This is a genomic window from Mesorhizobium sp. WSM4806 (assembly GCF_055811635.1).
The window spans coordinates 115,344-173,014 of sequence record NZ_JBVVQZ010000012.1; the positions used below are offsets into that span (position 1 = coordinate 115,344).

The 57,671-nt window shown below is 61.0% G+C and carries 43 protein-coding genes and 12 pseudogenes (1 of these 55 only partly in view); 29 read left to right on the plus strand and 26 right to left on the minus strand.

What is annotated here, in order from left to right; translation table 11 throughout:
- From AC0L2M_RS19265 to AC0L2M_RS19280, 4 genes and pseudogenes are all read left to right on the plus strand, one after another.
- Positions 1 to 301: pseudogene (locus AC0L2M_RS19265) on the plus strand (aldehyde dehydrogenase family protein) (its annotated part extends 369 nt beyond the left edge of the window); the annotation flags it as partial.
- Between the two features lie 148 nt (positions 302 to 449).
- Positions 450 to 856, plus strand: a pseudogene (locus AC0L2M_RS19270) (transposase); the annotation flags it as partial.
- A gap of 349 nt (positions 857 to 1,205) precedes the next feature.
- Positions 1,206 to 2,177, plus strand: coding sequence for a glycosyltransferase family 10 domain-containing protein (locus AC0L2M_RS19275; protein ID WP_082982603.1), 972 nt, complete (start codon positions 1,206 to 1,208; stop codon positions 2,175 to 2,177).
- Between the two features lie 204 nt (positions 2,178 to 2,381).
- Positions 2,382 to 3,279 (plus strand): annotated as a pseudogene (locus AC0L2M_RS19280) (IS630 family transposase); the annotation flags it as partial.
- Between the two features lie 81 nt (positions 3,280 to 3,360).
- On the opposite strand, the gene AC0L2M_RS19285 reads toward AC0L2M_RS19280, so the two are convergent.
- The 3 genes and pseudogenes from AC0L2M_RS19285 to AC0L2M_RS19295 form a co-directional block, all read right to left on the minus strand.
- Complete coding sequence (locus AC0L2M_RS19285) at positions 3,361 to 3,732, minus strand: hypothetical protein (protein WP_065010667.1); 372 nt, start codon at positions 3,730 to 3,732, stop codon at positions 3,361 to 3,363.
- Positions 3,733 to 3,787: 55 nt separating this feature from the next.
- Entirely contained in the window at positions 3,788 to 5,098 is a 1,311-nt protein-coding gene (locus AC0L2M_RS19290; protein WP_473535609.1) for an acyltransferase family protein, read from the minus strand.
- 103 nt (positions 5,099 to 5,201) lie between these two features.
- Positions 5,202 to 5,315: pseudogene (locus tag AC0L2M_RS19295) on the minus strand (transposase); the annotation flags it as partial.
- Between the two features lie 137 nt (positions 5,316 to 5,452).
- On the opposite strand from AC0L2M_RS19295, the gene AC0L2M_RS19300 reads away from it, so the two are divergent.
- Positions 5,453 to 5,932: a hypothetical protein gene (locus AC0L2M_RS19300; RefSeq protein ID WP_473535610.1), complete on the plus strand. Its 480-nt coding sequence runs from the start codon at positions 5,453 to 5,455 to the stop codon at positions 5,930 to 5,932.
- Between the two features lie 24 nt (positions 5,933 to 5,956).
- On the opposite strand, the gene AC0L2M_RS19305 is transcribed toward AC0L2M_RS19300, so the two are convergent.
- From AC0L2M_RS19305 to AC0L2M_RS19325, 5 genes are all read right to left on the minus strand, one after another.
- Entirely contained in the window at positions 5,957 to 6,277 is a 321-nt protein-coding gene (locus AC0L2M_RS19305) for a GNAT family N-acetyltransferase (RefSeq protein ID WP_473535611.1), read from the minus strand.
- Positions 6,278 to 6,478: 201 nt separating this feature from the next.
- Entirely contained in the window at positions 6,479 to 6,709 is a 231-nt protein-coding gene (locus tag AC0L2M_RS19310; protein ID WP_141246637.1) for a hypothetical protein, read from the minus strand.
- Positions 6,710 to 7,248: 539 nt separating this feature from the next.
- Complete coding sequence (locus AC0L2M_RS19315; protein ID WP_245430169.1) at positions 7,249 to 8,202, minus strand: GDP-L-fucose synthase family protein; 954 nt, start codon at positions 8,200 to 8,202, stop codon at positions 7,249 to 7,251.
- A gap of 87 nt (positions 8,203 to 8,289) precedes the next feature.
- On the minus strand, positions 8,290 to 9,390 hold the full coding sequence (gene gmd, locus AC0L2M_RS19320; RefSeq protein ID WP_473511989.1) for a GDP-mannose 4,6-dehydratase: 1,101 nt from the start codon (positions 9,388 to 9,390) through the stop codon (positions 8,290 to 8,292).
- Positions 9,391 to 9,532: 142 nt separating this feature from the next.
- The gene (locus AC0L2M_RS19325; protein WP_065010674.1) at positions 9,533 to 10,522 is read right to left on the minus strand and encodes a nodulation protein NodZ; all 990 of its coding nucleotides are present in this window, start codon (positions 10,520 to 10,522) and stop codon (positions 9,533 to 9,535) included.
- 465 nt (positions 10,523 to 10,987) lie between these two features.
- On the opposite strand from AC0L2M_RS19325, the pseudogene AC0L2M_RS19330 reads away from it, so the two are divergent.
- A pseudogene (locus AC0L2M_RS19330) lies at positions 10,988 to 11,545 on the plus strand (beta/alpha barrel domain-containing protein); the annotation flags it as partial.
- A gap of 40 nt (positions 11,546 to 11,585) precedes the next feature.
- On the opposite strand, the gene AC0L2M_RS19335 reads toward AC0L2M_RS19330, so the two are convergent.
- The 5 genes from AC0L2M_RS19335 to AC0L2M_RS19355 all read right to left on the minus strand — a co-directional run bounded on the left by AC0L2M_RS19335 (position 11,586) and on the right by AC0L2M_RS19355 (position 17,647).
- Positions 11,586 to 12,176 carry a NodA family N-acyltransferase gene (locus AC0L2M_RS19335; protein WP_065010676.1) on the minus strand — a complete coding sequence of 197 codons (591 nt, stop codon included), beginning with the start codon at positions 12,174 to 12,176 and terminating at the stop codon, positions 11,586 to 11,588.
- Between the two features lie 477 nt (positions 12,177 to 12,653).
- Positions 12,654 to 13,391 carry a 3-oxoacyl-[acyl-carrier-protein] reductase gene (gene fabG / locus AC0L2M_RS19340; protein ID WP_473535612.1) on the minus strand — a complete coding sequence of 246 codons (738 nt, stop codon included), beginning with the start codon at positions 13,389 to 13,391 and terminating at the stop codon, positions 12,654 to 12,656.
- 309 nt (positions 13,392 to 13,700) lie between these two features.
- Positions 13,701 to 14,909 carry a beta-ketoacyl-[acyl-carrier-protein] synthase family protein gene (locus AC0L2M_RS19345; RefSeq protein ID WP_065008437.1) on the minus strand — a complete coding sequence of 403 codons (1,209 nt, stop codon included), beginning with the start codon at positions 14,907 to 14,909 and terminating at the stop codon, positions 13,701 to 13,703.
- On the minus strand, positions 14,910 to 15,191 hold the full coding sequence (locus tag AC0L2M_RS19350) for an acyl carrier protein (protein ID WP_065008438.1): 282 nt from the start codon (positions 15,189 to 15,191) through the stop codon (positions 14,910 to 14,912).
- Positions 15,192 to 16,474: 1,283 nt separating this feature from the next.
- Positions 16,475 to 17,647, minus strand: coding sequence for an IS110 family RNA-guided transposase (locus tag AC0L2M_RS19355; protein ID WP_473535613.1), 1,173 nt, complete (start codon positions 17,645 to 17,647; stop codon positions 16,475 to 16,477).
- A 423-nt stretch (positions 17,648 to 18,070) separates the two neighbouring features.
- On the opposite strand from AC0L2M_RS19355, the gene AC0L2M_RS19360 reads away from it, so the two are divergent.
- From AC0L2M_RS19360 to fni, 10 genes are all read left to right on the plus strand, one after another.
- Positions 18,071 to 19,303: a cytochrome P450 family protein gene (locus AC0L2M_RS19360; RefSeq protein ID WP_473535614.1), complete on the plus strand. Its 1,233-nt coding sequence runs from the start codon at positions 18,071 to 18,073 to the stop codon at positions 19,301 to 19,303.
- A 16-nt stretch (positions 19,304 to 19,319) separates the two neighbouring features.
- Positions 19,320 to 20,522 (plus strand): cytochrome P450, encoded by a 1,203-nt coding sequence (locus AC0L2M_RS19365; protein ID WP_473535615.1) that lies wholly within the window; start codon positions 19,320 to 19,322, stop codon positions 20,520 to 20,522.
- A 94-nt stretch (positions 20,523 to 20,616) separates the two neighbouring features.
- On the plus strand, positions 20,617 to 21,906 hold the full coding sequence (locus AC0L2M_RS19370; RefSeq protein ID WP_473535616.1) for a cytochrome P450: 1,290 nt from the start codon (positions 20,617 to 20,619) through the stop codon (positions 21,904 to 21,906).
- 1 nt (position 21,907) lies between these two features.
- Positions 21,908 to 22,216: a ferredoxin gene (locus AC0L2M_RS19375; protein ID WP_473512003.1), complete on the plus strand. Its 309-nt coding sequence runs from the start codon at positions 21,908 to 21,910 to the stop codon at positions 22,214 to 22,216.
- Positions 22,203 to 23,048, plus strand: coding sequence for an SDR family oxidoreductase (locus AC0L2M_RS19380; RefSeq protein WP_473512005.1), 846 nt, complete (start codon positions 22,203 to 22,205; stop codon positions 23,046 to 23,048). The genes AC0L2M_RS19375 and AC0L2M_RS19380 overlap by 14 nt, the downstream gene beginning before the upstream one ends.
- A complete protein-coding gene (locus AC0L2M_RS19385; RefSeq protein WP_473535617.1) occupies positions 23,048 to 24,391 on the plus strand; it encodes a cytochrome P450 in 1,344 nt (447 codons plus the stop codon). The genes AC0L2M_RS19380 and AC0L2M_RS19385 overlap by 1 nt, the downstream gene beginning before the upstream one ends.
- 148 nt (positions 24,392 to 24,539) lie before the next feature.
- On the plus strand, positions 24,540 to 25,538 hold the full coding sequence (locus AC0L2M_RS19390) for a polyprenyl synthetase family protein (protein WP_473535675.1): 999 nt from the start codon (positions 24,540 to 24,542) through the stop codon (positions 25,536 to 25,538).
- A gap of 295 nt (positions 25,539 to 25,833) precedes the next feature.
- Positions 25,834 to 27,384 (plus strand): hypothetical protein, encoded by a 1,551-nt coding sequence (locus AC0L2M_RS19395; RefSeq protein WP_473535618.1) that lies wholly within the window; start codon positions 25,834 to 25,836, stop codon positions 27,382 to 27,384.
- A complete protein-coding gene (locus tag AC0L2M_RS19400) occupies positions 27,381 to 28,277 on the plus strand; it encodes a terpene synthase family protein (protein WP_473535619.1) in 897 nt (298 codons plus the stop codon). Before AC0L2M_RS19395 ends, AC0L2M_RS19400 begins: the two co-directional genes overlap by 4 nt.
- Before the next feature lie 85 nt (positions 28,278 to 28,362).
- Positions 28,363 to 29,409 carry a type 2 isopentenyl-diphosphate Delta-isomerase gene (gene fni / locus AC0L2M_RS19405; RefSeq protein ID WP_473535620.1) on the plus strand — a complete coding sequence of 349 codons (1,047 nt, stop codon included), beginning with the start codon at positions 28,363 to 28,365 and terminating at the stop codon, positions 29,407 to 29,409.
- A gap of 287 nt (positions 29,410 to 29,696) precedes the next feature.
- On the opposite strand, the gene AC0L2M_RS19410 is transcribed toward fni, so the two are convergent.
- Positions 29,697 to 29,846 carry a KTSC domain-containing protein gene (locus tag AC0L2M_RS19410; protein WP_473535676.1) on the minus strand — a complete coding sequence of 50 codons (150 nt, stop codon included), beginning with the start codon at positions 29,844 to 29,846 and terminating at the stop codon, positions 29,697 to 29,699.
- Between the two features lie 738 nt (positions 29,847 to 30,584).
- On the opposite strand from AC0L2M_RS19410, the gene aepX reads away from it, so the two are divergent.
- The 5 genes and pseudogenes from aepX (at position 30,585) to AC0L2M_RS19435 (ending at position 35,778) form a co-directional block, all read left to right on the plus strand.
- Positions 30,585 to 31,568, plus strand: coding sequence for a phosphoenolpyruvate mutase (aepX, locus tag AC0L2M_RS19415; RefSeq protein ID WP_473535621.1), 984 nt, complete (start codon positions 30,585 to 30,587; stop codon positions 31,566 to 31,568).
- Positions 31,550 to 32,740 carry a pyridoxal phosphate-dependent aminotransferase gene (locus AC0L2M_RS19420; protein ID WP_473512016.1) on the plus strand — a complete coding sequence of 397 codons (1,191 nt, stop codon included), beginning with the start codon at positions 31,550 to 31,552 and terminating at the stop codon, positions 32,738 to 32,740. The genes aepX and AC0L2M_RS19420 overlap by 19 nt, the downstream gene beginning before the upstream one ends.
- Before the next feature lie 26 nt (positions 32,741 to 32,766).
- A complete protein-coding gene (locus AC0L2M_RS19425) occupies positions 32,767 to 33,558 on the plus strand; it encodes a phosphocholine cytidylyltransferase family protein (protein ID WP_473535622.1) in 792 nt (263 codons plus the stop codon).
- Positions 33,559 to 33,587: 29 nt separating this feature from the next.
- Complete coding sequence (locus tag AC0L2M_RS19430; protein ID WP_473535623.1) at positions 33,588 to 34,184, plus strand: CDP-alcohol phosphatidyltransferase family protein; 597 nt, start codon at positions 33,588 to 33,590, stop codon at positions 34,182 to 34,184.
- 275 nt (positions 34,185 to 34,459) lie between these two features.
- A pseudogene (locus AC0L2M_RS19435) lies at positions 34,460 to 35,778 on the plus strand (NtaA/DmoA family FMN-dependent monooxygenase).
- A 132-nt stretch (positions 35,779 to 35,910) separates the two neighbouring features.
- On the opposite strand, the pseudogene AC0L2M_RS19440 reads toward AC0L2M_RS19435, so the two are convergent.
- The 3 genes and pseudogenes from AC0L2M_RS19440 to phnF form a co-directional block, all read right to left on the minus strand.
- Positions 35,911 to 36,103 (minus strand): annotated as a pseudogene (locus AC0L2M_RS19440) (hypothetical protein); the annotation flags it as partial.
- 23 nt (positions 36,104 to 36,126) lie between these two features.
- Entirely contained in the window at positions 36,127 to 37,017 is an 891-nt protein-coding gene (locus tag AC0L2M_RS19445; RefSeq protein WP_473535624.1) for an isocitrate lyase/phosphoenolpyruvate mutase family protein, read from the minus strand.
- On the minus strand, positions 37,017 to 37,751 hold the full coding sequence (gene phnF / locus AC0L2M_RS19450; RefSeq protein ID WP_473535625.1) for a phosphonate metabolism transcriptional regulator PhnF: 735 nt from the start codon (positions 37,749 to 37,751) through the stop codon (positions 37,017 to 37,019). Before phnF ends, AC0L2M_RS19445 begins: the two co-directional genes overlap by 1 nt.
- Before the next feature lie 108 nt (positions 37,752 to 37,859).
- Here phnF and AC0L2M_RS19455 point away from each other — a divergent pair, with 108 nt between their 5' ends.
- The 7 genes from AC0L2M_RS19455 (at position 37,860) to AC0L2M_RS19485 (ending at position 45,550) form a co-directional block, all read left to right on the plus strand.
- Positions 37,860 to 39,020: an ABC transporter ATP-binding protein gene (locus AC0L2M_RS19455; RefSeq protein ID WP_473535626.1), complete on the plus strand. Its 1,161-nt coding sequence runs from the start codon at positions 37,860 to 37,862 to the stop codon at positions 39,018 to 39,020.
- Positions 39,017 to 39,952: a carbohydrate ABC transporter permease gene (locus AC0L2M_RS19460; protein WP_473535627.1), complete on the plus strand. Its 936-nt coding sequence runs from the start codon at positions 39,017 to 39,019 to the stop codon at positions 39,950 to 39,952. The genes AC0L2M_RS19455 and AC0L2M_RS19460 overlap by 4 nt, the downstream gene beginning before the upstream one ends.
- Complete coding sequence (locus tag AC0L2M_RS19465; protein ID WP_473535628.1) at positions 39,949 to 40,782, plus strand: carbohydrate ABC transporter permease; 834 nt, start codon at positions 39,949 to 39,951, stop codon at positions 40,780 to 40,782. Before AC0L2M_RS19460 ends, AC0L2M_RS19465 begins: the two co-directional genes overlap by 4 nt.
- A gap of 49 nt (positions 40,783 to 40,831) precedes the next feature.
- Complete coding sequence (locus AC0L2M_RS19470; RefSeq protein ID WP_473535629.1) at positions 40,832 to 41,962, plus strand: aminotransferase-like domain-containing protein; 1,131 nt, start codon at positions 40,832 to 40,834, stop codon at positions 41,960 to 41,962.
- A 186-nt stretch (positions 41,963 to 42,148) separates the two neighbouring features.
- Positions 42,149 to 43,288 carry an extracellular solute-binding protein gene (locus AC0L2M_RS19475; RefSeq protein WP_473535677.1) on the plus strand — a complete coding sequence of 380 codons (1,140 nt, stop codon included), beginning with the start codon at positions 42,149 to 42,151 and terminating at the stop codon, positions 43,286 to 43,288.
- Positions 43,289 to 43,383: 95 nt separating this feature from the next.
- Positions 43,384 to 44,496 (plus strand): hypothetical protein, encoded by a 1,113-nt coding sequence (locus AC0L2M_RS19480; protein WP_473535630.1) that lies wholly within the window; start codon positions 43,384 to 43,386, stop codon positions 44,494 to 44,496.
- A gap of 10 nt (positions 44,497 to 44,506) precedes the next feature.
- Positions 44,507 to 45,550: a succinylglutamate desuccinylase/aspartoacylase family protein gene (locus AC0L2M_RS19485; protein WP_473535631.1), complete on the plus strand. Its 1,044-nt coding sequence runs from the start codon at positions 44,507 to 44,509 to the stop codon at positions 45,548 to 45,550.
- Between the two features lie 332 nt (positions 45,551 to 45,882).
- Here AC0L2M_RS19485 and AC0L2M_RS19490 read toward each other — a convergent pair whose 3' ends face one another.
- The 4 genes and pseudogenes from AC0L2M_RS19490 to AC0L2M_RS19505 form a co-directional block, all read right to left on the minus strand.
- Positions 45,883 to 46,350, minus strand: coding sequence for a GNAT family N-acetyltransferase (locus AC0L2M_RS19490; protein WP_473535632.1), 468 nt, complete (start codon positions 46,348 to 46,350; stop codon positions 45,883 to 45,885).
- Between the two features lie 3 nt (positions 46,351 to 46,353).
- Positions 46,354 to 47,496, minus strand: coding sequence for an aminotransferase-like domain-containing protein (locus tag AC0L2M_RS19495; RefSeq protein WP_473535633.1), 1,143 nt, complete (start codon positions 47,494 to 47,496; stop codon positions 46,354 to 46,356).
- Positions 47,496 to 48,344, minus strand: a complete 849-nt coding sequence (locus AC0L2M_RS19500; protein WP_473535634.1) for a class I SAM-dependent methyltransferase — start codon at positions 48,342 to 48,344, stop codon at positions 47,496 to 47,498. The genes AC0L2M_RS19495 and AC0L2M_RS19500 overlap by 1 nt, the downstream gene beginning before the upstream one ends.
- 819 nt (positions 48,345 to 49,163) lie before the next feature.
- Positions 49,164 to 50,273 (minus strand): annotated as a pseudogene (locus tag AC0L2M_RS19505) (AI-2E family transporter); the annotation flags it as partial.
- A gap of 72 nt (positions 50,274 to 50,345) precedes the next feature.
- Between AC0L2M_RS19505 and AC0L2M_RS19510 the strand changes: the two are divergent.
- Positions 50,346 to 50,889 (plus strand): annotated as a pseudogene (locus tag AC0L2M_RS19510) (IS6 family transposase); the annotation flags it as partial.
- A gap of 4 nt (positions 50,890 to 50,893) precedes the next feature.
- Here the strand turns inward: AC0L2M_RS19510 and glmM are convergent.
- The 5 genes and pseudogenes from glmM to AC0L2M_RS19535 form a co-directional block, all read right to left on the minus strand.
- Entirely contained in the window at positions 50,894 to 52,246 is a 1,353-nt protein-coding gene (gene glmM / locus AC0L2M_RS19515) for a phosphoglucosamine mutase (RefSeq protein WP_473535635.1), read from the minus strand.
- 441 nt (positions 52,247 to 52,687) lie between these two features.
- Positions 52,688 to 52,813 (minus strand): annotated as a pseudogene (locus AC0L2M_RS19520) (dihydrodipicolinate synthase family protein); the annotation flags it as partial.
- Between the two features lie 15 nt (positions 52,814 to 52,828).
- Positions 52,829 to 53,630, minus strand: a pseudogene (locus AC0L2M_RS19525) (YggS family pyridoxal phosphate-dependent enzyme).
- 1,110 nt (positions 53,631 to 54,740) lie between these two features.
- Positions 54,741 to 56,600, minus strand: a complete 1,860-nt coding sequence (locus AC0L2M_RS19530) for an ABC transporter ATP-binding protein (protein ID WP_473535636.1) — start codon at positions 56,598 to 56,600, stop codon at positions 54,741 to 54,743.
- A gap of 897 nt (positions 56,601 to 57,497) precedes the next feature.
- Positions 57,498 to 57,608: pseudogene (locus tag AC0L2M_RS19535) on the minus strand (phenazine biosynthesis protein PhzF); the annotation flags it as partial.
- Between the last annotated feature and the right edge of the window lie 63 nt (positions 57,609 to 57,671).

Genomic DNA, 57,671 nt, shown 5'->3' on the forward strand with positions numbered 1-57,671 from the left:
ATGGTATGCCGAAGAGGCCAACCGCATCTATTGCGAGACGATCTTCCCGCCCTCGACTGACCGGGGCATGCTGGTGGTCAAGCAGCCAATCGGCGTTGTTGGCACGATCACGCCATGGAATTTCCCGGCTTCAATGGTGGTGCGCAAGATCTCACCGGCTCTGGCGGCGGGCTGCACTGTGATATTGAAACCTGCCGCACAGACGCCGCTTGTTGCAGGCGCAATGTGCGCGGCCGGCTTTCCCGAAGGCGTCGTCAACCTGATCTTTGCTTGCAAAGGCGATGCCGTCGGCCGCACACTGATCAACCGATGAACTTGATCCACAGGCGCTTGAACCATGCGACGATGGCCTTGAGCCCTTCGGCTGGGCGCCGCGCTTGAGAAGGCGGTCATAGGCACGGCCGGCTTCGATCTGCTCGCGAGACATCTTGCCGGCCCAATGGATCGATGATGACTGCCTGCAGGTACTGCGCTGGATGTATGACCGGCGCGACCTTTCCGAAGTGCGGCCCGACCTCGCCCAATGGCTGGCCAAGTGGGAGACGCGCTGCCCCAAGCTGTGCCAGTGGGTGGAGGACAACATCGAGGAGACGCTCACCTTCAACCGGCTGCCACGCCAGCATCACAAGCGCCTGAAGAGCACCAAGATCCTGGAGCGGCTCAATCAGGAGATCAAGCGGCGCATCCATGTGGTGCGCATCTTTCCTAGCGCTGAGAGCTGTCTGCGGCTCGTCCGCGCGCTCGCCGTCGAAACACACGAAAACTGGCTGGAGGCCATGCGAATCTCAACATGGAGCACCTGGCCGAGGACAAGAAGGAGATGCTGCGCAAGCTGGAGCAGCCCAAGGCCGCCTGACGGCGGCGGGCGGGCTGGGCGCATGCGTTACTTGAAGACGCCGCGCCTGACCCGCCAACACCGGCGACCGTGATCGCAAATTTGCAGAAGACTCTGGACAGAACTCCCAAACTGCATCAAAAATAGTCAGAGCTAGATTATGGAAGCCGATTGAGATGGAGGAGGAGGGGTTACAAGCCTTTGTGCAGTTCTCCCAAACTTTTCGATATCGAAGGGCTTACCTGCGTCCCGTTTAGCCATCGATTCCGATCGTTTTAGCTTCATCTCACGACGGGAATAGGCGCAGAGAGGTCTGGCCCTGGTGCAGAAATTACTGCCGGTACCACCGAAGTGAAGGGGTCGAACTACTTTGTCTAGCGCCAAATTGCTGACGGAACGTCCGGCGCCCATTGTTGCTGCATGCCTCGATTCTTGGGGCGGTCTGGATGACGCCATCCACCATCTCACTCCAAAGGGCAGTGGAATCTGGAACGATGTCGCTTTTGTCCGCAAGACATCCTTCACGCCGGATTGGCATATAATCTTTAACTCTCCTTCTGTTTTTGGACTTCCTGTTGATATCGAGGCGAGCCCGAACAGGACAATTTTTGCGATCGGCGAACCGCCGACGAAAGCTCATCGCGCCCTCCATCTAGGGCAGGGGGAAAATACCATCGTTTTGACGTCTGACGCAGAGTTGGTAGCCCAGCAGAATGCAGGGCGTCGGTTCGTCTTGTCTCCACCTATCACTCGGTCTTGGTCTGTAAGAAAGTCATATGACCAACTTCTGGTCAGCGAAGTCGTTGACAAGCCGCGTCGGCTCTCATGGATTACCAGCAACATCGCCCTGCTTAAAGGACATCGATATCGGCTGGCGTTTTTGGAGCGGCTGAGAGAGGAGATCGAGTTCGACCTGTTCGGCCGAGGTTTTCACCTGATTGGAGATAAATGGGACGCACTTGCACCTTACCGCTACAGTATAGCTTTCGAGAATACTAGAGCTGATTACTATTTTACAGAGAAGCTTATGGACTGCTTCGTTGCTGAAACAATGCCGATCTATTACGGCAGCCCGGCAATTACGAGGTTCTTTCCGCCGGATTCAATGGTTCTGATTGATCCAGAGGACAAGAACGTAATTCAAAAGATCCGAGAAATAATCAACTCGGACCTCTGGAAGGAACGTCGCGATGCAATACGAGAGGCGAAGCGGTTGGTACTTGAGAAGTACAATATATTTGCTTATCTCGCGGGCTTCATCGAAAGCGTTCAGGACAAGCCTTTGCCGCCTAAAGTTATGCACATCGGTACGCCCGAGGTCGATTTTGGGGTAGACGAATGAACTGCAAGGTTTCGCTTCGCGCGCCCGGCGGTTGGTGGTCTGGCAGGGGTCCGTACGGAACACTCGGCGGAGAATGCCTCGAGCATCTTCGATTAAAACAGGGTCGGTTTGGGAATGACGCGAAGATCCTGTCTGATTCACTGTCCCGGTGATTTACGAGGATGTGATGATGATGAGGAGCCCAAGGGCGGACCTTGTGGGCGCGTGATTGCGGCCATTGAAGTCGGGATTCGACGCGGGAGGCGACGCGTCGCATCCGGATCGGTATTTCGATGGCCGGGAGTTGGTATCGCCGCTATCGCGAGACCGGCCAGATGGAAGCGCGCAAGCAGGGCCAGCCGTCGCGTTCGAAGCTCGATGCGCATGAGGCCTTTATTCTTGGCCTCATCGAGGACGCGCCGGACATCACGCTTGCTGAGATCGGGGAGCGCCTTGCCGCCGAGCGTGGCGTGCGGGCAGCGTCGTCCACGGTCCGGCTGTACCTCGACCGGCGCGGCATCACGTTTCAAACAAGACGGCGCACGCCGCCGAACAGCAGCGCCCCAATGTCCTGCGCCGCCGCAGAACCTGGTTCGATGGCCAGCTCGATCTCGACCCCGAGAGGCTGATTTCCGTCCATGAGACCGCAGCATCCACAAAGATGGCGCGGTTGCGTGGCCGCAGCCTGCGCGGCGAACGATGCCGGGCGGCCGTTCCTCACGGCCATTGGAAGACTACCACCTTCACGGCCGGCCTGCGGCTGGGCGGCATGGCGGCGCCAATGCTGCTCGATGGCCCTATCAATGGTTGTGCCTTCCTCGCCTACGCCCAGCAGGTCCGCGCACCCGAGCTTCGCCCCGGCGACATCGTGGTCATGGACAACCTGCCCGCCCACAATATCAGCGGCGCGCGCGAGGTGATCGAGAAGGTTGGCGCGGCTCCTGTTCCTGCCGCCATACTCGCCCGACTTCAACCCGATCGAGATGGCTTTCTCGAAGCTCAAGGCTCTCCTGAGAAAGGCTGCAACCCGAACCATCGACGAACGTCGGTCGTGGCCAACTGCCTCGCAGCTTTCACGGCCGAGGAATGCAGGCACTATTTCGAGGCAGACGGCTATGACCCCGGAATAAGTCGAGTCTGCTCTAGCTGCGCAAGCGGGCCGAGACGGGCGCACGACAATCGTATGCCACCGGGCTGCTGCTGATCAGGCGAACTGGGGAAGGCCGGGAACGGAATTGAGGACCTCGTCCACGAGTTCGTCGCCGGCATGTTCCTTGGCGAAGGCGATCGTCTCGTTAGCAAGGCCGGCGATATTTCCCAGGCTGAGACCCTCGTTCATCAATTGCTGGCCGAAACCCACCACGCCGCCTCCGGCGAGGACGCTGCCGCTCTCTGCGTCCTCACCATCATGCTTCGCCACTAATTCCGAAGCTCCGGGAATGGCCTCGATCATGCGCGCAGCGGGACCGTCGGCTGCCTCGCGTTGCAGGAAACCCAGCATCATGCCAACGGCCTTGTCTGCGAGAGCCGGGTCGACGCCGACATTGGTGGCGATGCGTGATACGAATTCTTCCAAGGCAGGGCACCTTTCGTTTTATTGAGGTCAGAATGATTAGCTATGTTTGTCCCGCTCAAATGGTTGAGCGCAGCGCCAGTCTACGCCTCCGCAGTCTTACGCAAAAACCTCTCAGGTATTGGTCCACCCTCTTGGCTACTTCCATGGACTTCACGTCTACAAGGCGCTGAAACGGCACCGCAGCAATGATGGTGGTTACAAGTACAATGACGACAGTGCTACTAGCCGCAATGGCATGTCCCCATTGGATAGTCCAGAGATAGACAAAGCACCCGAGGGAACAAAGGACAGGGAAATGAAGAAGGTAGACCGAGAACGACAATCGACCTAGGAGTGGGAAAAAGTATGACGAGAAGGCTCGCTGAAGCGATGGAAGCGCGAGAACGCTAGCGACAAGGAAGGCTGCACCGACGCAGTGCATTGCGTCCTTCAGGGGATTAAAGTCGATTGGGGAGAGTTTGATGATCGGCTCATACAAGATGGCGTTTGAGAAGCCGCCAAGATAGATGGCAGCAAGAAAGATTACGATCTTAGCTTCGTGAGGCCATTTCGCTGGAGAAACGCGAGTCAGGAGGACGCCGACCCCGAACGACAAGGCGAAGGGCAGGTAAGCTATATGGACCGCAAAAGAGAGAGCCGCGGCAAAAACTGTGACGAGGGCGAAGGTGAACCACCTCGCAGCGAAGGCGAACATGAAGGCTAAGTATGAACCCACGAGCTCAATGGACATCGTCCAGAGTGGTGAATTGAGTTTGTTCTTACCGAGAAATAAGGACTGATATAGAGCCTCCTGGGCGATGGTCGCGGCCGTAATTGAGCTAGGGTAATACCAGGTCAGCCAGACCGAGCCCGTGAGTGGGGCAACTTCAAGATTTCTCATCAGCCCCATGGCAAAAATGGTACCGGCAAAAACGATTGAAGCTGCGATTGGAATGCCGAGGCGGGGTATCCGTCGGATTGCTCTGGATACAAGCACCGACGCATTTCCAGTGTCAGCAAAAGACTTGGTAAGGACGAAGCCGCTTAGAACGAAGAATACACAAACCGCAAAGCTTCCGTTGATAAGCATGCTGAATGGGGGGAGAGTTAGAAGCTGAGCAGGCCATCCGATTTCTGGCCACGCTGCTTGCGCCAACGGGTACATGGTTTTGAATATCCCTGGCTCGACAGCGAAGAGGGCGTGAGACAAGAGGACGCCAACTGCAGCCAGCCCCCTCAACCCCTCTAAAGCAATAAAACGCCCAGATCCGGCCTGCCCCGCCGCCATTCCGTTCATGGATACTCTGCCCCTTATGATGCGCCGGTTTCGCCTTGGTCTTCCTACAAAGTCCACGCTCGTGAACGTGAGCTGGAAAGCACGGGACATTGGCTTTCCTGTACGGCGCTATGCAGCATCATGACGGATGGGTAAACTTGATTGTTTGGATATAATGCATCCATGGGATGGATATGCGGGCCATGCCCACCGGCGACAGCCGGTCCTGGATCTGACACTCGGCCTGATCGTCCGAGAGACAGTAGAGCGCCTGCAGCACCATGATCTTCAACATCATCACCGTATCAAAGGGCGGCCGTCCGCCCTTGGCGCCATCCGCTCGATGAGCATCGTATCTTCGTCGAGTGGGCCAAGCCCCGGGCCGGCGCAAAACGCGCGCAAAGGCGCTCCATCGATCGCCGACGGCGACATGCGGCTCCGAATCTGATCGACCGGTTGCTGGCAATGACGGCTCCGCTGGTCTCTCGTTCCACCCAGCAGGACCGCAACCGTCTGTTCCTGGTGAAGAGCGAGAAGAAGGACGCGGTGACGCTTATTGCCGAGGCGACCTTATCGCACGCCCTGAAGCCGTTCATCAAACGCTCCAATGCCCGGATCGCCGTCTGGAACAAGGCCGCACCCGAGCGGGCCCGGCAGCTCGCCCAGCAGCGATGGCTTCCAGGTTCTGCAGATCGAAGTGCGGCGCCTGGGCACCGAGAACGCCGCTCTGCTGAAGCGTATCCTCGAGCCGAAACGGAGGTCGATCGCCAGAGGCGTCACAATGCCCGCCTCGTCGCAGAACGCGAGGAAGTCCAAAGCCAAAACGCTGATGCAAAAGGCCCCGACGGCCCTAACCTGCGAAAATGGCCAACTATCGACCATTCGGCTGTAGCATTAATATGGTTCCGCTTCCGTTCCGTCACATTGTGCGGCAGGTTGCTTTGAGCCAGCCTATAGCAAACTCTAAGTCTAGATTATCCGACAGAGCCGAGGGCCGACTTCCTCGAACCCGTTCCGCAGATAGAAATCGAGCGTGCGCTTCCATTTTGGTTGCCCGGGCGCTCCAACCTCAAGTCGCTTCCAACCACGAGCACGGCTTTCCTGCGAGGCGACCTCAAGCAGATGAGGGGCAATCCCTTTGGAGCGCATGTCGGGTCGAACATACAGCTCCGAAATGTAGCCGAACTTGCCTCCTGCATAGATCGCCGTGCATTCATTCAGCACCATGATGCCGACCGGCTCGTCATCTGCACTTGCGATCACAGCGACCACGCCGGCGTCGGCAAGCACTGTCTCCGCGCTTTGTCTCACGACGTCGGGCGTGGGCGCTTTCCCGCCAGAGAGTTCATCGAGTAGCGCGTGACTGAAACGGCCGACCGTCTCTGCGTCCGTTGCGTTGGCGCGGCGAGTAGATATGAAAGGAATATTTTCTCATGGTAGTGATCAAAATCCCGATTCATGCTGCCATCCGCGCAGGTCCGACTCATTCTTTTAAGTAACTCGGACTAATGAACAGCATTTTTCGTAAAAGGTATGATAATGCCAATCGAGCCAAGCCAAGCTCACCGCATAGGCGGTCACCTGCCACTGCCATCCCAGAGCATCAGGATGATCGCGCTGCGCGACAGCTTGGCGAGCTGCAGACGCGAGCGACTGGTTCAGGGCAAGCCGCTTCGCCATCAACGAGACCCGCTGCAGCAGGGTTGTAAATGCCCGCACCATGGCGCCGCAAATCCGCGCTTGTGGCGCCATGACGTTGAGGCGAGTGAGTTCGGCGCTAACAACGCCGACTGAATCCGATCGGAAGGGTGCCCGACCGCGCCGAAAAGGCGCGATCTTGGATGGCGACGCGATCGCCTGCGGATAAGCGCGAGTTGACCGTCGACGTCCGCCATTTCCGTTTGCACCGCCTTGGACAAGGACTGCCCCGGGGCATGATGCGGGCCTGGTTGGCGTCCGTATCGAGGCCAGGTTCGTAGGCAGCGGCTCCCGTGAGGTTGAGCAGTTCTAACTCGTGGCTTGAGTTGACGGCGCTCACGCACAGCCGTTCCAGGTGCGCCCCGTTGTGCGGCCTTCCCATTGGCTTGGCCAAGCTTCTGGGTGATCCTCTGCATCGCCGGTGGCAGAGAGGTCCGGTTTGCAACGTTAGCACAGGCCAATATTGCGGCCCCCTCTGGGCATGTATGCGTCCCTGTTTGGCCTGACTGAGCCAGCTTGCACCCGGTCGGACATGCAGTCCAACCAGGATGCGCGCATCCACGTCAAGCCCCATGAAGGCGGAGAAAATCCTCGTATGTCGCTTGCAACCCGGCACCAAGGGACGTTTTGGCTTTCCAGCCAAGGTTACGCAAGCGCGTTACGTCCAGTAACTTGCGCGGAGTACCATCTGGCTTCGTCGTGTCGAATACCAAATCGCCCTTCCAGCAGACCGCCGCCTTGACGAGTTCCGCCACCTCGCGAATTGTGACGTCCTCGCCAACGCCAACATTAATCAGGGGCGCAGTGTCGGGGGCAGTTAAGGCGTCAAAATCTGAATCTGGCAGGCCAAGCAGGAACGCAATGGCATCGCCTACATCCGACGAATACATAAACTCTCGCCGAGGGTTTCCGGATCCCCAGACCTCCACCGAGGAATCGCCGTTCATTTTAGCTTGATGAAACCGGCGTATCAGAGCGGGCAGAACGTGGCAATTTTCGGGGTGATAATTATCGCCGGGACCATATAAGCTGGTCGGCATCAACGCGAGATAGCGCGCCTTGTACTGCCGGTTGAAAGACCAGCATGATTCGACACCTGCGATTTTTGCCAAAGCGTAAGGACGATTAGTCGCTTCAAGCGGACCGGTGAGAAGGTATTCCTCCCGTATCGGCTGCGGACAGTCGCGTGGATAGATACACGAGGAGCCAAGAAAAATCATCCGTTCGACGCCGGAAGCGTGAGCGGCATCAAAAACACTGACTTGAATCGCGAGGTTGTTATGAAGGAAATCGACAGGGGAGCTAGCGTTCGCCAGTATACCACCAACCTTTGCGGCGCACATTACGACGTAATCAGGCCGCCGCGACATGAAGAACCTGCGCGTCTCGCTCCGGTCAAATAAATCCAGTTGGTCGTGAGTACGTGTTATTATCTCATAGGAACCTAAAGCCTCGAGGGCTCTCATTGTGGCGGATCCAACAAGGCCGCGATGGCCTGCCACATAGACTTTCTTCATCTTTTTGTTTTCCATTGATAAGGCTCTGGACGTTCCTTAAGAAGACCACAATGTCACTGACAACAAGCCAGCATGGCGCCACCATTATCAGCATAACTCTCGTGGACTGTGTGAATAATAACCCTGCTTCATCAGCACTGCGTCACGCTCTGCCATGCGCAAATCTTCCCGAACCATCTCCCTAACTAATTCGATGAAGGAGATTTTGGGCGCCCACCCAAGTTTTTCTTTGGCCTTGCGGGCATCGCCGAGAAGTGTCTCGACTTCTGCAGGACGAAAATAACGGGGATCTACTTTTACGATCAGAGCTCCCGTCTTTGCATCGTACCCCTCTTCGTCGACCCCTTCCCCAACCCAACGAACATCGATGCCGAGTTCAGCGGCCGCGACGGTGACGAATTCGCGCACCGAATGTTGCTCACCGCTAGCAATAACAAAGTCTTCAGGTTGCTCCTGCTGCAGCATCAACCACTGCATCTGGACGTAGTCTCGAGCGTGCCCCCAATCGCGAAGCGCATTAAGGTTGCCAAGGAATAGAGTCCGCTGCATTCCAAGCTTAACCCGAGCCAGGGCACGCGTGATTTTGCGCGTTACAAATGTTTCACCGCGCGCGGGTGACTCATGATTAAATAAAATACCGTTACATGCATACAAATTGTAAGCTTCTCGATAATTTACGGTGATCCAGTGAGCATACAATTTGGCAACAGCGTAGGGTGATCGGGGGTAGAACGGTGTCGTCTCGGTCTGTGGCGTTTCCCGCACCAGCCCGTAGAGCTCAGACGTCGAGGCTTGGTAGTAGCGCGTATGCTCGACGAGCCCCAGGATCCGAATTGCCTCGAGGATACGCAGCGCACCCAAGGCATCGGAGTTCGCGGTGTATTCAGGTTCTTCAAAGGAGACTGCAACGTGGCTCTGAGCTGCCAAATTGTAAATTTCGTCCGGCTGAACCAGTTGAATGACGCGCGTAAGGCTGGACGAATCTGTCAAGTCCCCGTGGTGAAGTGTAAGATCAACGCCAGTTTCATGAGGGTCATGATAGAGATGGTCTATACGGCCCGTATTAAAAAGAGACGATCGTCTCTTTATCCCGTGCACAGAATAGCCCTTTTCTAAAAGCAATTCTGCGAGGTAAGAACCATCTTGGCCCGTGACCCCGGTGATTAAAGCGACTTTTCTCTTTGACAAGCTTGAATCCTTTTGATTTTGACGCGCCCAAGAAAATGCTCGCCTGCGGCGGGATTGCGTGGCGAAAAAGGGGGCGCATTGGCAGGGCGAACGGAGCCTCTGCGCGAAGGCTAGGGAGAGTTCGAGCGTGCTGCCAACCCTTTCATGGAGCCGGGGAACGTTCGAAAGAGTTATCAATCAAGATCAAACGACGCGGGTCATTCAAATCGAATTCGACAATTCGTGGCACGAAGAGGCGGGCATAGCGTGTGAAGGCGCTAGTCGGAGGAAAGCGAATTACAGTGTCGCATCTACCGAGGAGATACATCTCAACGAGAGCGGAAAAACCCCCGTCGGTGCCCAGTGCTGCACTGTGTAAGGGGCCGGCCTGATCCGCTTGGAAGCGTTTTGGGACGGTGAAAAGTTCGGGAAATACGCCCGACAAGTGATCAACAACCTGGGCGCTGTCTGTACACAAGAACACCCTTACAGGCCTTGGATGCGGTTGCGCTTTGGCCATACGAATGGCAGTGCATACCTGCTCTAAGGCAACCTTTGGATCAGCCCAGTAAGGTGCGTGATCCATAATACCTTCGCCGTTGCCGTGGCGGACATGGACTCCAATTATGCTGTGCCCGTCAAAATGTTCCTGGTAGAGCGCTTCAATCCGATCCTCAATTTCGACCCTCGGTCTGATGCTCCGAAATATCGTTCGCTCGGCTTGCTCATCGCAGCGCCACATCAAGCAAGCATCACACACTACCGTGTTGGCTTCACAATCATCTTGGGCCTGGAAAAGATCGTTAAGCTCGTCACGTTCTTGGAAAATCTGTTCATCCGGACGGTACACGCAGTCGATGGATGGCTTGTTCCACCACGACGGGAAGAAGGGACCGGGGAATGAGACGTGGTTGATCTCGTCATCGCAAATGACCCGTACACCACCGATCTCTTCAATTGGCTTGAAGAAAGCCGGAAAGGCATTCGCAAACGGGTTGTCGAGGTAACAAGAGCCGCGCCAATCTATTGCTAAAGCCCGTCCCGTCCGATGTGCGTAGTCCCATGCCGACGCGAGAGACCACAGGCAATCACCGAAACCCGTGCGCCGTCGAGAAACAACGAACCGATCCATCCTTGAGCCATCAACAAGCATCTAAATTGCCTCTTTCCAGAACACCACAAGCCTCAGCTTTGCTGCTGTCTTTGAGGCAAGCGCCTGCGCAATTCGGGGAAGCTTGTCGTGCTGCGCCAATGCGATGTAGCTTGCGTCGATCGCGGAAGTGCCTGGCCGCGATGGACGCGCGCCTGGGCGGGTCTTCGACGCAGACCAGAGAATGCTCTTCGGAGCCAACGCAAACATCAACCACTTCCCTAAGCCTTACATCCTTGAATTCTTTCTATGCAACGTGCCGTACCATCGGTAAAATCGTCTGTTTCGATGAAACGCATCCATGTCATGGATAACTAGTGACATGGGTTCCAGGGCGTTGACCTGAACCCTCTCGTTGTGCGTCACAGCTAATCCCAGCGGAACCTTACGGCGGCAGCACGCAGCATGACCCACGTCAGCCGGCCATGAGCGCGGCCGCGACGACGACATCCGAACGGAGCCGTTGACATGACTTCACTTGCACCACTTCCTCAGATCATCACCCATCGTGCGCCGTGACCTGCTGGAAGACCTGGGCAGAGCCGGCGATATCACGAGCGATGCAATTATCGCCGCCGATTGCAAAGCCAAGCTTTCGCTTAACGCGCGCCAAGCGGGCAAGGCTACGGCCGCGTTTGTCGAAGCGATATGCGGTCAGGCGCCAATCACCGCTTCGCGCTCGACGACGCGGTGCTCATTACGGACAACCACATCGCCATTGCCGGCGACATCCCCACCGCAATCGAGCGGGCGCGTAGCGTCATAGGTCACATGCAAGATCGAGGTAGAGGTGGACGGGCTGGACCAGTTGGAGATAGCCCTTACAGTGGGCGTCGACGCCGTGCTCCTCGACAACATGTCGGTCGAGGAGCTTGCGCAGGCTGTGGCTATGTCGGGCGCCGCGCGATCACCGAGGCCTTGGGCCGAGTAACGCGGGCGAGCGCCCCGGCAACTGCGGCGACCGGCGTGGACCTCATATCGATTGGCTGGCTTACCCACAGTGCGCCCATTCTCGACATCGGTCTCGCGCTTGGCGCCGGCGCCATCACCCGGCACTTCAAGATGTTCATAGCTCCGGACCGTTCCGAACGATCAGGGTGCCGGATGGCCACTCGCTCATCGAGCGTCCAATCGGCACAACCACTACGAGCACGTCCTCCACGCGCGTGGGCGGCAGGTCGAGATACACATCTGCGAGAGTGGACCGCACGCGAACGCCCGACACAATCGCCGCCAGGCCGTCTCTGCAGAACCTTTCCATATGGTTCCGCATCGCGTGCCGAACGGTGCCGAAAGCGAATGGAACCCCAAGCTGCTGCAATACTGGATATACAACGCGCATTGAATGACTGATCCCTTGTCCCTCAAGATCCGGACGCACCCCGTACAACCCCAGGTCGGCCACTAGGAGCTCGACCTCGTCAACCTTGATGAAGCGGCGTAGTATGCCGATATGAGCCGCTACGCCGTGCGCGTCGTAGCTGATTGCGCGGAGTTCCGGCCTCGCACCGGCCCAGCTACGGCCGTCTTCGAATGGCTCTGAGTTGAAGGCCCCAGTCGGTCCGTAGGTCTTTCGGAAAAACTCGGAGAGTTCGACATGATCGGCCTGTTGCAACTCATTTTCCCAGCACAACCTCCACCGCACGTCAGAGCACATGGAAAACCTCATCTTTGTTGCTATTTTGTTGGGGAAGCGCCTAGCAGGGGGACGCTTGTCGAATCGAGCCGGCTCGATGTAGCTGGCGCACCGAAGAAACTAGCCGCAATGAACATGCGACCCCGTTGTGTTCCGAGCACACCGGAAGGCGCACACCAGAACAATACTGCTCTGAACCAATGCAAGAATTCGATAACTAGCTATGGCTTACATCTTTGAAATCTTACTATGCGACGTTCTGCGGCATTGGCAAAATCGTTTCTTTGGATTAATGCATCCAAGCTATGGATAGGAAAAGACATGCGTTTCAAAGAACTTGATCTAAATCTCCGCCCACGGCGGCCTTGATCAGGAGGCTTCGACCCGGCCAGTTGCCCGACCGACCCGCTCGTCAGTTGCCAGACCAACCGACTGCTATGGGTGCGAACCTTCCCCCAATGTTGATAGCCGTCATCGGGCCGCACTGAACTTTTCACGCTAAATCATCGCCATGCCGCCATTGACGTGAATGGTCTGGCCGGTGACATAGGCGGCTTCGTTGGAAGCGAGGTAAGCGACGGCGGAGGCGACTTCGGCGCTGGTGCCCATGCGCCGTGTCGGAATCGCCGCCATGATCGCCTCTTTCTGCTTGTCGTTGAGCTTGTCGGTCATCGCCGATTCGATGAAGCCGGGGGCGACGCAGTTGACGGTGATGTTGCGCGTGGCGATCTCCTGCGCCAGCGACTTGGAAAAGCCGATCATGCCGGCCTTGGAGGCGCAGTAGTTGGTTTGGCCGGGATTGCCGGTGACGCCAACCACAGAGGTGATGTTGATGATGCGGCCATGCCGGCGCCGCATCATCGGATGGGTGAGTTCGCGGGTCAGCCGGAACACGGCGGTCAGATTGACCTCGAGCACCGAATCCCAGTCGGCGTCCGACATGCGCACAAACAGCCCGTCCTTGGTAATGCCAGCATTGTTGACGAGAATGTCGACGCCTTCGAGATCGGCCTCGACCTTCTGGCCGAGCGCCTTGACCTCTTCGCGATTGGAAAGGTTCGCCGGGAACAGCTTGACCCGTTCGCCGAGCTCGGCCGCCAGCGTTTCCAGCTTCTCGACGCGGGTGCCGTGCAGGCCGACGACAGCGCCTTGCGCATGCAGCACCCTGGCGATCGCCTCGCCGATGCCTCCCGATGCGCCTGTGACGAGCGCCTTGCGGCCGGTCAGATCGAACATTTATCGATTCCCTTTCTAAGGACCGGCTTCGCACGGGAGCGGTCACTGGCGGCCCTGCGCCTTCCAGACATTATCGGGTACAGCTTTGGACAGGCCCTCGAGCCGAACTCGAAGGGCCTCGCTAAACCTTCCGGGTAGCGGTACGTCCAAGTCGCTTCAACAGTTGAGAATTTTGAAAAAAACGGACCCCGGCTCGTCCAGCTTCCGTTGCCACTTGGCGCATTCCCCGAGGCGGTCCAAGGCGACGTCCTTACAATCGTGATCCGGCCATACGAGAGATAGAGTTACTGGAGGCATCTCGAATGGCTTCTACACCTGCTTGAACGCCAGAACTGCGTTCATGCCGCCCATGGCGAAGGCGTTGCTCAGTGCCACGCGCACCTTGCGCTCGCGCGCCCCATTGGGCGTGACGTCGAGATCGCAATCGGGGTCCGGCTCGCGATAATTGGCGGTCGGCGGCACGACGCCCTCCTGGATCGCCATCACGGAGGCGATCATTTCAAGTGCGCTCGCTGCGCCGAGGCAATGCGCGTGCATGGACTTGGTGGACGAGACAGACATGGAATAGGCATAGTCTCCGAAGACGCGCTTGATTGCCGCCGTCTCCGTCTGATCGTTGGCCTTGGTGCCGGTGCCGTGGGCGTTAAGGTAGTCCACGTCCTCGGCATTCAGCCCGGCGTCGGCAAGGCAAGCGCGCATCGCGGCCTCCGGCCCCTCGATAGACGGCGCGACGATGTGGAAGGCATCGCCGGAAAGGCCGATCCCTGCGATCTCGGCAAGCATTGTGGCACCGCGCGCCGCGGCATGCTCATAGCTTTCCAGCACGGCCATGCCCGCACCCTCGCCTATCACCACTCCCTTCCTGTCGGCGGAGAAGGGCCGGCAAGTATCCGGAGCGAGCGCGCGCATTGCTTCCCATGCCTTCATCTGAAGGCATACGAGCGGCGCTTCGGCGCCCCCGGCAAGCATCACGTCGGCCCGGCCGAGCCTGATCTGATCCGCCGCCGAAGCGATCGCATGGTTGGCTGATGCGCATGCGGAGGCGATGGCAAAGACCGGGCCGCGCAGGCCGAGGCTCATGCTGACCTGGCTGGCAGCGGCGCTCGGCAACCCCCTTGGTGCAGTGTAAATGCCAGCACGCTTCGCGCCGCCCAAAAGGAGGGCGCGGTAGGTGTCTTCAACCGTTCCCCAGCCCCAGCCGCAGACACCCACTGTCGCGCCGAAGCGATTCGGATTTCCCTGATCGCAGGAAAGTCCAGCGTGTTGCATGGCTTCGCGCGCTGCAAGCACAGCGAGCAAGCCGACGCGGTCCATGGAGACGAGCTGGTTGCGGCCGATGTCGTGCTCGGGCAGTTCCTTGATCTCGGTACCGACAATGCCCTTCATCTCATGAAGCTCGGAACTGACCATCGGGCGGATGGCGGAGCGGCCTTCGCGCATCTCTTTCCAGATGGAGGCGGCGTTGTTGCCTAGGCCGCAAAGTCCGCCCATCCCAGTAATGACGACTCGCCTGTCCAATCAGACCTCCTTCGCGAGCAAACCGCGGACGGCTTCCACCATGTCGCCGACATTCTTGAGATTCGACCAGGCGTCGGCCGCGTTCATGTCTATCTTGATGTCGTAGGCCTGCTCCACATCCCAGAGGAGATCCGCCAGACCCAGCGAATCGACTCCGAGCGAGGTCAGTTCCGTGGCAGTCGTTATTTCGCCGATGATGGACACACTCTTTCCCTGGCCGCTCTCCGATTCGAGGCGGTTCTTGATCGTGGCAATGATTTCCGTTGCGAGTTGATCAGCCATTCTGTTCCTTTCCATAGCAATGCCTTTTGACGTGGGTGCGTCGCCATACCTCTGCCAGTCACGTCGCGAAAATCGTCCTGACCAGGCTTGTGCCACTCACCAACAGCAATCGGATTAAAGAGACCTGATGAGTTCCGGTTGGTCTGCGGCGTAGGCATCCAACTGCAACTCATTTTCCAGGGGCAACTTCCATCGCACGTCTGAGCTCATGGAAATTTCACCTTTCGGGCTCTTTTTTCGCAGTCGTCACACGATAAGGGTAGCGGGCGATCAGGGCGTGTGAGGTGCTGTCAATGCGAGATTCCGGACGATTGATAAAATCGTTTGTTTCAATGAGAGCATCCACCCTGTGGATAGAGATACATTTCAATGAACGGGCAAGCCTCTGGTTGCGGGAGTGCGACAGGAGACATCCCGCATGGCTCCACGCAAAAGCTCGGCACGTCTCGGGCGCTGGTAGATGCTCAGCGCCTCACACTCGCTCTCTACGGTGCGACGAAGCGCCGTGGCGGTCGCGGAAGGCACAAAGGTTACCGATTCGCAGGGTGGATTCATCCTGTGGGTCGAGCTTCCGAACACCATCGATTCGCTCGACACTTTCAGGGCTGCATCGCGGCGGCGGCATGGGTTGTATGGGTTTCTAAGGTCTGCGCCTCTCACCAATCTCAAAGGGCGGCAGCAATGCCGCCCCCTTTTTTGGAACGGAGCCGGTCGGAAAAGGTTTGGGGCTTGGTCATCGGTGGTTCCTTCGAATCAGGTTGTGTCAGCAACCCAACGCTACCGAAGAACATCGATGACTGCCGCTACGCCGCTCGCTCGCTTGTATGGGGCGATGATTGTCAAGCCTACGGTTGCTTCATTTCCTCTATCTCCTTGTTGGGCCGATTGGCGACCATCTCCTCGTCCCGACCTCCCTTCGACTGGCCGCCCGCGTGCAGGGACGGTCAAGGATGGGCCGCAGGCTCCATCGCGTAGCGACTTGTCCTTGACGGTCGCGAGCGCGGCGGCAGACTGTTTGGGCTCGGGCGAGGCCTGAGCAAACGAAGGCAAATCCGGGGGAGCTCGCCATCAGGCGCGATAAGCGCGCCGCAAGCTTGTATGCGGTTGATCCTCGCGGACCAGAACCATGATGCAGCCATACGCATCAACGGGCTCCGGGGCGGCGGGCCCATTCTACGAGCGCGGCTTGAGAGGCCATGTGAGCGATCGGTTCACCGCCACCTCGGATCCCTTGTTAGCAGACCTTTTTCGGCCCGCCGGATCGGCTGTTTCCTCCTCTGGCGTCATGCAGCGCGCAATACGACACCTGTCGGAATCTCACCTGTCGTGACCAGTCTCCATAGTGCTATCAACAGTTTGCGCGCCAGCGCCACGATCATTGTCTTGCGTGTGCTGCCGCGACCATCGGCTGTGCGTGCCGTAAACCATTGAGCAAGGGCGCTGTCCTTTTGATATTGTAGAAAGCGCCACGCCAGCAGGATCATGCCGTAGCGAACGCGCGCATTGCCGGCCCGCGCGAGCCCTTTCTCGCGTCGGCGTTTCCCACTCTCGTCGGGTGCCCCGGTGAGGCCCGCGTACCGGGCGATGGCCCTTCGATCGCGTAAGCCGCGCGACAAAATCTCATGGCCCAGCATGTCTGCCGTCTCGACGCCCACGCCAATGAGTCGTGCGAGGAGACGAACCATGGCATGCCCCCGTTGCTCCGCCGCTGGCGCCGTAGGAACTGCGGCAAGCCGGCGCAACCGCTCGTGTTCGATCTCCCGGATCTGGTCGCGCAGCAACTGCATTCGGGCAAAGTTGCGGCGCAGTTCAGCGCGAGTGTTCTCCGGCAACAAAGTGCCTTCTGCAGTACTCAGAGCTTCCAACTGGTTGGCATTGCGCAAGCTGGGTTTGAAGGTGCGTATGCCGAAGCGGGCGAGGATCGACTTGATGCGGTTCACAATCCGTGTTCGCTCGCGCACCAGACTGTCGCGCTCGCGGTTTGGACGCCGTGCGTCCTCCTCATCGACTGTGGGAATCACCGCCATACTGCAATGCCGTTTCTCGCCGCGCAGCCAGCCGAGAAACGCGCGCATCAGCAGCTCTGTATCGAGGCGATCCGTCTTGGCGCGCCGGTGTTCGCGCGACACGGCAACGCTCGAGGGATGGATCACATGAGCCTCGACAGCTCGCTCCTGCAGCCAGCGCGCCAGCCAGAAGCCGTCGCGTCCGGCCTCGTAGGCAATCGTGATCCGATTGATCAGCTGTCCCGACAGCTCGGCTTCGTTACGCCAGCGATGCAACAGCTTCAGCAATGCCCCCGGATCAGCGTCGAGTTTCTTGAGCGGCCGACGCTCAAGGCTTGGAACAATCGCTGCGACGAGCCACTTCGATTGGCTCATCTCGACCACAACAATCAACGTGGTATCTTGGTCGAAGGCGGCGAGGGACCGGGTCGCGTCAAATGATTGCGACATGGTGGCGCTCCTTTTGGTTGGTTCAACAGCGCCAAAGGATGCCACACCCTCGCCGCTCGACCCATAGCATCTACAGCGCTGTTGAGGGCGCGCTCGCGAGCGGCTTCGCTACCGCCGACCTACACCACGCGGTGGGACACGACCTTAAGGTCGGCTAGAGGGCTGGCTGACCATGGCGTTAATATATTGCGGCATTATGAATTTTTAGACATTCCAGTAACAAATAAACTTAACATTCTTTCACTTGAGTTTTGGGGCTTGTTATTCAATTAACTAGGGCGCCCGAACCCGGCAAGATCAAGCGGGTTAGTCGAAATCCAATTTTGCTGGTGCTTGTTGAGGGATGAGACGCTACGCATTTGCGGGAAGCTGCAAATGATTTTGTAGCTTTATTACATAATGGTTCTTTAAGGAGTTGTTGGCATGCGCGTAGAAAACGATCATTGCGATGTGATCGGTATGCCGGTCGCCCCCACGCAACTTGATAATCTGTCTTCTGCGATTCTGCAGCAGGGGGGGATGGCGCAAGTGTCGCTGCCAGGCAATGTGGTGGCCTGGGCGGCAGGCCGTCACCAAACGCTCAGGCGGATGCTTTCCGACCAGCGTTTCAACAGGGACTGGCGACAGTGGCGGGCGCTGCAGGACGGCGAGATTCCCGAGGATCATCCGCTGATCGGGATGTGCAAAGTGGACAACATGGTCACGGCGCATGGCGCCGATCACCGGCGCTTGCGCGGCCTGCTGTCCAGGAGCTTCGCGCCCAGTCGGATCGCCTTGCTGGCGCCACGGATCGAACAATGCGTCGATCGACTCCTGGCCGAGATGGCGCAGCGCGGCGGCAGTGCCGATCTGATGTGCGAGTTCGCCGTTCCGCTGCCCACCAACGTGATCGCCGAACTGTTCGGTTTGCCGGACGAACACCGCGAGGAGATCGTCGCGCTCACCTACAGCCTGGCCAACACCTCCGCCACAGCCGCAGAGGTGCGACAGACGCGGCAGCGCCTACCGGAGTTCTTCCGTCGCCTGATCGCGCTCAAGCGGGGCCAGCTCGGCGATGATCTGGCTTCGGCCCTGATCCTCGCGCGCGACAACGGCGAGCTCGTCTCCGACACCGAGCTCATCGACATGCTGTTCATGGTGCTCTCTGCGGGCTTCGTGACCACCACCGGCGTCATCGGCAATGGCGTGCTCGCATTGCTGACGCATCCGCAGCAACTGCACCTGGTGCGCAGCGGCCAAGTTCCGTGGTCACAGGCTATCGAGGAAATCCTGCGCTGGGGCAGCTCAGTGGCCAATCTGCCGTTCCGCTATGCCACCCAGGACGTGGAGATCGACGGATGCATGGTTCGCCGCGGCGACGCCGTCCTGATGGCGTTCCATGCGGCGAACCGGGACGAAAAGGCCTTCGGTCCCGGCGCCGACAGGTTCGATGTCACCCGGCGGCACAACCCGCACCTGTCGTTCGGCGAGGGGCCGCATGCCTGCCTGGGCGCAGAGCTGGCGCGCCTGGAATTGCGCTGCGCCTTCCCCGCGCTGTTCGGGCGGCTGGAGGATCTGGCGCTGACCATCGCCGCGGAGGACGTCGTCTACATGCCGTCTTACGTCATTCGCTGCCCGCAGCGCCTGCCGGTCACCTTCCGCCCGTCCATCGCTTAGAGAGTGAAGTGCCACCATGTCCGAACAACCCTTGCCGACGCTGCCGATGTGGCGTGTCGATCACATCGAGCCCTCGCCCGAGATGTTGGCGCTATGCGCCAATGGTCCGATCCACCGCGTGCGGTTCCCGTCCGGGCACGAAGGCTGGTGGGTGACAGGCTACGACGAGGCCAAGGCGGTGCTGTCCGACGCGGCATTCCGGCCCGCGGGAATGCCGCCGGCGGCATTCACCCCGGATTCGGTGATTCTCGGTTCGCCGGGGTGGCTGGTCTCGCACGAGGGGGGCGAGCATGCCCGGTTACGCACGATCGTGGCGCCGGCCTTCAGCAACCGCAGGGTGAAGCTGCTCGCGCAGCAGGTCGAGGCGATCGCCGCGCAGTTGTTCGAGACGCTGGCGGCCCAGCCCCAGCCCGCCGACCTGCGGCGCCACCTCTCCTTTCCGCTTCCAGCCATGGTCATCAGCGCCCTGATGGGCGTGCTCTACGAGGATCACGCCTTTTTCGCCGGGCTGTCCGACGAGGTGATGACGCACCAGCATGAAAGCGGCCCGCGCACCGCGTCGCGCCTGGCCTGGGAAGAATTGCGCGCCTACATTCGCGGCAAGATGCGGGACAAGCGCCAGGATCCGGGCGACAACCTGCTGACGGATCTGCTCGCAGCGGTCGACCAGGGCAAGGCAACCGAGGAAGAGGCGATCGGCCTGGCGGCGGGCATACTGGTGGCGGGGCACGAGAGCACCGTGGCGCAGATCGAATTCGGCCTGCTGGCCATGTTCCGCCATCCGCAACAGCGCGAACGCCTGGTCGGCGAACCGTCCCTGGTGGACAAGGCGGTGGAGGAAATCCTGCGCATGTACCCGCCGGGCGCGGGCTGGGACGGCATCATGCGCTATCCGAGGACCGACGTGACCATCGCGGGCGTGCATATTCCCGCGGAGAGCAAGGTGCTGGTCGGCCTGCCGGCGACGTCGTTCGATCCGCGCCATTTCGACGACCCGGAAATCTTCGACATCGGACGCGACGAAAACCCGCACCTGGCGTTCTCCTACGGGCCGCACAACTGTATCGGCGCAGCGCTGGCCAGGCTGGAACTCAAGGTGGTGTTCGGTTCGATCTTCCAGCGCTTTCCCGCGCTACGCCTGGCCGTGGCGCCCGAAGAACTGAAGCTGCGCAAGGAGATCATCACTGGCGGGTTCGAGGAGTTCCCGGTGCTCTGGTGATGCGCGGACGCCGCCGGGATGGGGATCTTCTCCGCAATTTTCCGGCGCGCCTGGGCGCGCACCGGTCAGATCAGCCAGCCAACAGGTAACCAGGATGGACGTGCAAGAAACCACAGCAGCATGCCGGGACGCCTTCGCCGAACTAGCGTCGCCAGCATGCATCCACGACCCGTATCCGTTCATGCGGTGGTTGCGCGAGCACGATCCGGTGCATCGCGCGGCGTCGGGCCTCTTTCTGTTGAGCCGCCACGTCGACATTTACTGGGCGCTGAAGGCGACGGGCGATGCGTTTCGGGGACCGGCGCCGGGCGAACTGGCGCGCTATTTCCCCCGTGCGGCGACCAGCCTGTCGCTCAATCTGCTGGCGTCCACGCTAGCGATGATGGACCCCCCGACGCATACGCGTCTGCGCCGGCTGATCTCGCGCGATTTCACCATGCGCCAGATCGACGACCTGCGGCCGAGCATCGCGCGCATCGCCGCAGCGCGCCTGGACGGCATGGCGCCCGCGCTGGAGCGCGGGGAGGCGGTGGACCTGCATCGGGAATTCGCGCTGGCCTTGCCCATGCTGGTCTTCGCCGAACTGTTCGGCATGCCCCCGGATGACATGTTCGGGCTCGCCGCCGGCATCGGCCCCATTCTGGAAGGCCTGAGCCCGCACGCCAGCGATCCCCAGCTCGCCGCGGCGGACGCGGCCAGCGCCAAGGTGCAGGCCTACTTCGGCGACCTCATACAGCGCAAGCGCACCGACCCCCACCACGACATCGTGTCGATGCTGGTCGGCGCACACGACGACGATGCCGACACGCTGTCGGATGCGGAGTTGATCAGCATGTTGTGGGGCATGCTGCTGGGCGGCTTCGCCACCACTGCTGCGACCATCGACCATGCAGTCCTGGCGATGCTGGCGTATCCCGAACAGCGGCACTGGCTGCAGGGAGACGCCGTGGGGGTGAAGGCATTCGTGGAAGAAGTCCTGCGCTGCGACGCGCCCGCCATGTTCAGCTCCATTCCGCGGATCGCCCAGCGCGACATCGAACTGGGCGGCGTGGTGATTCCGAAGAACGCGGACGTGCGCGTGCTGATCGCGGCAGGCAATCGCGACCCGGACGCCTTCGCCGATCCCGACCGCTTCGATCCCGTGCGGTTCTACGGCACCAGTCCTGGCATGTCGAGCGACGGGAAGATCATGCTGAGCTTCGGTCACGGCATCCACTTCTGCCTCGGTGCGCAACTGGCCCGGGTGCAGTTGGCCGAGAGCCTGCCGCGGATCCAGGCGCGCTTCCCCACGCTGGCATTGGCCGAGCAGCCGACCCGGGAGCCCTCCGCGTTCCTTAGGACGTTCCGCGCGCTGCCGGTGCGGCTGCATGCGCAGGGGGGCTGAGATGCGCGTCGTGGTCGACCAGGATCTGTGCGGAACCACCGGGCAGTGCGTGCTGACGCTGCCGGGGACCTTTCGCCAGCGCGAACCGGACGGCGTGGCTGAAGTGTGCGTGGTGACGGTCCCACAGGCGCTGCACGCCGCCGTGCGGCTCGCGGCCAGCCAGTGCCCGGTCGCCGCCATTCGGGTCATCGAAAGCGACTCTGGCGATGGCGAGCGCGCCAGCGCCGACCCTGCGCCTTCTCCGGCTGAGGCCTATCGGCATGCCGCGAAAGACCAACGCAATCCAGGAGGCCACGATGGGACGGTTTGAAGGCAAGGTGGCCGTGGTGACCGGCGCCGGCGCCGGCATCGGCAAGGCATGCGCCCTCGCCCTCGCGCGCGAGGGCGGCAGAGTCGTGGTGGCCGACATTGATGGCTCGGCGGCCATCGCCTGCACCGCGCAGATCGCGGCCGAAGCCGGCCACGCGCTGGCCCTGGCCATGGACATTGCCGATGCGCAGGCGGTGGCAGCGCTGTTCAAGACGGCGGAGCGGCACTTCGGTGGGGTCGACCTGCTGGTGAACAACGCGAGCGCCATGCATCTGACCCCGCGCGACCACGCGATCCTCGACCTGGACCTGGCGGTCTGGGATCAGATCATGGCGATCAATCTGCGCGGGACGCTGCTCTGCTGCCGGCAGGCCATCCCACGGATGATCGCCCGCGGCGGTGGCGCCATCGTCAACATGTCGTCGTGCCAGGGGCTCAGCGGTGACACCGCGCAGACGTCCTACGCCGCGTCGAAGGCGGCGATGAACATGCTGTCGGCCTCGCTCGCCACCCAGTACGGTCACGCGCAGATCCGCTGCAACGCGGTTGCGCCGGGTCTCATCATGACCGAGCGTCTCCTCGCCAAGCTGGACGAGTGCATGCAACGGCATCTGCGCCGGCACCAGCTCCTGCCGCGCGTCGGCCGCCCCGAGGACGTGGCCGCGCTGGTGGCTTTCCTGCTCTCCGACGATGCTGCGTTCATCACTGGCCAGGTCGTGTGCATCGACGGCGGCATGCTGGCGCATGTGCCGACATACGCCGACGGTGGCAACAGCCGCGCCGCGCGGCCTGCCGGCGACATCGCCGAAGCGGCCGCGGCGCCGCGCTGCTGATGGACATGCTGCTCAACCCGCTGGATCGTCGGCACCGGCTGCGGCACGACATCCCGGTCCTGCCCGGCGCTTTCCCCCTCGTCGGGCATCTTCCCGCCATCGTCTGCGACCTGCCGCGCCTGCTGCGGCGCGCGGAACGGACGCTGGGCAGCCACTTCTGGCTGGATTTCGGCCCTGCCGGCCACCTGATGACCTGCACGGATCTGGATGCGTTCGCACTGCTCCGGCACAAGGACGTGTCCTCGGCGCTGATGGAAGAGATCGCGCCCGAATTGCTTCGCGGAACGTTGGTCGCCCAGGACGGCGGCGCGCACCGGCAGGCGCGCGATGCGATCAAGGCGGCGTTCCTGCCCAAGGGGCTGACCCAGGCCGGCATCGGCGACCTGTTCGCGCCCATCATCCTGGCGCGGGTGCAGGCGTGGCGCGACCGCGGCGACGTAACCATCCTGCGCGAAACCGGCGATCTGACGCTCAAGCTCATCTTCAGCCTCATGGGAATCCCCGCGAACGACCTGCCGGGATGGCATCGCAAGTACCGGCAACTGCTGCAGTTGATCGTCGCGCCCCCGATCGACCTGCCCGGACTGCCCTTGCGGCGCGGCCGCGCAGCCCGCGACTGGATCGACGCGCAGTTGCGCCAGTTCGTCCGGGACGCGCGCGCGCATGCCGCGCGAACCGGGTTGATCAACGACATGGTGAGCGCCTTCGATCGCAGCGATGATGCGCTCTCCGATGACGTCCTGGTCGCCAATATCCGCTTGCTGCTGCTTGGCGGTCACGACACCACCGCCTCGACGATGGCCTGGATGGTGATCGAGCTGGCGCGGCAGCCTGTGCTGTGGGACGCCCTGGTCGAGGAGGCGCAACGCGTGGGCGCGGTGCCGACCCGGCACGCGGACCTGGCGCAGTGTCCGGTCGCCGAGGCGCTGTTCCGCGAAACGCTACGCGTGCATCCGGCGACCACGGTCCTGCCGCGTCGCGCGCTGCAGGAATTGCAGCTCGGCCAACGGCGCATTCCCGCGGGCACCCATCTGTGCATCCCGCTGCTGCATTTCTCGACCTCGGCGCTGCTGCACGAGGCGCCTGATCAGTTCCGCCTGGCGCGGTGGCTGCAACGCACGGAGCCGATCCGGCCGGTGGACATGCTGCAGTTCGGTACCGGCCCACACGTCTGCATCGGCTACCACCTGGTATGGCTGGAACTGGTGCAGTTCTCCGTCGCCTTGGCGCTGACCATGCACAAGGCTGGGGTGCGGCCGCGGTTGCTGAGCGGCGTCGAAAAGGGCCGGCGCTATTACCCGACCGCACATCCGTCCATGACAATCCGCATCGGATTCTCATGAGCTGGCATCGCACGCCCCGTGTGGCGAGGCAGCGGCGCCGGCGACGCCCGGCATTGCTGCCTCGGCGCGCGCGCTCGGTGCGACACCGGCAACACCGCGGCGGCTCGGCGCTCGCCGTGGCCGTGTCAGGTACAAGGACATGAACAACATGCAGACCGGTTCCACGCTACACGACGACCGAACTGGCGTTTCCGCGCTCGGCGGATTGGGCGCGCAGGCGCGCGGCGCGTCTGGCAGGCTGCTGCCGGAGATCTGGATGCAGGACGGTGCAAAGCGGGTCGAACAGGCGCTGGCGCGTCTTCTCTGCGCCGAAGACGACGGTGAGACCGAGCTGATGACGGCGATGCGCTATGCCACCTTGCATGGCGGGAAGCGCACCCGCGCCTTGCTCTGTCTGGCTGCCGGCGCACTGGCCGACACGCCGGCGCACATGCTCGACGACGTCGGCGCCGCCATCGAGATGATGCACGCCTGTACCCTGGTCCACGACGACCTGCCCGCGATGGACGACGACGTGCTTCGCCGCGGCCTTCCGACCGTGCACGTCAAGTTCGGCGAAGCCACTGCGATCCTGGTCGGCGATGCGTTGCAGGCGCACGCCTTCCTGACCCTGGCGAGCCTGGATGCGCCGGGCCACAACCGTATCGCGCTCGTGCGCGAACTGGCGCAGGCGGTGTCCGCCGAGGGTGCCGCAGGCGGGCAGGCCATGGATCTGTCGCTGGTCGGAAAGCACGTCGAGCTGGACAGGATCGTGGCGATGCACCGGATGAAGAGCGGAGCGCTAGTGCGCGCGTCCGTTCGCATGGGCGCGCTATGCGCCATCGCGGAGGATGCCGCGCACGCTGCGCTGTACTGTGCGCTCGATCGCTACAGCGCCTGTTTCGGCCTGGCGTTGCAGGTGGTCGACGACATTCTCGACGCGACAGCGGATACCGCGACACTGGGCAAGACCCCCGGCAAGGACGCGGCGGCGCAGAAGCCGACCTGCGCGTCGATCATGGGGCTGCAGGCAGCGCGCCAGTTCGCGCTGGATCTGTTGCGCGACGCCGGGGAGGCCATCGCCCCGGTGGGGCCGCGTGCGGAACGGTTGGCGCAGATGTTGCAGCGGGCCAACGCGTATCTGTTCAAGCACGCGCCATGCGCATGAGCGGGCCAGTCCGCATGGAGTCGCCCCTGTGCCGCTGCGATCGGCCGGCGGCAGCGGTGGACGCACTGTGTCCGAGTCCGCGGCGCCGATCGCAGCGGCTGCCCAGCACGGCCGCGGCCCGCTGCGCGCAAGCCTATGCGGCGGACCGGCGCCGGCATCGGGGCGCGTCGCCGCGCCGGACCAGGGCGGCCGTCCGGCGCTGCCCGTGCGCCGGGCCGCGACGGGCCTGCGGCGACGTGCCCAGCGCCTGCCCGATCCTGGTTCTCGCCAACCTTCTGCAGAAGGAACATCCCGCTTGAACGCGCTGTCCGAACAGATCCTTTCCGAATTGCGCCACCTGCTGAGCGAGATGAGCGACGGTGGCAGCGTCGGTCCGTCCGTCTACGACACGGCGCGAGCTCTGCAGTTCCACGGCACCATCACCGGTCGGCAGGACGCATACGCGTGGCTCCTCAGGCAGCAACAGGCCGATGGCGGATGGGGAAGCGCGGACTTCCCGCTGTTCCGCCATGCGCCCACGTGGGCGGCGTTGCTGGCGTTGCAGCGTGCCGATCCTCTTCCCGGCGCTGCCGACGCAGTCCAGGCTGCAACCCGGTTCCTCGAGCGCCAGCCCGATCCCTACGCGCATGCGGTCCCGGAAGACGCGCCGAGCGGCGCGGAGCTGATCCTGCCGCAGTTGTGCGGCGAGGCCGCATCCTTGCTGGGCGGCGTGGCGTTTCCGCGCCACCAGGCGCTGTTGCCGTTGCGGCAAGCGTGCCTGCTCAAGCTGGGGGCGGTGGCGACGTTGCCGAGCGGCCATCCCTTGCTGCACTCCTGGGAAGCCTGGGGGACGTCGCCGACCACCGCATGCCCGGATGACGACGGCAGCATCGGCATCAGTCCGGCGGCCACCGCCGCGTGGCGTGCACACGCCGTGACACAGGGGAGCACGCCGCAGGTCGGGCGCGCCGACGCGTATCTGCAGGCGGCATCGCGGGCGACGCGCAGCGGCATCGAAGGTGTCGTTCCCAACGTCTGGCCGATCAATGTGTTCGAGCCATGCTGGTCGCTGTACACCCTGCATCTGGCCGGGCTGTTCGCGCATCCCGCGCTCGCCGAGGCGGTGCGCGTAATCGTCGCGCAGCTCGACGCCCGCCTGGGCGTGCGCGGTCTGGGCCCGGCCTTGCACTTCGCGGCCGATGCGGACGACACCGCCGTTGCGTTGTGCGTCCTGCGCCTTGCAGGCCGCGACCCGGCGGTCGATGCGTTGCGCCATTTCGAAATCGGCGAGCTGTTCGTCACCTTCCCCGGCGAGCGCAATGCCTCGGTGTCGACCAACATCCATGCCCTGCATGCGTTGCGACTGTTGGGAAAGCCCGCCGCCGGCACCAGCGCCTACGTCGAGGTCAATCGCAACCCGCACGGTCTATGGGACAACGAAAAATGGCACGTTTCGTGGCTGTATCCCACCGCGCATGCGGTCGCTGCGCTGGCGCAAGGCAACCCCCAGTGGCGCGACGAACGCGCGCTGGCGGCGCTGCTGCAGGCGCAGCGCGACGGCGGCGGCTGGGGCACCGGTCGCGCGTCCACATTCGAGGAAACCGCCTATGCGCTGTTCGCGTTGCACGTGATGGACGGGAGCGAAGAGCCGACAGGGCGCCGGCGCATCGCGGAGGCGGTGGCGCGTGCGCTGGAGTGGATGCTCGCCCGCCATGCGGCGCATGTACTGCCGCAGACGCCGCTGTGGATCGGCAAGGAACTGTATTGCCCCACCCGGGTCGTGCGCGTGGCCGAACTTGCCGGGTTGTTGCTGGCGCTTCGTTGGGGGCGGCGCGTCCTGGCCGAGGGACCAGGAGCGGCGCCATGATCCAGACCGACCGCGCGCTGCAGCAGGTGCTGGAGTGGGGGCGTTCCCTGACCGGGTTCGCCGACGAGCATGCCGTGGAAGCGGTCAGGGGCGGCCAGTACATCCTGCAGCGTATCCAACCGAGCCTGCGCGACACCAGCGCCCGCACCGGCCGCGATCCGCAGGACGAAACGCTGATCGTGGCGTTCTATCGCGAACTGGCGCTGCTGTTCTGGCTCGACGATTGCAACGACCTTGGCCTGATCGCGCCGGAGCAACTCGCCGCGGTGGAGCAGGCGCTGTGGCAGGGCGTACGGTGCGCGCTCCCTGGATTCGAGGGCTGCGCTTTGCTGCGCGCTTCGCTGGCCGCGCTCGCCTACGATCGTCGCGACTATGCTCAGCTTCTCGACGATACCCGGCGCTACTGCGCGGCGCTGCGCGCCGCGCAGGCGGCAGGGGTGGAACGCTGGTCCTACGCCGAGTACCTCCACAACGGCATCGATTCGATCGCCTACGCGAACGTGTTCTGTTGCCTGTCGTTGCTGTGGGGGCTGGACATGGCGACCTTGCGCGCGCGTCCGGCGTTTCGCCAGGTCCTGCGGCTCATCTCCGCGATAGGGCGCCTGCAGAACGATCTGCATGGACGCGACAAGGACAGGTCGGCCGGCGAGGCCGACAACGCGGCGATCCTGCTGCTGCAGCGCTATCCGGCTATGCCTGTGGTGGAGTTCCTCAACGACGAGCTGGCCGGCCATACGCGCATGCTGCACCGGGTGATGGCGCAAGAACGCTTTCCCGCGCCATGGGGACGGTTGATCGAGGCCATGGCGGCCATCCGCGCGCAGTACTACCAGACCTCGACCAGCCGCTACCGCAGCGACGCTGCGGGGGGAAGCCAGCGTGCGCCGGCCTGAACGCGCGGGAGACGGCGGCGTGCGCGCGCTGCCGTCGGTCCGATCCGACGCAACGCCGTCGCCCGATGCGACGGATGGAGCTAGCATGAGCGACACCGCCCTGAGCCGGCGCAAGGACGACCATCTGGACATCGTGCTGGATCGGCGAACGGCGCCGGCCACGGTCGCCGGCTGGGAGTACATCCGTTTCGAACACTGCGCATTGCCCGAGTTGGACTTGACGCAGATCGACCTGCGCGCCTCGCTGCTGGGCAAGACCATGCGCGCGCCGCTGCTGATCAGCTCCATGACCGGCGGCATGCCACGCGCCGCGGCCGTCAACCGTCATCTGAGCGAGGCAGCGCAAGCCTTGGGGATCGCCATGTGCGTCGGTTCGCAGCGCGTGAGTCTGCAATCCCGCAACTCCCAGGGGCTGACGCGCGCGCTGCGCCGCCTGGCCCCAGACATTCCCTTGCTGGCCAATATCGGCGCCGCGCAACTGCGCGAGGCCGACGGCCTGGACCTGGCGCGCCGGGCGGTGGATGCGCTGGAGGCCGATGGACTCATCGTCCATCTCAATCCGCTGCAGGAAGCGGTACAGCCGGAGGGCGACCGCGACTGGCGCGGCGTCCTGGCGCAGATCGCTCGCGCCGCGCGCAGCGTGGGCGTGCCGATCGTGGCCAAGGAAGTGGGGTCGGGCCTGTCCGCCTCGGTGGCCTGTGCGCTCGTCGAGGCGGGCGTGGCGGTGGTCGATGTCGCCGGCGCCGGCGGCACCAGTTGGGCCGCGGTGGAGGGCGAGCGCGCCCGCGATGCCGCCGACCGTGCTGTGGCGATGGCGTTCGCCGATTGGGGGATTCCGACCCCGGCCAGCGTGCAGGCGGTACGTCGGGCGCTGCCAACGGTGAAGCTGATCGCGTCGGGCGGGATCCGCGACGGCGTCGACGTGGCCAAGGCCATCCACCTGGGCGCGGACATCGCCGGGCAGGCGGCCGGCGTGCTGCGCGCGGCGACGGTGTCCACCGAGGCGGTTGTCGCGCATTTCGAGATCGTCATCCGCCAGTTGGCCGTCGCCTGCTTCTGCACCGGCTCGGCTGATCTGGCGGCGTTGCGTCAGGCGCGCTTGTTGCCCTCGGCGCATCTGCTCGCCGGTTGATGCCGGCGTCGCCCGCACGTGGCGGCGGGCGCCGAGCAGGCTGCTGAAATGCCTACGCCAAAACATAGACTACTGATCCACCTTGGCGAAGCGGTTCGATCCGCGGGAGCGAGGTGTTCATGGAGCAGCTGTTCACGATGAAGCGGTTGGAGGATTTCGTTCCAGCCGATCATCGACTGCGCCCGATCCGGCTGATGGTCAATGAAGCGCTGGTGCGGCTAGACCAGACGCGAGGAATGACAGAAACTCTCCGTAGGACTTCGACAGGTTCAGGCCATTGAAGCTCGTTATTGAGTACCAACCAGGCGGTGCCGGAATTGATTGCGTATATGGTCGTTGAAAAAGCGGCCTTTGGCGAAGGCGGCTTTGAACGCGGCGAAGGTCTCCGGCGTCACGTCCTCAAACTCGTACTGTTTGCCGCTGGCGACGAACCACACCGAAAGGACTTTGCGCTTCGGATCATTCCGTTTTGCGTATCGAGGTGGATGGCATGATGCAGCTCGAGCAAAAGTCTTCAACGATCGCAGAGCCTGTCACGTTCCTTCGTGGTGTTGCTCCCGAGCAGCGCACGAGGATTTGCTCCGGGCCACCTAACGCATCGCGGCATCGTAAACGCGGCAGGCACGGTCTTCCGGGTCTCTCTTCTACGCCGGCAGCGAACTTCGAACTTCCAAAGCACTTCGACCCCTTGGCTTGGCGCTGTTGAATAGCCAATCGACCCTCATGCATACCCAGCAGATGAAAACCCGAGTGCGCGGCGTAGATCTCCGGGGCAATCAAGGGTGCAAAGGACATAGCAAAGCCGCAAGATTTGAGCTGGATTAAACAGGACGTGCTCTAGCGTGGCCAGGGACATCATGATTACGGGGCGACCTGCCAACCTCGCACCGTGATATAGCTGTCCACTGTCGCAATCCCGACAGAATGGTATCGTCGCTAACAAACGGAACCAGCCGCGCAAAGCCAAGCTGTTGAAATACAAACGCCTTTTAGCTGGCATGGCTCTTGCTGCTTGAGCTGTAACGTGCGCTCCGGCACAGAGCCGCTTCCAGCGGATCTCACGACCATTGCGCATACGTAGGCCAAAGGACTTTTCGATAGCGAGGTCAGGTGACGATGAGTAATCGTCCCGTTCACCGAGTTCATTGGACCTGAGTTATGGAGGAGGTCATACAATGAGCAAGGCGATTTCGTTCGGGGCGGAAGTCTTGCCGGTGACGGCGTCATCGACGACCCTTCGCGAGCTCATTTTTTCCAACGACCTCACATTTTTGATGGAAGCGCATGATGGGCTTTCGGCAGCGATTGCCGAGCGTGTCGGCTTTCGCGGGCTATGGGCCTCTGGTCTTTCCATCGCCTCGGCGCTCGGCTATCGCGACGCCAACGAAGCGAGTTGGACCCAAGTCGTCGACGTCGTCGAGCGCATAGTCGATGCGACGGACATCCCTGTTCTTGTCGATGGTGACAGCGGCTTCGGAAATTTCAACAATGCTCGCTTGGTCGCGCGGAAGCTTGAGCAACGCGGGGCCAGCGGCATGTGCCTTGAAGACAAGGGCTTTCCGAAGTTGAACTCCTTTGTCGGGGATCGGCATCCGCTTGCTGACATCGACGAATTCTGCGGCCGGCTCAAAGCAGTGAAAGACACGACGGGACCGGATTTCGTCGTCGTCGCGCGGATCGAGGCGCTGATCGCGGGTCACGGTCTCGATGAGGCGCTGGTTCGGGCCGAGGCTTATGCAGGAGCCGGCCCCGACGCAATCCTCATACACTCCGGCAAGGCCGTCGCAGACGAGATCCTGACCTTCGCCAAGGAATGGAACAACAAGCTGCCGATCATCATCGTCCCCACCAAATACTACAAAACGCCGGCTTGGGTTTTTCGTGATGCCGGCATTTCGACCGTCATCTGGGCTAACCATTCGATGCGGGCGGCGATCGCTGGCATGCGCGATATCTGCGGCCGCATCTGGTCGGAAGAAAGCATCGCCGGGATAGAAGACCAGGTTGCCGGCCTCGATGAGCTGTTCAGCCTGATCGGCTACGACGAACTGGCTCAGGCGGAACAACAGTATCTGCCGAACCGGACAGCACAGCCACAGGTACCGGAAGAACCAAAAAAACTTGTTGTGGAGGGCGGCACATGCTTGCGCAACGAATGAGCTTATTGGGTTCAAGCGGCACGGCAGCAGCGCGCGCTGCAGCAAACGCGGCCGCCCACGCCGGTAGGGAGATTATCGACTTCACCGCCGGTGAAATCTGGAGCGATCTGGCTCCGACAATCCGTGACGGTGCGATCAAAGCCATCAACAGAGGTGTCAATCGGTATACTGACACAATCGGCGTCATGGAGTTGCGCGAGACGCTGGCAATGAAGATTTCGCGCGAGACCGGGCAGCTATGGGAGGCCGAGGAGGTGGCGGTTACCGCCGGGGCCAAGCAGGCCTTGTTCAATGCTGCGATGGTACTGCTCAATCCGGGTGATGAGGTCATCATCCCGGCTCCCTACTGGACAACCTTCCCGGCCCAGATACGGATTGCCGGCGGCACGCCGATTTTTGTGGACACCCGCTCTAGCGACTACATTCCGCGCATCAACGCTATCAAAGCCGCCGTTACTGAACGAACCCGAGCGATCGTTGTCAACACACCGAACAACCCGTCGGGCGCCGTCTACGATATCCAAACGCTGGTTGGTATCGCCGAGCTCGCAATCAGTCGCAATCTGTGGATCATTTTCGACGAATGCTACGGCGACTTTGTGCATGGGCTTCACACCCACCACCCTATCGTCTCGGTCGTCCCAGAGGCCAGGTCGCGAACCCTGATCGCCAACGCCTTCAGCAAGTCGCTGGCCTTGACCGGTTGGCGCATCGGCTATCTGGCGGGTCCAAATCATGTGATTAATGCCGTCAAAGCCTTGCAATGCCATACGACCTCCAATCCCAATGTGATCGCCCAGTACGCCGTGCTGGAGCATCTGCAGCGAGAAGATGGGGGCTACCGGGGCAAGCTGCGTTCTCAGCTGGCAAGCGCTAGGCAGGTTGGTCTCCAGGTGCTTTCCTCGCTGACGCGGATACCGCTGCCCAAGGCCCAGGGCGGTTTCTATTTCTATCTGGACCTTTCAGATCTGCTGCGCACGATAGCCGGAAAAGGTGCCACAGCGACCGCCGACGACATCGTAAACATGCTCCTTTCTGAAGCCGGCGTGGCGGCCGTATCTGGCACCGCCTTCGGTGATCCCTTTGGTCTCCGCCTCTCTTATGGGGCTCCGCCTGAGAAGCTAGAGACCGGCCTCAAACGGCTCGTCGAAGTCCTCAACGCTTGGGAATGACGCGGCGCGCAAAAAAGGGGAATGAAATGACTGTCAGTGCTCCCAAAAAAGCCGTCATTCTCGCCGCCGGCTTCGGCTCTCGATTGCGTCCGCTGACCGATTTGCGTCCTAAGCCGCTGGTGGAAGTAAACGGCACACCGATCCTCCACAACGCCCTGCAAAATCTTGAGGCGGTCGGCGTGGAGGACGTGACTATTGTCGTCGGCTATCGCAAGGATGCTATCCAATATGCCTGCGGTAGCCGTTTCGGTGGACTTCAGATTAACTATGTCGAGTCTTCCGTCTTCGATTGCACGGGCAGTGCTTATTCTCTTTGGTTGGCGCGCGAAGCGCTGCTATCCGGCGATTGCTATCTGCTCGAGGGCGACGTCTTCTTTGAGAAGGATGCGCTCAGCTCTCTGATGATTGGCGATGCGGCAAACGTTGCCGCTGTCGCGCCATTCGATCCTTTGATGGAAGGGTCGGCAGTCGTTTTGTCGGACGACGGTTTCATCTCCGAAGTCCGATTGAAGCAGACGGCGGCAAACCTCGTCTCCGGCGCTCCAACCCTCTTCAAGACAATAAATCTGATCCGCTTTTCAGGTTCGGATCTCCGGGCAATGATCGTCCCGTCACTCGACGACCTGATCGGTTCTGGTGCGACCAAAGCCTATACCGAAGAGCTTTTAGCCCACTTGATCGGCGCACGAGGCCTTAAACTCGCGGCCGCACGCTGCGACGATTTGCGATGGTACGAAATCGACAGCACTGAAGACCTGCGAATCGCGGAAAGGATCTTCGCTCCGGTTTCACAGACACTTTTCAGCCAGGCAGTCTAAGACGTCTGGCGCCTAAGAAGGAGGCCTAAGTGATCCGGCAGCTTTTCGATCCGGCGAACGCCGTAACGGCAACAGGTCTGGTGCTCTCGGCAATCGGCATTAACTTTTCAGTCGCCGGCCTTCCGGAGATCGGCGTCGCCATCGTGCTTTGGGCGCTGCTGGCCGATCACGTAGACGGTGTCGTTGCCCGCCGGACTCGCGGCCGATTGGCAGAAACAGGGCAAGTCGGCAAGAATCTAGACTCGCTCGCGGATCTCGTAAGTGCGGGTCTCTTCCCCGCGATCACATTGATAACAGTCGGTCGTGGGTCAGCGACCTCCGTTGCTGCAGGAACCGTCCTCATTGTAGCCAGCGCTTTGCGGCTAAGCTACTTCAACGTATTCGGATCTCCGGGCGGTCGATTCATCGGCGTGCCTACCACCTATGCGGTCCCAGCGACGGCCGCCCTGTTCCTGCTCCGCCCAGGCATACCCGAGGCGATCTTTCCGGACCTGTTCGCGCTCGTTCTTGTGGGGCTTGCCATCCTGCATATTGTCCCCCTTCGAGTGCCGAAGACAGCCGGTGTCATGTACGTCGTCGTCACGGCATTTTGTGTCGGAGCATCTATCGAACTCGCAACAAGATAATGAGGAACTGCCGGTTCGGTTATTGGCGGCGCAATGGGATGACAGCTCACTTCCTGGTGGTGAAACTTTCGAATGACTCAGGACGGTGGGATCGGATGGGCCGCCACTTCGTCTCTTTCCTTTCACATGAACCTCGCTCAGTTGCCACAAGAAGGACGTTTTGATGAGGGCTGCTCGACAACAGGCGTGCAGGCGCCGTGCACGGGTTCAGGAGAACGCAAGCAACTGCGTGGCCAGTTAGGAGTGTAGCCTTGGAAAATAAGAGACCCGATCAGATGAAGCTTGGCTTGTTCGTCAACCAAGGCGGACACCACGAGGCAGCCTGGCGGCTGTCGGACACGCCGTGCGATGCAGGACTGGAGCTAGCCTACTACAAGAAAATCGCGTGCATCTCAGAGGCATGCGCCCTGCATTTTTTGTTCTTCGCCGATAGCGCCGGCGTCAAACAAGCATCCGCGAGCGAGATTGCGCGTGCCGCTGGCAACGATGGATTTGAACCGCTCACGCTGCTTGCAGCGTTAACCGGCCATACGCAATCCATTGGTCTGGTCACAACCGCTTCCACAACTTTCAATTCTCCTTACGATCTTGCCCGCAAATTCGCCTCGCTCGATCATCTCAGTGTGGGAGAGTCGGCTGGAATGTCGTGACCTCGGCTAATCCATTCGAGGCGCAAAATTTTGGCAGCGAGCCGCTTCCTGATCACGACGAACGCTATCAGAGAGCAATGGAATTTGTGGACGTCGCACGTGGTCTTTGGGACAGCTGGGGAGATGATGCCTTCATCAGGAATAAGGCTTCCGGCGTGTTCGCGGACACAATGAAGATGCATGTGCTTGACCATCATGGTCGTTTCTTTACGTCCCGAGGACCCCTTGAACATCGCTCGATCGCCGCAAGGATATCCCGTTCTTGTTCAGGCGGGGAACTCACAAGCCGGACTTGATTTTGCAGCGCATTACGGTGAGTCATCTTTACGGCCGAGCGGACGTTGGAAGGCGCTCAAAACATCTATCGATCCATCAAAGACCGCGCAAAAAAATACGGCAGGCCGGAAGATAGCATCGTTGTCATGCCCGGCGTGGTGCCGATTGTCGGTAAGACCGAAGAAGAGGCCCACGAGAAATTACGCCGACTTCAGGACCTCACGCACTCTGACATTGCCATCGGCGTTGCCAACCGGCTGCTCGGCTTCGTGACCGATCTTAAGAAATTCGATATCGACGCGCAGATGCCGTCGCAATTGCCAGCAACGAACAATTTGCAGAGCCGTCAAAAAATGCTGTTAGAACTGGTTGCGCGCGAACGGCTGACGGTCCGCCAATTCCTTAATCTCGTCACCGTTGGCCGCGGCCATCTGTTGTTGGTTGGTTCGCCGCAACAAATCGCTGACCACCTACTGGAGTTTTTCAACGATTACGCCGCTGACGGTTTTAACATCCTGCCTCCAGTTTTGCCGCAGGGATTACAGGATTTTGCCGAAATGGTGATCCCGGAGTTACGCTCTCGCGCCGCCTTCCGGCTGGCATACGAACCGGGCACGTTGCGCGACAATCTAGGGCTCGCCCGCCCGTCCAACCAGTTTGGCATTTGATACCACCCACCTTCACTATCCAACGCGTGGCATGCATTGGGAGGCAATGACATGGGCGTACTATCGCTTCGTTCGCACCCGAAACATATCGCCGTTCAATGCATCGCCATACTGGCCCTGTCGCTGTTGTCGCGACAGTCTCCTCTCCAACCTAATGACGATGTCTGGCGTCAGTCGTTCCACAATCGCGCTGAACAGCGCTTCCTCAGCCTCGGTGCAAGCCTTCGCCGACGCCAACCATTCGAGCACCGTGATGCCGGAATGGTGAGTCGTCGCCGCCGCATCTCATCGGCAAGCTCGTGACGACGAGCTTGGTCCTCGCCAAAATAAAACGACAGCATGCCAAACCTACTTCAGAAATTTCGCTTCATTGGATTTAGTGCGCTCCATCCCCTGCAAACGGAAGATGTCCTCGACCGGTAAAATATCGCGGTGGACATTCTGCACCCCGCCATCGGCGATAATGCAGCGAAAGGTTTCCTGCATGGCTGTCGCGGCGGCCCGGATGCCGTAATTGCCGTAGATCATCATGGCGATATTTCCGAGTGCCTTGACCCTCGACGCATCGAGGTCCGGATAGGCGTTCGGCACGATGACCAAGGGCACCGACCCTTTCCAGGCGCGCGAAAAACCTTCGATCTCGGAGGGATCCTTCTTCTTCGAATGGACGAGGATCATGTCGGCGCCGGCTTCCACATAGGCTTGTGCGCGGGCGAGGGCTTCCGCCTTGCCGCGACCGGCGATCAAGGCTTCGGTGCGGGCAATGACCAGGAAATCCGGGTCTTGTCTCGTGGCGACCGCCGCCTCGATCTTGCCCTGGAATTCCCCGACGCGCAGCAGTTCCTGCCGTCCGCCGGCGACCAGGCTTGTCACCTTCGGAAAGGTCTTGTCCTCGATCACGACGGCGCAGGCGCCCGCCCGCTCGTATTCGGACGTGGTATGGATGACGTTGATGGCATTGCCGTAGCCGGTGTCGATATCGGCGACGATCGGCAGCGAGGAGCGGCCGGCGATCGCCCGCAGCATGTCGAGATGCTGGGTCATCGAGATCAGGCTCATGTCGGGCAGGCCGTAGAGCGCGGAAAGCTCGAAGCCGGAAGCCCAGAGACCGTCAAAGCCGGCTTCCTCGGCGAGGATAGCCGAAAGCGGGCTGTGCGCCGCCATGATATGGACGAGGCCGCGTTCGGCCATGCGGGTGCGAAGGAGCTTTGCCTTGGTCGTAGTCGAAAGGGACACCATCAGAAACCAACCCTCAATTCAACGCGGCTGCTAGAAAAGCAGGTCTCGGCATAAGTCAACGGGATGCTTTGGGGGCCGACGCTGACGACAAGAGTCGTCAGCACGTGCTCGACCGCAGGAATGTTGAGATAGCGTGCTTCGTCATTGGAGGGTATGCGCGAGCGGATGCGCACGTCTTTGCGGCGGTATTCCGAAACGCCGCATTTGTTGAACAACGATAGAAAGCTGAATTGCTGGCGTTCTTTACCCTCGAAGGCACGAAACAGATTCCCGATGCCGGGCAGGCGAGAGCTCGCAATATAGTGGCTGCCGTAGTTGACCGGCGCACCGTCAGCTTCGCCCAATGTCGTCACCAGGATCACCTGTTCACCTTTTGGTAACTGCAGGGCTTCGCCCACATCACCAGGCGCATGGCATTCGACTACCGAGAGCACGGTGCGGGAAGGAACGAGATTGTGCTCAGCGAGATTTTGCTCGAAGAGCCGACGCGGGCCGAGATTGTATTGCAGCGGATTGACTACGGCATAGGCCCCCCGCCCCCGTTCGATACGAACCTTGCCTTCAGCCTGCAAGTGCCCGATCGCCCTCAACACCGTATGGCGATTGACCCCAAAACGGGCCGCCAGGGCCTCGCTTGAAGGCAAGCGATGATCGGCAGGCAAAACGCCCCGCTCGATCTCAGCAATCAATGTCTCTCCGATCTGCCGCCACAGCACCATTCCCGAACCCGCCAAGCAAACCTCCTCTTCCGACAAGCCGCCAGGCTGTCACATTACATACATATCCAGTTGATAATTGTTTAATAATAGCAGTCTAGAACTAACAAGGGAAGGGTTTTCTGGATGGGCGGCGTGGAGTTTTTCAACATTTCCAAAGGGTTTGGATCAACGCCCGTTTTGCAAGACGTCTCTCTCAGCATAGCGGAGGGCGAATTCGTAACGTTGCTTGGGCCATCCGGGTGCGGAAAATCCACGCTCCTTCGCATCCTAGCCGGGCTGGAGGCCGGCGATGAAGGAAGAGTTCGTATCGGCGGTCTGGATGTGACCGCCATGCGGCCAAAGGAGCGCGATGTCGCCATGGTCTTCCAGTCCTACGCGCTCTATCCGCACATGACGGTGGCAAACAATTTATCGCTTCCACTGCGCATGCGGCGGCTGAGTGCCTGGCAACGCCTTCCTCTAGTCGGCAGGCTGCTGCCGGGGGCCGCCGAGGCAGTTAAGGAAATTAAGGTGGAAGTCGCCCGCACCGCCGAGGCGCTCGGCATCGACCACCTGCTCGACCGCAAGCCGGGGCAACTCTCCGGCGGCCAGCGCCAACGCGTGGCGGTCGGACGCGCCATGGTCCGCCGTCCGATCGTCTTCCTGATGGATGAGCCCCTGTCGAACCTCGATGCCAAACTGCGCGTCCAGATGCGCGCGGAGATCAAAGACTTGCATCGCCGGTTGGGGGTCACCTTCATCTATGTCACCCACGATCAGGCAGAGGCCATGACCATGTCCGACCGGGTCGCGGTAATGCTCGACGGCAAGCTGCTTCAGACTGCTGCACCGTACGACATCTACGCCGATCCGGACGACCGACGCGTCGCCGAATTCGTCGGTTCTCCGAGGATCAATATTCTCGACACGGTGCTGCAGGCCGATCAGCACGTCAGGATCGGCAATCTTCACCTGGCTATTCCCGCGGACCAGCCTCCGGGAACCATGATCACGCTCGGCATTCGGCCGGAAGCATTCCGTCCCTCATCCAGCAGTGAAGCTGCGGCGCTTTCCGGCACGATCGGTTCCATCGAGCATATGGGTTCGGATGTCTTCGCATATCTGCTGATACCTCACCAGCCCAAACCGATCGTCGCACGACTTCCGGCCGAAGATGCGCCGAAACTCCTGGCCGGGCAGCAGCTCAACCTCACCATCCAGCCGGAACACGTCCTGATATTCGGTCCGGATGGTCGGCGCATCCGCACCCGCACGTCCGTCAATTCGCTGAGGAGCTACGCATGAGCGCCATCATTCCGGCAGACATGGCCACTGGCCGAATTGGAAACGCCAGCCGCAAGGCGGCACTGCGTGAATATGCCCTGGCGGCCGCCCTCGGAGGTCCGTCGCTGGTACTGCTGCTGATCCTCTTCATTCTGCCGGTTGTTGCCGTCTTCGTCATAGCACTGACGGACTGGCAGTTCGGCGCCCGGACGATCCGTTTCATTGGGCTCGGCAATTTCATCGAGATGCTGGGCGACGCGACCGTCCGGAAATCATTGGTGAACACCTTCGTCTATGTGTTGATCGTCGTGCCGGGCACCGTCCTTTCCGGCCTTGCGATCGCCTTGCTGATCGAATCCGGCAAGAGCCTGCGCGCCTTCTACCGCGCCGCCCATTTCTTGCCTTTCATGGCGACCCTGGCGGCGATGGCCATCAGCTGGGAGGCGCTGCTGCATCCGACCGTCGGCCTCGTCAACCAGACGTTCGTGGCGGTTGGGCTGCCGCCGGCCAACTGGCTCCGCAATGCCTCGACCGTGTTGCCGGTGCTGGCCTTCATCGGCATTTGGCGCAACCTCGGATTTGCCATGGTCATCTTCCTGGCCGGCATGAAATCCATTCCGCAGGATCTTTACGACGCTGCGGATATCGACGGCGCCGACGGCTGCCTGGACAGGCTGACGACGGTGACGCTGCCGCTCCTCGGACCGGTCACGATGTTCGTCTTGATCGTCATGGCGCTCAGAGCCTTCGAAACCTTCGACACCATCAAGATCCTGACCCAGGGCGGCCCGGCCAAAGCCTCGGAAATGCTGCTCTACACGCTCTACATCCAGAGTTTCGACTTCATGCGGACCGGCTACGGAGCCGCGGTCGCCGTCATCTTCCTCCTCATCGTTCTCGTGCTGACGCTTGTCCAGTCGCGCGTCTTCGACAGACGGGTGCATTACTCATGAACAGATTGTTGTCGCTGACCTGCAGTGCCCTGCGCCATGCCACGCTTCTGACGACCGCGACGATCGCGCTCGTCCCCTTCGTCTGGATGGTGTCGCTTTCGTTCAAATCCCCGAACGAGATTTTCGACAGCGCGTTCAGCCTGCTGCCGCATCAATGGAATGCGGTGGAGAACTACACCAGGGCGTGGACGCAATCTCCGCTGCCGCGGTTCATGCTGAACGGCGTCGTCATCTGCTCCGCCATCCTTTTGCTGCAGATATTGTTCTGTGCGCCCGCGGCCTATGTCCTGGCGAAACTTCGCTTCAAGGGGCAGGAACTGTTCTTCGGCCTAGTCCTGCTGGCCCTGCTGATCCCGAGCCAGGTGCTAGCGTTGCCGCTCTTCATCCTCTGCCACCGCCTGGGGCTGCTGAACACCTATGCGGCATTGATCCTGCCCTTTGCCGTTTCGCCCTTCGGCATCTTCCTGTTCAGGCAGTTCTTCAAGACCATTCCCGACGACATCATTCATGCCGCCAGGCTGGACGGCCTATCGGAGTTCGGGATCGTCTGGCGGATTATGGTTCCCATGGCGCTGCCGGCAGCCATCGCCTTTTCGATCTTCTCGGTTGTCGGCCACTGGAACGACCTGTTCTGGCCGCTTATCGCCGTCAATTCCGAGGCCCTGATGCCGCCACCCCTCGGCATCGTCGCCTTCCGCAACGAGGAGATCGGCACCGACTTCGGCCCCCTGATGGCCACGGCGACGCTCGTCGTCGCCCCGCTCGTCATCGCCTTTCTGGCTGCCCAGCGCTGGTTCATCGAAGGGCTGACCCACGGCGCAGTCAAATAGCGACCGCGCCTCCCGAAATCTCAATTCATTCAACCTGGAACACGCATTGATGCCCGAAACAGCTGCTCAGACACCCACCGCACGGCTCATCGATTTCACCCGCTCGATCCCGCCTATGCCGGCAATCTTCCAGGCCCGGCTCAGCCGGAGTCTCGCCGAACTCTCCGGCGAGGAAAGTATCGGCCTGCTCGCCCGCACGGCCGTTTCGGGCGGCGGGATGGCCGACCGGGAAGCCGGCGCCCGATGGCTGGAACCGCGCTTCCGAAGCGCGATTGAGGTCGACCGGATCGCGGTCACCAACGGCACGCAAAGCGCCGTATTACTGCTGCTGGAAGCGCTGGTTGGTCGGGACGGGCTACTGCTTGCCGAAAGCCTGTCCTGGGGTGTGATCCGAGAAGTCGCCCGACGCGCCCATGTCAGGATCAAGGGGCTGCCGATCGATGACGACGGCATCATTCCCGAAGCCTTCGAGGGGGCTTGCCGGAACGACCGCCCCAAGGCTCTGTACTGCAATCCGACCGACCAGAACCCGACGACCGCGATCATGCCAGAAGCCCGGCGCCGCGCCATCGCCGAGATCGCCCACCGGTACGGCGTGACGATCATCGAGGACGACGCCATCGGCCGACTGCATCCCGAGGCGCCGCTCCCGATTGCGGTGATCGCGCCCGAGATCACCTGGTATGTGATGGGCCTGACCAAGTGCATCGCCCACGGGCTTCGGCTCGCCTATATCGTCGGCCCGTCGCCGGCGAAGACGGAGCGCGTCATCGGTCCTGCCCGCCGCCTTTCCTTCTGGGCTCCGACCTCGCTCACCGCGGCTATTGCCTCTCGCTGGATCGGCAACGGTACCGCCGATGAGATCTGCAGAGCCATCCAGCAGGAGAGTGCCAAACGTGAGCAACTCGCTTCATCGATCCTGGTCGATGCGGATCTGGTTTCCAAGCCGGGCGCGATGCACGTCTGGCTGCGTCTCAGCGCCGCCCACGACCGCCACGCCTTCGCAGCCAGCCTCAAGAACCGGCAGGTTCTGGTCCGCCCCGCCGAACTTTTCGCGGTCGACGACACGCCACCGCCCAATGCCGTGCGGCTGTCGCTGAGCTCGCCACTCGAACGCGGCGATGTCGAGTGCGGCCTGCGCATCATCGCCGCCAATCTCGGGCGGCCCAAGGACTTCTGACCGCCGGCAATCGCGCCGGCGCATAATGCAACAGGCCGCTGAATGCGGCCATCACCCACGGAGAGACGACCGATGTTTTCGAAACCGTTCGGGGCCATGCTCATCGCGTGCACAGCCCTTGTCCTACCGGCTCAGGCGGCAGACATCACCCTCAGGGTCGATACGACGCCCTCGATCTTTGCGGACATGTTCAAGGACCTTGTCACCGCATTCGAGGTGAAGAACCCGACCATCCATTTTCAGATCGACACGTCCCAGCGCGACCAGATCGACACGATCCAGCGCACGATGCGCCAAGCCGTGATAAACGATCTGCCGGACGTCTCGTTTCAGGGCTTCAACTACCTGAAGCTGCTCGCGGATGGCGGCCATATCCAGCCTCTGGACGGCCTGATGGCGGCCGACGGCGGATGGAATGAGACCCAATATTCTCCTTCTGTGGTCGCAACTGGCAAGATCAACGACAAGGTCTATGCCCTCGGCGTCGCATTTGCCTTTCCGATCCTCTATTACAACGCTGATCTCATTGCCGAAGTGCAGGGCGGCAACAAGGAGTTGCCCGCCGATTGGGACGGCATACTGGCCGTCGCACGGAAGATCCAGGAAGCCCATCCCGATGTCCTCGGGGCCTATACGCGCTACAATTCCTTCCTCTCGCAGGGCCACATCATGAGCCGCGGCGGCTCACTTGGTAATGCCGAGGGGACGAAGGTTGCCTTTACCAACGAAAAGGGCATGGCCGCGTTCGACCTCTTCCGGCGTTTCGGCGCGGCCGGGCAGGCGAAGATCGACATGACCGACTCGCAGGTCCGCCAGTCCTATGTCAGCGGCAAGATCGGCATCCTCGCCGATTCCAGTAGCAGCCTCGCGAGCTTTTCCCAGCAGGCAAAAGGCAAGTTCGAGATCGGCACGGCGCATTTCCCGCTCGCCGAAACCGGCGCCGAATTGCCGACCTCAGGTATTGCCGTCGTGCTGCACACGACCGACCCCGAGCGCCAAAAGGCCGCCTGGCAATTCATGCGCTTCGTATCCGGGCCTGAAGGCCAGAATATCGTCGGGCGGAAGACCGGCTATGTGCCTGCCAATGAGGTGGCCGTAAACCGGGCCGACCTGCTGGGCGACTATTACAAAGCCAATCCGGCCATAAAGGCTACCCTTGAATCGATCCCCTATGCTGCAGCCTGGTATGTATTCCAGGGTCCGAATGCTGCCCGGATCGACAAGCTCTTCGTCGATCACCTGCAGCAGGTGGTGACCCTGCAACAGGCGCCCAAGGATGCGGCACAGGCGCTGGCCGCAGAGATTTCGGGCCTCATCCAGAAATAGGCTGCCCCAGAATTAGCTGACAATGACAATCAGTGATCCGGAACGATTGGTTCCGGATCGACTACCCAAACGACGCAACGGGAACGCATTCGATCATGGACGCCGCCTCTTCCGATTCCTCAGCACTGCTGCCCGGTGAATCTCTCGTGACTGCCGCCGGCTATCCCGCGCTCACCTATTTCCGCAAGGGAGAGACGGCGAAGCCGCTTGCCGTCTTCCTGCCCGGCGGCGGGCATCTTGCCCGCATCTCCTATGGACACCCCGACTTGCGGTCGGAAGACTTTCTGGATCACTGGCTCCAAAAGCAAGGTTTTGGTCTCCTAGCCATTTCCTATCCTTCCGACCATCCGGTTTATGATCGTACCTTTCCGGCGATGACGCTCGTCGAATGGGGCCGGGTCGCGGCGGATGTCACCAGACGGATGATGGACGACCACGGGCTTCAAAAGAATGTCATTTTGCTCGGCTGGAGCATGGCCGGACGCGCGGTGCGGCCCTACAACACTGCCGCAACCGCTCTCGGCATTGATGTCGAGGCCTTCTTTTCGCTGGCTGCCACTCCACCCCTTTTCCTTAATACCGATGTCGAAGAGGCATTCTGGCTGACCGAAGCCGGATTGCGCGAGACCCGTCATCCGAAACCCGGCCTGGAAAATCACGAACGTTTCCGCTGGTGGGATATCGCACTTGCCGAACAGGCCCAGCTCAATGGCCGGCCGATTTTCGACGGGCACAGGTATTTCCAAATTTTCCGCGGAAATCATCCCGCCAATCTCAATGGCGAACGGCTTCGCTATCGCGACGGAATCCTCGTCTCCGACATCGCCGAAGCGATCGAAGACATGGGCAGTTTCGGATATGGTGACTATCCGCTCACGGCCTGTCTCATACCAGAGTCCGAACACGACCTGCGCCATGCTGTTACCGACGCACCCACCTGGGGCTTCATCAATTCACAAAAGATCTTTCGTACATGGCTGCAACCGCTGATGGCTCGCGATCCCGGCCGGATGCGCGAACGATGGGAGGAGATCGGCGCGCTCGTCCACGCCGAGCCGCAACAGCTGAACGCCTTCATCCCCGGTGGACATCTCTTCTTCACGGGCGCTGTGGGCGCGGAGCGCACGGCGGCACAAATCCAGCCGCTTCTCCACGAAATACGGCGGCAACGCGCATTGCTGGACGCCGTCGTCGTCTCTCGCCCCTAGGAAGCGAACAATGATTATCGACATCGATTTGGAACGTCAGGGCAATCAGACGGGTTATATCCGCCTGTCGCACTCCACCGACGAGTCAGCCTATGGCTGGGTTCTCATTCCGGTCGTATCCATCCGCAACGGGGATGGCCCGCGCGTCCTTTGCCTCGGTGGCGTGCATGGTGACGAATTCGAAGGGCAGATCGCCTGGACCAAGCTCGCCCGCCGGCTCGAATCGCAGGATGTCCGCGGCCATATCCTCATCATTCCCGCCCTGAACGTCCCGGCCGCGCTCGTCGGGTCGCGCGTCTCGCCGATCGACCAAGTCAATCTCAACCGCTGTTTTCCGGGGAATGCGCGGGGGACGCTAACGGAGCGCATTGGTCATATGGTCGAGAAGGATCTTTTGCCGCTATTCGATATCGTCATCGACATCCACTCCGGCGGCAATTCCCTTCTTTATTATCCGGGCCCGACGATCACATTCGATCCCGATCCGGTCGCACAAGCCGACATGGTCGACCTGTTGAAGGCCTTCGGTGCGCCGCAGGCCTACGTCTTCGATGAATCCGGCGGCCGTGAGTCAGCGTTGATCGGCGCCTGCCGTCGCGTTGGCGCCAGACGTCTCGGCAGCGAGATCGGTGGCGGCGGGCTTACCTCGCCGGCGAATATCGCCATGACTCAAGCGGGCATTTTAAGAGTACTGGCGCATCTCGGTGCCATATCTCCGAAACTGGTCGGTGACCTACCCGCCGCCGCTGAGCCCCGTCTTCTGCGACGTGCCGGTCCCCTCAGCGACCATTACGTTTATGCCGAGGACGCCGGCCTATTCGAACCGTTCGTGGAACTGGGCGAAAGGGTTTCATCGGGGCAACCGCTGGGCCAGATGCTGTTTCCGGAAATGCCGTGGCGCGAACCGCTTGTCTGCAGCAGTCGTGCGGACGGTATCGTCATCTGCCGTAGGGCCAGAGGGCGCACGGCCCGCGGCGATGGTGTCATCGTGCTCGGCCAGGAGATTCCTACCCCCTCTTCCTCGCCAAACCGAAAGGGGTTGGATATGGCGTGACCTCACAAAGGATTTGCCACGCCCTGCGGCGTCAGATGCCGAGCTGTCGTGTCTTCGGCGCACCAATTGGCCTCGATGGACGGCTTACCGCAGGTCGGCCTTTTCCCTGAAGTAATGATCGCTCAGGGCCCCGGGCCTGTAAAAGAACTGCACTATTTCACCGGGCGGCAGCGAGAGGGCTAGCCCTGGTGCCAGGACACCAAGATGGGCCAAAACTCAGAAGGACGCCTTTGCGCCTGCAGGCTCCAACCGAGGTGAACTCACCACCACCACCGGATTCGGCCTGACCCGCACGCCCTGAGCGCGGCTATTAACCCTAGTCACCAGGCTTCTCATCCCACGAGTGAAACGTCCTGCGTCAATGTCATAACGATCATCGTGTGCTGTCCCGTCGGTGGCAAGTCATATTCGTCGCCATACGTGGAAAAGCCCGCGCGGATATAGGTGGAGACTGCCGAACTACGGGCATGCGCCCACCATAATCGGCAGCCTGCGACAGTCAGCCGATTTTGCAGTTCGTGAAGTAACTGGCAACCGAATCCGCGACCACGATAAGCGGGATAAACCGCAAGACCTCTGAGACGCCAAGCGCCCGTTGTTGGAGCAAACGGGAACGGTTCCGGACCGGACGAAGCCACGCCTATGATCGTCCCGTTTAAAAAAGCACCGAGATGCACCGCCTCAGAACAATCGTCGACGGGAGAAATGGTCACGCGTGGATTGCAGCCGGGGCGTAAGATATCGCGCCTTACGGCAACGACCTCATCGAGCCTGACCTGTCGAATTTCGAGATCATCCATGGCTCACTCGTAGTAGCAATCAGGCACTTCCGACACCAGCGTGTTCAACACCGCGGCGACACGTTCGATGCCCATCTGGAAATCTTCGTCTTTCACGGGAGCGGTGAGCGCGATCCTTGCGGCGCAAATGTCGGGAAATGTTTTGCCATTGCGTGCCCGAAAGAGCGGGCCGGGCCTGACTAGGACGCCAGCCTTGCGGCATCGGTCGGCAAAGAGTTGAGAACCGCATCCGAGCGGTAGGCCAAGCCAAACATGAAGTGCCCCCGCACAGCTGCCTAGTTTCCAAGCTTGCAACCCGATGACGGCTTGTTGTCTACGCCGCTCAGCCACCGCAGCCATTGCCGCCGCGACGGCTGCGAAGCGGCCGGTTTCGAAAAGATAGTTCGCAATTTCGAGGGATAGCGCGCTGGCAAACCAGCTTGAGCGCATAGCCACCGGGCCGACAATATCATGACGGGAAAGATCCTCGGGAAGCACGAGATACGCGACTCGCATGCCAAGTCCGATGCACTTGGACAATGTTTGCAGATACCAAACCCTGTCTGGTCCAGCGCTGGCTACGGGTCTCGGATCGACCGATCGTAACGATCCCAGGACATCGTCTTCGATGATATACCGGCCGTAGCGTCTGGCGATTTCAACAATGCGTTGCCGGCGATCGAATGGCATGACACTGGCTGTCGGATTATGTCCGGTTGGATTGCAATAAAGTGGCGCATGGGGATATTGCCGGCAGGCGGCTTCGAAAGCCTCGGGAATGACGCCATCCGCGTCGATGGCGATCGGTACGACTATCACACCCAGATCTGTGGCAATGGGCGGTACGAGAGGGTGGGTGAGCTCTTCAGCCAACAGCACATTCGTGACCGCGGTATGCCTGAGAGCTATGGCCAGCAAATTCTGTGTTCCGTTACCGACCACCAGCCGTTCCACCGGCGGCCGATAACCAAGCCGCTCGGTCAGCCAACGGCCGGCGAGATCACAGTCCCCCTCATTCCCTCCGATGCGATTACTTCGCAGCAAAAAATGGAGATCATGCCGCTGCGCGATCGCCTGCATGGCCGACTGCAGATGCTGATTCACGATAGATGATACGGGCGGCGTTGCCCGCGTAAGATCAATTTGTGCGGAGGTTGCATCGCCCATTAGTCATGCTCCCGTTTGCTGCAGCCGACAATTTTCCGAGCGCCCGACCCGATCGCGGACGTCTTTGAGCGGACAGTGGTGAGCGTCAACTCGGTGACGAAAGGCACTTCCATTGCGCCGCCCGCGTCGCAAAAGCGCTGCGTTAGTTCGTCGAGTTTGTCCAGGAAAGCCCTTTGTCCGATCCCTCGGATACCCTCTTGTGAGACACTCAGGGACAGGCACAACCCGATGAACTGTGACGCGGACATCGTCTGCTTCCATTCCCAAGTGCGTCCGATGACCGGCCCAAATTCAGGACTGGCCGCCAGTTCGGAGGCATAATCAACCCTCCTGAAGCCCCCGGCCGGATCATAGTGCGTTCCGCGTCGGTAGGAGGGGGTTGCCTCCTCCAGCAATGATTCAAGCGCGGCCAACGGTTCGCTGGCCCAGAACGCTCTCCTGTTTTGAACGAGTGCCAACACTCCGTTCGGACGGGTTATACGGACAACTTCGTGATAAAATCTGGGGCGGTCGAACCAACTCGCCGCAGTAGCCGCGGCTACCACCAGGCATTCGCCGTCACCAAAGGGCATGTGCTCGGCAGTGCCTGCTTTATATTCGATACCGCTGCCGGCGGCCGTCGCGACGCGAGCTTGCTCACGCATCGACGTGTTCGGTTCGACGCCAACGACCCGGCGGCTGTGTTCCACGTGCCGCGCCAATTGGCGCGTGAAAATGCCTGTGCCGCATCCGATGTCTGCGATCGTGGCGTCGATGGGATCTTCTTGCAGAGACAGAAGAATGATTGTGACAACGTCCGGCGGGTAACCTGGTCGGTGTTGCTCGTACAAGTCCGCAACAGTGGCCAAGATAGTCCTTCCTCGGGATGTTAACAGAGTCGTCCATGACTAGAGCCCAATGCATATTCGGCCACGATGATGTACATCACGCCTGCCGTTCGCGGGCGTGAAGGAGCAACATGTACGATCGCGAGGATGATCAGCGCCGCCGTTCCCCTGACGGAATCATCGAAGCAAGTTGCATGCCGAATTAGCGCTCCGGGTTTGCGTAACAGCGCTTGTCCGGTAACCGGTGGCTCGGCCTTGGCGACCTCCGGTCTGGGTTGCGACATTCTTGTCCAGCTTCGGACACAAGAAGGTTTGCCGAGAGCACGAACATCGATGACCTGACCGCCGGTCAAGATCGCGATGTCCTAAAGCATTGCCTGGCGGCGATCCCCGAAGCCCAGAGCCTTTACGGCAGCGATCTTCAGGCCGCCGCGCAAGCTTGTTGACCACCAGCGTTGCCAGAGCCTCGCCTCCTGAAGGCGCCGTCAATCTCATCCATGCTTGCGAAGCCGTTACGATTGGCCGAGCACTCTGCTCCAACGCAGCCTGCGCACGATAGGCTTCACTGGCTCGACTGAAGTCGCCGCGCTGCTCATGAACGTGACAAGCTCAACGTCTTGCCGGCTTTGCCGTTTCTCTTGGCTTGACCGAAAAGGACGCGCAACTCTCCTGCACATGGATCAGTTTGCGACCGCGAGAGAACTTTTCTTCCGAACTGGGCGGTCGGACAGAGTGCGTCAGCCAACCTTGCCCTCTGCCTCTCGCTGTTTCGATCAAAATCGGAAGCCTCAAGGCTTCTGCAAGACCTGTTTCGGCGAGGCGCGATACGCTTCCAGTACCTTTGAGGCGGAGCGGAGGCGCATCCGACGACGATCCAATTGCGGCGTCAATTATTCCGAATGCCACGAAGTCCGCATTGATATCGTCGGCAAGTTTGACGGCTTCTTCTTTATCGGATCCACCCGTTTCAGACCAGACACTACTCCAACACGCAGTGCCTCCTTGGCGCGCTTGCAGCGACGGACCAGAAAGCGGGCATGATTCACCGAATTTGGGTTCAGGAAGCCAACTACCACGGTATCGACGTTACCCAGTTTAAGATCGCGAATGCCTGCAGGTTCCAAATCGGAATAGCTTGCCTTCGAAGCAGTCGCACCTTGCATTTCGAGCACCTGAGCCAGCATGGCGTCGGCGGCATCGTCGAGTTCGCCACGGCCGCCTGCGCAGAGCACGGACATCCCGGTACCGTCTGGAAGGTCGGCGTTATCACCGCTGTCCTCGTTCGGGTTCTCCTCCCCCGTAGCAGCATCCCGCACTGGCGGCGCAGTCTCCTCCTGGTCAACTTCCTCCTGCGCAATGTCTGCGAGGTTTGCCTCGACGTATCATTACACTTGCGGCCATCTGACGCCTTTGCTCATCGGCCATCACCCCCCTTGCGCGATCCTGTTCGCCGAGCAAAAGGGCTGGAATCGCTACCTTGCAATAGAAATCGACAAGGTATTCCTCGTTCAGCATTTCTTCGGCGTGATCGGTGGCTTCATCGGGATCGCCGGCCAGCAGTCGCTGGTACAATCGGCTTGAGGTTCGAGTACGGGCTCGTTTCCGAACAACACGTCCAGGACTTGAATTGCCGCACATGCCTGCCGAGCACGACAAGGCAGACCTTTAATGGCGTCGAGAGCACCAGCCAAGCGGGCCCAGAGCCACGTCCAGAAAATCGCCGCAACGATGGTCGCCAATGGCGACAGCCCGGTCCGGGACCCGTAAAGCCAAGGCTCTGTGATGTTGTTGCTGATCAATTCCATGACACGAACAACGCGGCTGTCCAGAGGACCAACCGGGCGCCACTGCCAATGCCAGGAACGGCGGGAGAACCATGCCGATCGAGGGGCCGATCTAACGGACGAAGCGAAGCCCCAGCGTTAGCAAACCCCACAGCGGTGCGTTCGGTGGTTCTGTCGCAAACGGAATGGCAGCCATATCTGGCACGAAGCCCTCTCTTTTTCGGGGAGCGCGCTTGTTATGTTCAAAGGCTGTCATTTCGACCGATCAGTGATCTTGCTGTGCGTGCGCTGGTATCTGGCCTACAACCTCAGCCTGCGCGATCTGGAAGAGATGATGGCCGAACGCGGCCTGAACGTCGACCATTCGACTGTGCACCGCTGGGTCGTTCACTTCTCGCCCCACTTCTGGAGCGCTTCAACGGGCGCAAGCGCGCCGTCACCGGCAAGTGACACATGGACGAGACATACATCAAGATACGCGGCCAACGGATGTATCTCTATCGTGCCGTCGACGGGTCGGCGACACGGTCGAGTTCTTCTTCAGCGAACACCGCGACCTGTCGGCAGCCAAGCGCTTCTTCCGGAAGGCCCTGGAGCGCCACGGCAGACCGGATCGCATCGTCATCGACGGCAGCCCGACCAATCATGAGGCGATCATTTCCTGCGACCCCGAACACCGTCTGCGGAATCGATCGCGACGAGCGCTGAAGCCGATCCGCATCCGCAAGAGCAAGTACCTCAACAATTGGATCGAGCAGGACCATCGGCGCATCAATCGCCGCTCGTCTAGGCAGCGGTCTTGATCTCGGCAATGACGCCGACGATGTCGTTCACCACCGTCTCGACCAGCTTCTGGTCGTCGCCCTCGGCCATAACCCGAATCAGGGGCTCGGTGCCGGAAGGCCGGATCACTAGGCGGCCGGACTTGCCGAGCCGGTTGCGGGCATCCTCGATCGCGGCCTTGACGGGTGCCGTCTCCAGGGGCTCGCCGCTGGAAAAGCGCACATTCTTCAGGAGCTGCGGCACCGGCTCGAACTTTTTGCAGATCTCGCTGACCGGCTTGTTCTGGCGCTTGATGCAGGCCAGCACCTGCAGCGCCGAGACCAGCCCATCGCCGGTGGTGGAGAAATCAGACAGCACGATATGGCCGGACTGCTCGCCGCCGACATTCAGCCCATGCGCGCGCATGTGCTCGACCACGTAACGGTCGCCGACCTGGGTTCGGTGAAGTTGCAGGCCGGCTTCACCGAGGAAGCGTTCGAGGCCAAGATTGGACATGACGGTGGCGACGACGCCGCCGCCTGCCATGCGGCCGCTCTGATGCCAGGATTCGGCGATCAGCGCCATGATCTGGTCGCCGTCGACGACAGCGCCGTTCTCGTCGACGATGACCACGCGGTCGGCGTCGCCATCGAGCGCTATGCCGATGTCGGCGCGCACTTCATGAACCTTCTTGGAAAGGCCCACCGGGTGCGTCGAACCGCATTCCTCGTTGATGTTGAAGCCGTTCGGCTCGTTGTTGATGGTGATGACCTCGGCGCCGAGTTCCCAAAGCGCTGCCGGCGCCACCTTATAGGCGGCGCCGTTGGCGCAATCGACCACGATGCGCAGGCCCGCCAGCGACATGGACCGCGGCAGAGTGCGCTTGGCGAATTCGATATAGCGGTCGTGCACGCCGTCCACGCGCTTGGCGCGCCCGAGCCCATCCGCGTCGGCCAGCGAAATGTCGACATCCTGGTCGAGCAGCGCCTCGATGCGCATCTCGATCTCGTCCGACAGCTTGTAGCCGTCGGGGCCGAACAGCTTGATGCCGTTATCGTAATAGGGGTTGTGCGAGGCCGAGATCATCACGCCGATATCGGCGCGCAGCGACCGCGCCAGCATGGCGACCGCCGGCGTCGGAATCGGCCCCAGCAGGAACACATCCATGCCGGCGGCACAGAAGCCCGCGACCAGCGCGTTCTCGATCATATAGCCCGACAGCCGCGTATCCTTGCCGAGCACGACGCGATGGCGATGGTGGCCGCGCTGGAACGACAGGCCGGCAGCCATGCCGACCTTCATCGCAACCTCGGCGGTCATCGGAAATTTGTTGGCCCCTCCCCGGATCCCGTCCGTTCCGAAATATCGTCTCGTCATCTTACTCGACCTGCCCATATATGATTCACCCAAGTGTCGCCTCGTTGTCATTCCAACAGGAAGCCAGTGTCCGAGTGACTGGCCACTTGCCACTCCGCATCTTCTTTGCAGAATACCATGATTGTCAGGACGAAAGGTGTCCTTAGCTCACAATCTGGGGTGAGGACAAGAGCTGTACAAAATCTTGCGCTAAGCCCGAACGGATCGTGAAACTCATGCGGCTCGCCGGGTTGGGGTCGGTAGCCTAAGGGTTCGAAAGCCTTCGGCCATCTGATGCTCGGTGTCCCAGGTGTAGATGCCTGTCAGGTTGATATGTTCCCAACTCAGCGGCGAGATATGCTTCAACAGCGTATCTGGAATGTTTCGCCCTGGCCTGCCGGCCATCTCCCCCGCAAGGAGGGGATTGGCAGCTTCGCCGCTGCGCCCATCTCTGCAACATATGCCGGTGCTGCCGAGCAGGCTGATGGAATCGACCTCAGCCGCGATCAGCCGGCTGACCAGTTTCCGTAGCGCGTCAACGTCGACTCGGCCGGAACGATCGGCGGGGGTGATCGGAAAAGCAGACAGGCCGTTCGCGAAAAATCATGGTTCAATTCCTCGATCGGTGGGGACGAAACCCGGCCAGTAGTGGCCGTCAGGCGTCGGCCGCTTGCCGAAGATGGCCTGACCGACGCGCACGACAGTGGCGCCTTCCTCGATGGCTTCCTCGAAGTCTCCGGTCATACCCATGGAGAGCCCGGTGAGCGCGGCGTTGTGCTTCACGGCTTTGTCCCGCAGCCGGCGCAGCAGAATGAAGCAAGGCCGCACCTTGGCCATGTCGGAGGAAAACAGCGCAAGTGTCATCAACCCGCATGGCCGGAGACGGGGAAGCTGATCGAGGGTCTCCACGAAGGGCAGCAGTGCGTTCGGATGGAGGCCGAACTTGCTGTCCTCGCCAGACGTGTTGACCTGCACATAGACGTCGAGGAAGCGATCTTCGCGCTCCAGCCTCGTGTTCAGAAGGTCGGCGAGCCGCAGGCTGTCGAGCGCATGAAACTCACGCGCGAAGCGGGTCAGATATTTGGCCTTGTTGGTCTGCAGATGTCCGACGATGCTCCAGTCGATGGCGAGATCGTGAAGCGCCTCGCGCTTTGTCATTGCCTCCTGGATCTTGTTCTCGCCGAAGGTGCTGATGCCGACGTCGAAGGCATATCGCAGGATATGGGCCGGCACCGTCTTGGTGATCGGCAGCAACCGCACGGAGGCACGGTCGCGCCCGGCCCGGTGCGCAAGCAAGCGTGATGCGCTCTTCAACCGACGCCAGATTGGTTCGGAAGCTGGTAAGGGGATCAGGCCCGAAGCGTTCGACATCCTCGGGCGAAAGCGGCGAATTGTTCGTGCCCATTGTGATCTGCCCCTGTCGTAGACAAGCTCGTTGGCCTTGAACCACGTGTAGCCGACGCCACTAAGAAACACGAGGCTCTTGTCGGGCGCTGCATAGATGGTCCGATCCGCCGCCGTACCGGCGGCAGACAATGTGCAGACGGTGGCGAAAGCAAGAATTGCAACTGATGATGTGCAGCGATTCATGGGGCGGCCTCCCAGGGATCGGATGCCCGTTTGTGATTTTCCGTTAAACGTCGGCGGCTCTCAGCGCCTGTACGCGGGGAGTTGTTTGTCGCGTCGACCATTCCTGGGCATTGGTGCAAAGACGTTGAACTCCGATGCGATGTCGAGGACGGCTTTGGTCATTGCCCTTTGTCTGGTGCGCACCGCGCTCGTTGCCCGTTCTACATGGGTAGCGGTGGGCTGCCTTGGGCTGGATCAGTTTTAGGGCGAACGGCCTGGTTGAATTCCGGCTCGCGACCCCGTTGCGGGGCCAGTTGCAGCGGCGTCGGCAAACGAGCCACCCCCGGCCCTGCCGGTCATGCGTTCGCTGACCCCAATTCCCGAAGCTCGTCGGGCATGGCGACGTCGAACCGGTTGGGGCAATCTGCTATGCGCCCCTGCTCCTCGGCGTGTTGCCTGCGCCGTTGCGGACCAGAGGCCGCGATACAAGGCGCAATTATCCAGCGGTGTTGCGCCACCCCACTCTTGTACCACGCCTTGTGACCCGGTCCGGATTGCACCAGACGGAGTTTCCAATGCGTTCTTCAACTCGGCTCACCCTCGTATCGTAAGCTTCTGTGTCCTTGCACGCACCGCCTCAGCAGCGCGCTTTGTGTCCCGCGTCCAATCGTCGACGACAGTGAGGATGTGGAACGGTCGGAGACGAAGTCGAGCGATCACCACTGCTTAAGTCTCGGCGGTACCAGCATCGGCACGGCCGCGGGCGGTCAGCTTCTCGCGATAGAACCGAAGAGCTCTTGTGGCAATCTCGTCGCCCATTCCCACACATTTGCGACGGAGGCGGCGAAAGGCCGAGATTTGTCTAACGCGAACATGCCCGCTCTCTACGACAACAGCCAAGCATTGCGAGCAGCGCGGAGCCGTGACGAACGACCTTCCAGTCGGCTTATCTCTCCTCGGAACTATCGGCAATGTGGCCGCCGGTCTGCCGCCGCCACAGGCGGGCATACAGGCCGTCGCGTTTGAGTAGCTCCGAGGGGGAGCCCTCCTCAACGATGCGCCCTTTGTCGAGCACGACGATCCTGTCCATGCTGGCAATCGTCGACAGGCGGTGGGCAATGGCGATCACCGTCTTGCCCTCCATTATAAGCTCGAGTTTTTCTTGGACCGCCGCCTCGGCTTCACTGTCCAGGGCAGAAGTCGCCTCGTCTAGAAGGAGGATTGGCGCGTCCTTAAGCAGCACCCGAGCGATGGCGACCCGCTGACGCTGGCCGCCAGAAAGCTTCACCCCGCGGTCACCGACGAAAGCATCGTAGCCGGTGCGGTTTTCGCTGTCCTTGAGATCGGCCACGAAACCGTCCGCATCGGCCAGCATTGCGGCGCGTTCGACCTCCTCCGGCGAGGCATCCGGCCGGCCGTAACGGATATTGTCCCCGACAGAGCGATGGAGCAACGAGACATCCTGGGTCACGACCCCGATATTCTGACGCAGGCTTGCCTGCGTCACCGAACGGATATCCTGGCCGTCGACGACGATTGCGCCATCGTTTACGTCGAAGAACCGCAGAAGCAGGCTGACAAGCGTTGACTTGCCGGACCCCGACATGCCGACGAGCCCGACCTTCTCGCCGGCGCGGACCCTGAGCGATAGATTCTCGATTACCCGTTTTCCTTGCCGGTATTCGAACCGGATATCTCTGAACTCGACCGCGCCGGCGACAACGGCCAGCGGCCTGGCTCCGGAGACATCGGTTACCGTTGAAGGCGTGGTGATGACCGGCATCGCGTCGCGTATCGTGCCCACAGCCTGGAATATCTGCTGTCCTAGCTGGAGAAAGGCCAGGGAGTTGGCGTTGAGCCGCTGAACGAGTGCGATTGAAGCAACAAATTGGCCGGTGGTGACAAAACCGGCCACGAGTCCCCAGAGCCCGACGGCGATGTTGGTCAGCGAAAGAAGTACGTTCAGCAGGACGACGCTGGTGTCGCTTGTTAAGTGGATGCGCCGTTCAAGCTGTTGCGTCTCAATGGCATCTCCCATGATGGTACGCATTGCGTCCGCCTCGCTGTCTTCGGCCGCAAACAGCTTGACCACGTGGATGTTGCTGTAGAGGTCGGTCATGGCGCCGACGACGAGGCTGCGCGCGCGGGCAGAGTGGCGGGACCGCACGGCAAAATATGGCACTGCCACAACCGCGACTGTGACGTTCGCCACGATCCAAAAAAAGACCGGAAGCGCCAGCGGCCAGGACAGCGTGGCAAGCAGCGAAAGCGAACCGAGAAACTGCACGAGAAAATACGGTATGCTGGAAGACGCTACGACGATCTGCTGCTGCACGGCGGCGGCGAGTTGCGAAATGCGCGACGCCACCTGGCCGGCGAAGAGATCGTGGAAGAATGCAAGGTCCTGACGTTCGACCGCCTTGTAGCCATGCCATTGCATAGCCGCGGGCATGCATACGGACACTGCCTGGGAACCCAATGTCTTGGCGATGAACATCAGCAGCGGTTGCACGGGGAACATCAGCAGGCCGAGGAACGTGAGCATAGGCCAAGCTTCCTCAAGGAAAACCGCCGCACCGTTCGTGCTCACCCCGTCCACAATGATATACATGCCCCAGATCACCGCGAGGTTGATTCCCTCGACCGCCATCATGAAGACGGCGATGGCCGTCAGCACGCCACGGAACATGCGTGCGAAATGCAGAAGCAGCGCAAACGGACCTGTTGCCGGCAAAGGCGCGTAGGGGATATCCAGCGGGCGGATAAGCGTCTCAAAGGGGCGATAGATGAAATGCGAAGGCGACATGGCGGGTCAAACCGGCTGATCAGAAGAATGGGTGGGCGCATCGGAGGAGTGCGAGAGCGCGCGCCCCCTTAACTGCCAAGCGCACGTTCCTCGTCTACACACAATGCGTTCCCGGCGCGCTTCGAGCGGACCACGCAAGGCTGAGGGGCGCACTTGAATGAACATGCGCGCTGTGGCCACGTTCGAGAGCTGCATAGGGTGGCCCTCGTAGTGCTGGTGGACGGCTTGGCTGAAGGAGGCGCGATCTATGAGGAGGCGCCGCGGCTAGCTATAGCGGTCCAGCTCCCCAGGTGTGGCTGGGTTCATCGTCCTGTTCTGGCCGTCTCATTGCGGGCATCGAGCACGCTCCTGGTTGATTTCTCGGTCCTCCACGACGCCCTGCCGACGTCTCACTTACGAGATCAGCGCAATTTCCGTGCCGGATTTGCGCTCCGTTTCGTTCCACCGCTTGCTCGCCAGCCGGTGCCTGGCTGTAACGGCCAGCGGGTGGGGCTCCGATACTCTTGTTCAGTTTCGGACACAAAAAGGTCGCTATAGACATGCTCGGGAAGACCGGATGGAACCTCGAGCATGTAATCGTCGCACCCGAGCCGAATTTCATCCTCACCGGCTCCCGACCAGGGCGCTTGCTGAAAAGAGCGCTTGCTGCGCCAGCCATGAGTTCGCGGTAACCGCCGCAACCTTTTTCTGATATCGACCTGCGGGTTCACGGAAGAAGCCGATCCCACGCGTCGCGCGATCGAGCGACTGCCGATCATCTGCGGGGAGGACATTCCCTCACGACCTGATCTTTGAATCGGACATTTCGGTCGAACGAGTGCAGGAGCTACTCCATGACGGCGTTTAGAAGCCGGGGTCGCTAGGCTGTCGCTGAAGATCGACCACGTTGCGAAAGAGCGGCAGTTTCGCCAGATCGAACTCGTCGAAGGTCGGGCCGTCGTGCTTGCTCACCGCGCAACGCACCGGTCCGATATTCTCCTCCAGCACGAAGATGCCGGTCGCCTCGCCAGGGAGTTCAGCACCACTGCACTGATGCGATCGCAGTTAAAATGAAGAATCCGAGCTACGCCA

Coding starts and splice junctions, on each gene's coding strand:
- AC0L2M_RS19290 (WP_473535609.1), bottom strand. CDS start 5,098: ATGTCCCGTGCTTTCCAGCTCACGTTCACGAGCGTGGACTTTGTAGGA.
- AC0L2M_RS19300 (WP_473535610.1), top strand. CDS start 5,453: ATGACGGCTCCGCTGGTCTCTCGTTCCACCCAGCAGGACCGCAACCGT.
- AC0L2M_RS19310 (WP_141246637.1), bottom strand. CDS start 6,709: ATGGTGCGGGCATTTACAACCCTGCTGCAGCGGGTCTCGTTGATGGCG.
- AC0L2M_RS19315 (WP_245430169.1), bottom strand. CDS start 8,202: ATGAAGAAAGTCTATGTGGCAGGCCATCGCGGCCTTGTTGGATCCGCC.
- AC0L2M_RS19325 (WP_065010674.1), bottom strand. CDS start 10,522: ATGCTTGTTGATGGCTCAAGGATGGATCGGTTCGTTGTTTCTCGACGG.
- AC0L2M_RS19335 (WP_065010676.1), bottom strand. CDS start 12,176: ATGTGCTCTGACGTGCGGTGGAGGTTGTGCTGGGAAAATGAGTTGCAA.
- fabG (WP_473535612.1), bottom strand. CDS start 13,391: ATGTTCGATCTGACCGGCCGCAAGGCGCTCGTCACAGGCGCATCGGGA.
- AC0L2M_RS19350 (WP_065008438.1), bottom strand. CDS start 15,191: ATGGCTGATCAACTCGCAACGGAAATCATTGCCACGATCAAGAACCGC.
- AC0L2M_RS19355 (WP_473535613.1), bottom strand. CDS start 17,647: ATGTCGCAATCATTTGACGCGACCCGGTCCCTCGCCGCCTTCGACCAA.
- AC0L2M_RS19360 (WP_473535614.1), top strand. CDS start 18,071: ATGCGCGTAGAAAACGATCATTGCGATGTGATCGGTATGCCGGTCGCC.
- AC0L2M_RS19365 (WP_473535615.1), top strand. CDS start 19,320: ATGTCCGAACAACCCTTGCCGACGCTGCCGATGTGGCGTGTCGATCAC.
- AC0L2M_RS19370 (WP_473535616.1), top strand. CDS start 20,617: ATGGACGTGCAAGAAACCACAGCAGCATGCCGGGACGCCTTCGCCGAA.
- AC0L2M_RS19375 (WP_473512003.1), top strand. CDS start 21,908: ATGCGCGTCGTGGTCGACCAGGATCTGTGCGGAACCACCGGGCAGTGC.
- AC0L2M_RS19380 (WP_473512005.1), top strand. CDS start 22,203: ATGGGACGGTTTGAAGGCAAGGTGGCCGTGGTGACCGGCGCCGGCGCC.
- AC0L2M_RS19385 (WP_473535617.1), top strand. CDS start 23,048: ATGGACATGCTGCTCAACCCGCTGGATCGTCGGCACCGGCTGCGGCAC.
- AC0L2M_RS19390 (WP_473535675.1), top strand. CDS start 24,540: ATGCAGACCGGTTCCACGCTACACGACGACCGAACTGGCGTTTCCGCG.
- AC0L2M_RS19400 (WP_473535619.1), top strand. CDS start 27,381: ATGATCCAGACCGACCGCGCGCTGCAGCAGGTGCTGGAGTGGGGGCGT.
- fni (WP_473535620.1), top strand. CDS start 28,363: ATGAGCGACACCGCCCTGAGCCGGCGCAAGGACGACCATCTGGACATC.
- aepX (WP_473535621.1), top strand. CDS start 30,585: ATGAGCAAGGCGATTTCGTTCGGGGCGGAAGTCTTGCCGGTGACGGCG.
- AC0L2M_RS19420 (WP_473512016.1), top strand. CDS start 31,550: ATGCTTGCGCAACGAATGAGCTTATTGGGTTCAAGCGGCACGGCAGCA.
- AC0L2M_RS19425 (WP_473535622.1), top strand. CDS start 32,767: ATGACTGTCAGTGCTCCCAAAAAAGCCGTCATTCTCGCCGCCGGCTTC.
- AC0L2M_RS19445 (WP_473535624.1), bottom strand. CDS start 37,017: ATGGTGTCCCTTTCGACTACGACCAAGGCAAAGCTCCTTCGCACCCGC.
- AC0L2M_RS19455 (WP_473535626.1), top strand. CDS start 37,860: ATGGGCGGCGTGGAGTTTTTCAACATTTCCAAAGGGTTTGGATCAACG.
- AC0L2M_RS19460 (WP_473535627.1), top strand. CDS start 39,017: ATGAGCGCCATCATTCCGGCAGACATGGCCACTGGCCGAATTGGAAAC.
- AC0L2M_RS19465 (WP_473535628.1), top strand. CDS start 39,949: ATGAACAGATTGTTGTCGCTGACCTGCAGTGCCCTGCGCCATGCCACG.
- AC0L2M_RS19470 (WP_473535629.1), top strand. CDS start 40,832: ATGCCCGAAACAGCTGCTCAGACACCCACCGCACGGCTCATCGATTTC.
- AC0L2M_RS19475 (WP_473535677.1), top strand. CDS start 42,149: ATGTTCAAGGACCTTGTCACCGCATTCGAGGTGAAGAACCCGACCATC.
- AC0L2M_RS19480 (WP_473535630.1), top strand. CDS start 43,384: ATGGACGCCGCCTCTTCCGATTCCTCAGCACTGCTGCCCGGTGAATCT.
- AC0L2M_RS19485 (WP_473535631.1), top strand. CDS start 44,507: ATGATTATCGACATCGATTTGGAACGTCAGGGCAATCAGACGGGTTAT.
- AC0L2M_RS19490 (WP_473535632.1), bottom strand. CDS start 46,350: ATGGATGATCTCGAAATTCGACAGGTCAGGCTCGATGAGGTCGTTGCC.
- AC0L2M_RS19495 (WP_473535633.1), bottom strand. CDS start 47,496: ATGGGCGATGCAACCTCCGCACAAATTGATCTTACGCGGGCAACGCCG.
- glmM (WP_473535635.1), bottom strand. CDS start 52,246: ATGACGAGACGATATTTCGGAACGGACGGGATCCGGGGAGGGGCCAAC.
- AC0L2M_RS19530 (WP_473535636.1), bottom strand. CDS start 56,600: ATGTCGCCTTCGCATTTCATCTATCGCCCCTTTGAGACGCTTATCCGC.